The 57,671-nt window shown below is 48.5% G+C and carries 52 protein-coding genes (1 of these 52 running past the window's edge); 24 read left to right on the forward strand and 28 right to left on the reverse strand.

Annotation, left to right across the window (positions count from 1 at the left end; translation table 11 throughout):
* Positions 1-449: 449 nt before the first annotated feature.
* From Q4488_RS11940 to Q4488_RS11960, 5 genes are all read left to right on the forward strand, one after another.
* Positions 450-1,337, forward strand: a complete 888-nt coding sequence (locus tag Q4488_RS11940; protein ID WP_303580706.1) for a hypothetical protein — start codon at positions 450-452, stop codon at positions 1,335-1,337.
* A 211-nt stretch (positions 1,338-1,548) separates the two neighbouring features.
* Positions 1,549-2,109 carry an RNA 2',3'-cyclic phosphodiesterase gene (thpR, locus tag Q4488_RS11945; protein WP_303580707.1) on the forward strand — a complete coding sequence of 187 codons (561 nt, stop codon included), beginning with the start codon at positions 1,549-1,551 and terminating at the stop codon, positions 2,107-2,109.
* A gap of 37 nt (positions 2,110-2,146) precedes the next feature.
* A complete protein-coding gene (gene yegQ / locus Q4488_RS11950; RefSeq protein WP_303580708.1) occupies positions 2,147-3,508 on the forward strand; it encodes a tRNA 5-hydroxyuridine modification protein YegQ in 1,362 nt (453 codons plus the stop codon).
* A gap of 327 nt (positions 3,509-3,835) precedes the next feature.
* A complete protein-coding gene (locus Q4488_RS11955) occupies positions 3,836-4,699 on the forward strand; it encodes a prenyltransferase (RefSeq protein WP_303580709.1) in 864 nt (287 codons plus the stop codon).
* Positions 4,700-5,090: 391 nt separating this feature from the next.
* On the forward strand, positions 5,091-6,596 hold the full coding sequence (locus tag Q4488_RS11960) for a fumarate hydratase (RefSeq protein ID WP_303580710.1): 1,506 nt from the start codon (positions 5,091-5,093) through the stop codon (positions 6,594-6,596).
* 329 nt (positions 6,597-6,925) lie between these two features.
* Here Q4488_RS11960 and Q4488_RS11965 read toward each other — a convergent pair whose 3' ends face one another.
* Entirely contained in the window at positions 6,926-7,255 is a 330-nt protein-coding gene (locus Q4488_RS11965; RefSeq protein WP_303580711.1) for a hypothetical protein, read from the reverse strand.
* Positions 7,256-7,419: 164 nt separating this feature from the next.
* On the opposite strand from Q4488_RS11965, the gene Q4488_RS11970 reads away from it, so the two are divergent.
* On the forward strand, positions 7,420-7,863 hold the full coding sequence (locus Q4488_RS11970; RefSeq protein ID WP_303580712.1) for a flavodoxin domain-containing protein: 444 nt from the start codon (positions 7,420-7,422) through the stop codon (positions 7,861-7,863).
* A gap of 25 nt (positions 7,864-7,888) precedes the next feature.
* Here Q4488_RS11970 and Q4488_RS11975 read toward each other — a convergent pair whose 3' ends face one another.
* The 5 genes from Q4488_RS11975 to Q4488_RS11995 all read right to left on the reverse strand — a co-directional run bounded on the left by Q4488_RS11975 (position 7,889) and on the right by Q4488_RS11995 (position 12,663).
* Entirely contained in the window at positions 7,889-8,599 is a 711-nt protein-coding gene (locus tag Q4488_RS11975; RefSeq protein ID WP_368411574.1) for a sulfatase-like hydrolase/transferase, read from the reverse strand.
* A gap of 288 nt (positions 8,600-8,887) precedes the next feature.
* Complete coding sequence (nfsA, locus tag Q4488_RS11980) at positions 8,888-9,625, reverse strand: oxygen-insensitive NADPH nitroreductase (RefSeq protein ID WP_303580713.1); 738 nt, start codon at positions 9,623-9,625, stop codon at positions 8,888-8,890.
* Positions 9,626-9,628: 3 nt separating this feature from the next.
* Positions 9,629-10,231, reverse strand: coding sequence for an alpha-ketoglutarate-dependent dioxygenase AlkB (locus tag Q4488_RS11985; protein ID WP_303580714.1), 603 nt, complete (start codon positions 10,229-10,231; stop codon positions 9,629-9,631).
* The gene (locus Q4488_RS11990; protein ID WP_303580715.1) at positions 10,228-11,112 is read right to left on the reverse strand and encodes a ribose-phosphate pyrophosphokinase; all 885 of its coding nucleotides are present in this window, start codon (positions 11,110-11,112) and stop codon (positions 10,228-10,230) included. The genes Q4488_RS11985 and Q4488_RS11990 overlap by 4 nt, the downstream gene beginning before the upstream one ends.
* Before the next feature lie 24 nt (positions 11,113-11,136).
* Complete coding sequence (locus Q4488_RS11995; RefSeq protein WP_303580716.1) at positions 11,137-12,663, reverse strand: thymidine phosphorylase family protein; 1,527 nt, start codon at positions 12,661-12,663, stop codon at positions 11,137-11,139.
* A gap of 457 nt (positions 12,664-13,120) precedes the next feature.
* Here Q4488_RS11995 and Q4488_RS12000 point away from each other — a divergent pair, with 457 nt between their 5' ends.
* The 4 genes from Q4488_RS12000 to Q4488_RS12015 all read left to right on the forward strand — a co-directional run bounded on the left by Q4488_RS12000 (position 13,121) and on the right by Q4488_RS12015 (position 15,951).
* Positions 13,121-13,528 carry a CBS domain-containing protein gene (locus tag Q4488_RS12000; RefSeq protein WP_303580717.1) on the forward strand — a complete coding sequence of 136 codons (408 nt, stop codon included), beginning with the start codon at positions 13,121-13,123 and terminating at the stop codon, positions 13,526-13,528.
* Positions 13,529-13,696: 168 nt separating this feature from the next.
* On the forward strand, positions 13,697-14,626 hold the full coding sequence (locus tag Q4488_RS12005; RefSeq protein ID WP_303580718.1) for a DnaT-like ssDNA-binding domain-containing protein: 930 nt from the start codon (positions 13,697-13,699) through the stop codon (positions 14,624-14,626).
* Positions 14,544-15,341 carry a replication protein P gene (locus tag Q4488_RS12010; protein ID WP_303580719.1) on the forward strand — a complete coding sequence of 266 codons (798 nt, stop codon included), beginning with the start codon at positions 14,544-14,546 and terminating at the stop codon, positions 15,339-15,341. Before Q4488_RS12005 ends, Q4488_RS12010 begins: the two co-directional genes overlap by 83 nt.
* A 223-nt stretch (positions 15,342-15,564) precedes the next feature.
* Positions 15,565-15,951, forward strand: a complete 387-nt coding sequence (locus tag Q4488_RS12015; RefSeq protein WP_303580720.1) for a VOC family protein — start codon at positions 15,565-15,567, stop codon at positions 15,949-15,951.
* 100 nt (positions 15,952-16,051) lie between these two features.
* On the opposite strand, the gene Q4488_RS12020 is transcribed toward Q4488_RS12015, so the two are convergent.
* The 3 genes from Q4488_RS12020 to Q4488_RS12030 all read right to left on the reverse strand — a co-directional run bounded on the left by Q4488_RS12020 (position 16,052) and on the right by Q4488_RS12030 (position 19,092).
* Positions 16,052-17,122, reverse strand: a complete 1,071-nt coding sequence (locus tag Q4488_RS12020) for a DUF3549 family protein (protein ID WP_303580721.1) — start codon at positions 17,120-17,122, stop codon at positions 16,052-16,054.
* 285 nt (positions 17,123-17,407) lie between these two features.
* A complete protein-coding gene (locus Q4488_RS12025) occupies positions 17,408-17,737 on the reverse strand; it encodes a YqcC family protein (protein ID WP_303580722.1) in 330 nt (109 codons plus the stop codon).
* On the reverse strand, positions 17,737-19,092 hold the full coding sequence (locus Q4488_RS12030; RefSeq protein WP_303580723.1) for a class II 3-deoxy-7-phosphoheptulonate synthase: 1,356 nt from the start codon (positions 19,090-19,092) through the stop codon (positions 17,737-17,739). The genes Q4488_RS12025 and Q4488_RS12030 overlap by 1 nt, the downstream gene beginning before the upstream one ends.
* 458 nt (positions 19,093-19,550) lie before the next feature.
* On the opposite strand from Q4488_RS12030, the gene Q4488_RS12035 reads away from it, so the two are divergent.
* Positions 19,551-19,928: a carboxymuconolactone decarboxylase family protein gene (locus Q4488_RS12035; RefSeq protein WP_303580724.1), complete on the forward strand. Its 378-nt coding sequence runs from the start codon at positions 19,551-19,553 to the stop codon at positions 19,926-19,928.
* Here the strand turns inward: Q4488_RS12035 and Q4488_RS12040 are convergent.
* The 4 genes from Q4488_RS12040 to Q4488_RS12055 all read right to left on the reverse strand — a co-directional run bounded on the left by Q4488_RS12040 (position 19,925) and on the right by Q4488_RS12055 (position 23,636).
* Complete coding sequence (locus Q4488_RS12040) at positions 19,925-20,437, reverse strand: hypothetical protein (protein WP_303580725.1); 513 nt, start codon at positions 20,435-20,437, stop codon at positions 19,925-19,927. The genes Q4488_RS12035 and Q4488_RS12040 overlap by 4 nt on opposite strands.
* On the reverse strand, positions 20,437-21,351 hold the full coding sequence (locus tag Q4488_RS12045; protein WP_303580726.1) for a LysR family transcriptional regulator: 915 nt from the start codon (positions 21,349-21,351) through the stop codon (positions 20,437-20,439). The genes Q4488_RS12040 and Q4488_RS12045 overlap by 1 nt, the downstream gene beginning before the upstream one ends.
* 147 nt (positions 21,352-21,498) lie before the next feature.
* Positions 21,499-22,410, reverse strand: coding sequence for an ornithine carbamoyltransferase (argF, locus tag Q4488_RS12050; RefSeq protein WP_303580727.1), 912 nt, complete (start codon positions 22,408-22,410; stop codon positions 21,499-21,501).
* A gap of 41 nt (positions 22,411-22,451) precedes the next feature.
* Entirely contained in the window at positions 22,452-23,636 is a 1,185-nt protein-coding gene (locus Q4488_RS12055) for an aspartate aminotransferase family protein (protein WP_303580728.1), read from the reverse strand.
* Between the two features lie 305 nt (positions 23,637-23,941).
* Between Q4488_RS12055 and grxD the strand changes: the two genes are divergently transcribed.
* Together grxD and Q4488_RS12065 are read left to right on the forward strand one after the other, a co-directional pair.
* On the forward strand, positions 23,942-24,277 hold the full coding sequence (grxD, locus tag Q4488_RS12060) for a Grx4 family monothiol glutaredoxin (RefSeq protein ID WP_303580729.1): 336 nt from the start codon (positions 23,942-23,944) through the stop codon (positions 24,275-24,277).
* 179 nt (positions 24,278-24,456) lie between these two features.
* Positions 24,457-25,059, forward strand: a complete 603-nt coding sequence (locus Q4488_RS12065; protein ID WP_303580730.1) for a peroxiredoxin — start codon at positions 24,457-24,459, stop codon at positions 25,057-25,059.
* A gap of 96 nt (positions 25,060-25,155) precedes the next feature.
* On the opposite strand, the gene rnt is transcribed toward Q4488_RS12065, so the two are convergent.
* Entirely contained in the window at positions 25,156-25,776 is a 621-nt protein-coding gene (gene rnt, locus Q4488_RS12070) for a ribonuclease T (RefSeq protein WP_303580731.1), read from the reverse strand.
* Between the two features lie 251 nt (positions 25,777-26,027).
* On the opposite strand from rnt, the gene Q4488_RS12075 reads away from it, so the two are divergent.
* From Q4488_RS12075 to Q4488_RS12085, 3 genes are all read left to right on the forward strand, one after another.
* The gene (locus Q4488_RS12075; protein ID WP_303580732.1) at positions 26,028-26,864 is read left to right on the forward strand and encodes an OmpA family protein; all 837 of its coding nucleotides are present in this window, start codon (positions 26,028-26,030) and stop codon (positions 26,862-26,864) included.
* A 147-nt stretch (positions 26,865-27,011) separates the two neighbouring features.
* Positions 27,012-28,238 (forward strand): argininosuccinate synthase, encoded by a 1,227-nt coding sequence (locus Q4488_RS12080; protein ID WP_303580733.1) that lies wholly within the window; start codon positions 27,012-27,014, stop codon positions 28,236-28,238.
* A gap of 133 nt (positions 28,239-28,371) precedes the next feature.
* On the forward strand, positions 28,372-29,967 hold the full coding sequence (locus tag Q4488_RS12085) for a tetratricopeptide repeat protein (protein WP_303580734.1): 1,596 nt from the start codon (positions 28,372-28,374) through the stop codon (positions 29,965-29,967).
* 31 nt (positions 29,968-29,998) lie between these two features.
* Here Q4488_RS12085 and Q4488_RS12090 read toward each other — a convergent pair whose 3' ends face one another.
* A complete protein-coding gene (locus Q4488_RS12090) occupies positions 29,999-30,358 on the reverse strand; it encodes a hypothetical protein (RefSeq protein ID WP_303580735.1) in 360 nt (119 codons plus the stop codon).
* 261 nt (positions 30,359-30,619) lie between these two features.
* Here Q4488_RS12090 and Q4488_RS12095 point away from each other — a divergent pair, with 261 nt between their 5' ends.
* From Q4488_RS12095 to Q4488_RS12125, 7 genes are read left to right on the forward strand one after another with little or no spacing between them, the layout of a single operon-like run.
* On the forward strand, positions 30,620-31,657 hold the full coding sequence (locus Q4488_RS12095; protein WP_303580736.1) for a hydroxymethylglutaryl-CoA reductase: 1,038 nt from the start codon (positions 30,620-30,622) through the stop codon (positions 31,655-31,657).
* The gene (gene fni / locus Q4488_RS12100) at positions 31,657-32,688 is read left to right on the forward strand and encodes a type 2 isopentenyl-diphosphate Delta-isomerase (RefSeq protein WP_303580737.1); all 1,032 of its coding nucleotides are present in this window, start codon (positions 31,657-31,659) and stop codon (positions 32,686-32,688) included. The genes Q4488_RS12095 and fni overlap by 1 nt, the downstream gene beginning before the upstream one ends.
* 15 nt (positions 32,689-32,703) lie before the next feature.
* Positions 32,704-33,870, forward strand: a complete 1,167-nt coding sequence (locus Q4488_RS12105; protein ID WP_303580738.1) for a hydroxymethylglutaryl-CoA synthase — start codon at positions 32,704-32,706, stop codon at positions 33,868-33,870.
* A gap of 12 nt (positions 33,871-33,882) precedes the next feature.
* Positions 33,883-34,884 (forward strand): mevalonate kinase, encoded by a 1,002-nt coding sequence (locus Q4488_RS12110; RefSeq protein ID WP_303580739.1) that lies wholly within the window; start codon positions 33,883-33,885, stop codon positions 34,882-34,884.
* Positions 34,874-35,824, forward strand: coding sequence for a mevalonate kinase (locus tag Q4488_RS12115; RefSeq protein ID WP_303580740.1), 951 nt, complete (start codon positions 34,874-34,876; stop codon positions 35,822-35,824). Before Q4488_RS12110 ends, Q4488_RS12115 begins: the two co-directional genes overlap by 11 nt.
* Positions 35,817-36,818, forward strand: coding sequence for a diphosphomevalonate decarboxylase (gene mvaD / locus Q4488_RS12120; RefSeq protein ID WP_303580766.1), 1,002 nt, complete (start codon positions 35,817-35,819; stop codon positions 36,816-36,818). Before Q4488_RS12115 ends, mvaD begins: the two co-directional genes overlap by 8 nt.
* Positions 36,811-39,222: a DNA polymerase II gene (locus tag Q4488_RS12125; RefSeq protein WP_303580741.1), complete on the forward strand. Its 2,412-nt coding sequence runs from the start codon at positions 36,811-36,813 to the stop codon at positions 39,220-39,222. The genes mvaD and Q4488_RS12125 overlap by 8 nt, the downstream gene beginning before the upstream one ends.
* Positions 39,223-39,237: 15 nt before the next feature.
* Here the strand turns inward: Q4488_RS12125 and Q4488_RS12130 are convergent, their stop codons facing one another.
* The 9 genes from Q4488_RS12130 to katG all read right to left on the reverse strand — a co-directional run bounded on the left by Q4488_RS12130 (position 39,238) and on the right by katG (position 49,989).
* Positions 39,238-40,239: an extracellular solute-binding protein gene (locus tag Q4488_RS12130; protein ID WP_303580742.1), complete on the reverse strand. Its 1,002-nt coding sequence runs from the start codon at positions 40,237-40,239 to the stop codon at positions 39,238-39,240.
* A 28-nt stretch (positions 40,240-40,267) separates the two neighbouring features.
* Complete coding sequence (locus Q4488_RS12135) at positions 40,268-40,954, reverse strand: Fe2+-dependent dioxygenase (protein WP_303580743.1); 687 nt, start codon at positions 40,952-40,954, stop codon at positions 40,268-40,270.
* A 9-nt stretch (positions 40,955-40,963) separates the two neighbouring features.
* On the reverse strand, positions 40,964-42,082 hold the full coding sequence (locus Q4488_RS12140; RefSeq protein ID WP_303580744.1) for an alpha-hydroxy acid oxidase: 1,119 nt from the start codon (positions 42,080-42,082) through the stop codon (positions 40,964-40,966).
* A gap of 70 nt (positions 42,083-42,152) precedes the next feature.
* Positions 42,153-44,531, reverse strand: a complete 2,379-nt coding sequence (locus Q4488_RS12145) for a TonB-dependent siderophore receptor (RefSeq protein ID WP_303580745.1) — start codon at positions 44,529-44,531, stop codon at positions 42,153-42,155.
* A gap of 9 nt (positions 44,532-44,540) precedes the next feature.
* A complete protein-coding gene (locus tag Q4488_RS12150; RefSeq protein WP_303580746.1) occupies positions 44,541-45,383 on the reverse strand; it encodes an energy transducer TonB in 843 nt (280 codons plus the stop codon).
* The gene (locus Q4488_RS12155) at positions 45,383-45,787 is read right to left on the reverse strand and encodes a biopolymer transporter ExbD (RefSeq protein ID WP_303580747.1); all 405 of its coding nucleotides are present in this window, start codon (positions 45,785-45,787) and stop codon (positions 45,383-45,385) included. Before Q4488_RS12155 ends, Q4488_RS12150 begins: the two co-directional genes overlap by 1 nt.
* The gene (locus tag Q4488_RS12160; protein ID WP_303580748.1) at positions 45,784-46,185 is read right to left on the reverse strand and encodes a biopolymer transporter ExbD; all 402 of its coding nucleotides are present in this window, start codon (positions 46,183-46,185) and stop codon (positions 45,784-45,786) included. The genes Q4488_RS12155 and Q4488_RS12160 overlap by 4 nt, the downstream gene beginning before the upstream one ends.
* The gene (locus Q4488_RS12165; RefSeq protein WP_303580749.1) at positions 46,175-47,071 is read right to left on the reverse strand and encodes a MotA/TolQ/ExbB proton channel family protein; all 897 of its coding nucleotides are present in this window, start codon (positions 47,069-47,071) and stop codon (positions 46,175-46,177) included. Before Q4488_RS12165 ends, Q4488_RS12160 begins: the two co-directional genes overlap by 11 nt.
* 761 nt (positions 47,072-47,832) lie before the next feature.
* Positions 47,833-49,989 carry a catalase/peroxidase HPI gene (gene katG, locus Q4488_RS12170; protein WP_303580750.1) on the reverse strand — a complete coding sequence of 719 codons (2,157 nt, stop codon included), beginning with the start codon at positions 49,987-49,989 and terminating at the stop codon, positions 47,833-47,835.
* A 590-nt stretch (positions 49,990-50,579) separates the two neighbouring features.
* Here katG and Q4488_RS12175 point away from each other — a divergent pair.
* A complete protein-coding gene (locus Q4488_RS12175) occupies positions 50,580-50,903 on the forward strand; it encodes a hypothetical protein (RefSeq protein ID WP_303580751.1) in 324 nt (107 codons plus the stop codon).
* 169 nt (positions 50,904-51,072) lie between these two features.
* Here the strand turns inward: Q4488_RS12175 and Q4488_RS12180 are convergent, their stop codons facing one another.
* The 4 genes from Q4488_RS12180 to Q4488_RS12195 form a co-directional block, all read right to left on the reverse strand.
* Positions 51,073-51,969: a hypothetical protein gene (locus Q4488_RS12180; protein WP_303580752.1), complete on the reverse strand. Its 897-nt coding sequence runs from the start codon at positions 51,967-51,969 to the stop codon at positions 51,073-51,075.
* 452 nt (positions 51,970-52,421) lie between these two features.
* A complete protein-coding gene (locus Q4488_RS12185; protein WP_303580753.1) occupies positions 52,422-53,639 on the reverse strand; it encodes an MFS transporter in 1,218 nt (405 codons plus the stop codon).
* Between the two features lie 538 nt (positions 53,640-54,177).
* A complete protein-coding gene (locus tag Q4488_RS12190; protein ID WP_303580754.1) occupies positions 54,178-55,197 on the reverse strand; it encodes a sodium:calcium antiporter in 1,020 nt (339 codons plus the stop codon).
* A gap of 339 nt (positions 55,198-55,536) precedes the next feature.
* A protein-coding gene (locus tag Q4488_RS12195) for an EAL domain-containing protein (RefSeq protein ID WP_303580755.1) crosses the window boundary here: on the reverse strand, positions 55,537-57,671 show its 3' portion. It continues 1,072 nt past the right edge of the window; the window shows 2,135 of its 3,207 coding nt (coding positions 1,073-3,207); the start codon falls outside the window, past its right edge; the stop codon is at positions 55,537-55,539.

Genomic DNA, 57,671 nt, shown 5'->3' on the forward strand with positions numbered 1-57,671 from the left:
TGCCTGTAACGGTTGCCTTGATCTCCAGCTTCTCTGTCAGCCAGAGGCGTAATTGACTTATTCGCACCTTCCCTAATGATCGGTTGTCGTGCTGGTTCGCGGATTAAGCGTTGAGATAAGTTCATATGCGCCACTATCTTGCTTGCGACGTTGGCCGGGATTTCAGCTGTAACGATGGTTGTGACTTCAGTCGTAACAGCAGCCGTAACAACAACTGTAACTACAGTGAGAAATAAAGTGGGGTTTTACTTCTTTTTGTAGACAAGCATGTCCATAAAAATCGAAACAGAGGCGATGACTGGGTAGGACAAGATTATCCCTCCTCAGTTAAGCGCTTCTTTGAAGAACGTCTTGTGTGTTGCAAAGGAGGTTTCTTTTGGCAAAAAAATGGCCGGATAGTGTAATATCGATAAATATCAACTGAATATTGGTTTTATAGAGAGTCTTGCATGCGTGATCAGGATAGAGATCTAGAGCTTCCGAATTTTGGTCCGGCGGAACGAGAGCCGATGATGAGTCCTTCGAATGGTCAGCCTTCGATAGCATCGACGCAACAACCTGGGGTTAAAAGCTCGGGTAGTAATCTGCTCAGCTATCTGATTATTTTACTATTGGCGACGGCGGTGGGCGGTTTGGCTTACTGGGGTTATTTGCAGCATCAGCAGTTGCAAGCCTTGCAAGCGGATCGTATCAATATCGATAAGAAAATCGTGGAGTTGCAGCAGTTGTTTTTGGTGGCGGGCAATAGTGCGGCACAAACCGGTGAAACATTACAGAGTCAAGTAGAGAAGCAGGCGGCAACAACGCAGCAACAATTTACGCAGTTAAATGATGACGTCGCTAAGACTGCGTCTGAAATTGCTAAGCTATGGGTGATCGCTCATCAACGTAATACGCCTAAAATTGCTGAATTAGACACACAACTCAAGGGGGCGTTATCGCAACTTGAGACACAGACGAAGTCGTTGAGTGATCTTAATCGTCATCTGCTGAAGCTCGATAAACAGTTGAGCGTTGCGGCAGATAAAGACAGCGATAAGCAACAGCAGATTGTGGCGATTCGACAGAGCAGCGCAGCATTGAGTACCGAGTTTCAGATATTAGCGGAGTCGCTTGAGCGTCAGCAGGCAGAGCAGGGTAAAAGCTTAGCCGCGCTGGCTAAGCAGGTGAGTACTCTAAAAAGTGGACAGGGCAGTGCTGCCGCGCTTGAACGACGGGTTCGAGTGAATGAGCAAGCGGTGAAAGCGATTGATGGTTCTCGCTTACAGGTCAATAAAGAATTACTGCACATACGTCAGAAGCTGAATAATTTACAATTGAAGATTGAGCGGCTATAAGTTGAATGACGTTAAAAGTTATGAAAAGCCGATGATTAAGGCTGAGGGCGGCGTTGATGCTCGCGGCAATACAGGGATTACCCTTACGCAGCAGGTGTTGCAACACGCTTGAATAAAAAATGTTGCTTTTTTATACAGGTTAGTGATTGCGATCCCTCGGCGGGACGGGCAAAATAGTCAGTCATTTTTTGACGAGGAAGACAGCGCTTTAATGGAAATTCGTGCATTTTTTGCGCTGGCCCTGCCGGGTTCTGTGGCCCGATGGTTGGCAGATTACGCTGATACGTTGTGTCAGTATGACAAGCAGATTGAGGTTAACTGGGTCGATGCTGAATTCTATCATCTGACGTTGTGCTTTCTGGGTGATATCTCTCTCGAACAGATTGATCAATTAGAAGGTATCGCGCGCCATAAACTGTCAGATGTGAGCTCGTTTCAAGTACACATCAATACGGTTGGGTATTACCCTGTGAGTCAGCAGCTATCGGTGATTGCGGCCATGGGGCAGGAAGATGAAGAGCTGAATAGTCTTAATCGAGGGATGATGGAGATTGCGTTAGAGGCCGGTATCGAGTTTAAAGAAGAAGACTTTGAACCTCATATTACGTTGGGTCGTCTGCCCGCCAAAAATAAGTTTGTACCGCCACCCGAGTGGCCGTCACTGGATCTCTTCAGCTTGGCCGATTCAGTGATTCTGTTTCAAAGTAAACCGGGTGAGCGTGGTTCGATATACACACCGCTGTTTGAAATTCCCTTGCAGGATATGGCTTGAGCCAACTGTAAAATCTAAATTATCAATGTAGTGAATCATGTTTAAACCAGAACTCCTTTCGCCAGCAGGCACGCTGCGCAATATGAAATACGCTTTTGCTTACGGTGCCGATGCGGTATATGCCGGACAGCCTCGTTATAGCTTGCGTGTACGTAATAATGATTTCAATTTGGATAACCTGCGTGAGGGCATTCAAATTGCTCATGGGCAGGGGAAAAAGCTGTATGTGGCCAGTAATATCATGCCACATAATAGTAAGTTGAAAACTTACATTGATGATCTGAGACCGGTCATCGAGATGGGCCCTGATGCCCTGATTATGTCTGATCCGGGATTGATTTTGATGGTAAAAGAGCAATGGCCAGATGTACCTATTCATCTGTCTGTGCAGAGCAATACCATGAACTGGGCGAGTGTTAAATTTTGGCATCAGGCGGGGATCGAGCGGATCATTATGTCTCGTGAACTCTCCCTCGATGAAATTGCCGAGATTCGTGAGAAATGCCCCGAGATCGAGCTAGAAGTGTTTGTCCACGGTTCACTCTGTATCGCTTATTCGGGTCGCTGTTTGTTATCCGGTTATATTAATCATCGTGATCCTAATCAGGGCACCTGCACCAACTCTTGTCGTTGGAAATATGATGCCCATGAAGCGACTCAGAGTGATAACGGCGATCTAATTCCGGTACAGACATTTGATCCTAATGAGGCGGCAAAGCCGGCCTTGGGAGAAGGTGAGCCCACCAATAAAATGTACTTGCTGCAAGAAGAAACCCGTCCGGGTGAGTATATGCCGGCGTTTGAAGATGAACACGGTACCTATATTATGAATTCGAAAGACCTGCGGGCGATTCAGCATGTTCATCGGCTGACAGAGATGGGGGTTCATTCACTCAAAATCGAAGGGCGGACCAAATCACACTACTATGTGGCGCGGACGGCTCAGGCCTATCGTAAAGCGATTGATGATGCGGTCGCGGGGCGTCCGTTTGATATGGGATTAATGGATACCTTAGAAAATCTAGCGAACCGAGGTTATACCGAAGGTTTCTATCGTCGTCACGTACATGATGAATATCAAAATTATGAAACCGGCAACTCCGTCGGCGTGCATCAGCAGTTTGTTGGTGAAGTAATCGGTCAGGACAAGCAAAAAGGTACTTTGGATATCGAAGTGAAGAATCGCTTTATGGTGGGAGATACACTGGAATTGATGACGCCATCGGGTAATCGTAAATTCAAGCTCGAACATCTCGAAAACTTAAAGGGTGAAGTCAAAGATTGTGCGCCGGGTTCTGGCCATAAAGTACGCTTGCCTCTAGATATCGATGTGGATCTAGATTATGCCTTACTGATGCGCGATCTCCCCAATGCGCCTAAGTTTGAAAGCGGCAACTAAAGGCTAAACGAGCTAAGGAAGGTGTGAATAAGTCCGTTATGTTCTCTGCGGACATGAGAATGGTTAGATACGCGAAAGCCAGTGCAGCGAAATGTCTGGACCTTTTCAAGCCGGCTGACAAAGTAGATGACCATTCTAATATCCGCCCTTCGAGGCTTTCAGAGAAGCAGGATCTCAGCGTTAACATTTTTCGACAACCAGTATGCCTGTAACGGTTGCCTTGATCTCCAGCTTCTCTGTAAGCCAGAGGCGTAATTGTCTTATTCGCACCTTCCCTAACAAAAGGTATCCGAAGATGCCTTTTTTTATGACTTTTTTAGATATGATATGAGTACTTTTGAAACAGGAATGTGGTTGAAGTTGATGCAACAGGATAAGTACTCACTGGGCCGTGCGTTGCGGCCTTTTTCATTTTCGGTGGCCTTGATTACCTGTTTAGTGGGTATCGTCAGTGCGGCATCACAGACCGACTTCAGTTATGTAGCAGCGGTTCTTATTCTATTGGGAGCGTTGTTGTTACAGGCGGGGGTTAATCTGATTAATGATCATGCCGATCTACAACACCTTAAGAGCAGCATTGCCCGAGCGCGGGTGGTGCGTAATTTCCGTATTGGCTTAACCTGTGTATTGCTGGCCGCGGTGGTTGGCATCTATCTGATCAGTTATGCGGGGCTAGGGCTGTTAGCGCTATTATTAGTCGGCTTGGCGGGTGCGCTAGGTTATACCGTCGAACCGGTTAACTTTAAGCGTCGCGGGCTGGCAGTGGTGTTAGTGTTTTGGCTGATGGGCGTGCTGATGGTGTGTGGCAGTTATTATATTTTAGCGGGCGAGATCAATTGGCTGATCTTTTGGCGCTCGGTGCCGGTGAGTCTAATCAGTTCATTGTTGTTATTGGCCAATGAGATCCGCGATATCGATAGTGATCGCGACGAGGGGATTCGTACTCTAAGCGTTAGATTAGGGCTGCGTCGTGCGCGCATGTTGTATGTATTGTTGCTGTTGAGTGTGATTGCCATCGCTACAACGCTCTGGAGTTTGGGGTTAATCGCTAATTTTTGGTGGTTGGCGAGTGCGCCAATCATCTGGCTATTATATAAGCAGCAGCTGGATGCGGCTGGTAGGGCTGCGTTGCCGCCGGCCAGTGGTCGCTTTTTTATGCTGTTTGGGCTGTTATACTGCCTTAGTTTGTAAATGAGATGCTGTGAGTGGTTTGGCCCTGTGCATGAGTGCGTCTCGGTTCGATCGACGTGAGGTACGCAAGGGGCATGTTAGCAGGCTACCTAAAGTACACACACTGACCGTCACAATGGTTATTTTTGCTAGCGAGGTATGCCCTCGTGACGAGAACCCTCAGCGCTATCCTTCACCTATTTTATACTAAGGCCGGACACCGCCAGTCGGTTAAATTAGTGTATAATTTCGCAGCACTATATCGAACGGCGTATAGAATTTACCAAGCGGCGTACAGAACAAGGTATAACGAGCTTGTGATTAGCGTGACACACAAGCTTTACTCAACATTGTTAAGGGTTACGCAGATAGCCCTCAACCTCGACCAGAGCCTGAAATTGCGGAGTCAATAATGAGCGTAATTCGCCAAGACGATTTCATCAGTAGCATTGCAGATTCACTGCAGTTTATCTCCTACTACCACCCGATTGATTTTATTCAGGGCGTGCATGAAGCCTATCTGAAGGAACAGAACCCCGCGGCGAAAGACGCGATGGCGCAGATCCTGATCAATTCGCGCATGTGTGCGGAAGGTAAGCGACCTATCTGTCAGGATACCGGTATTGTCACCGTGTTCGTGAAAGTGGGTATGAACGTCACCTGGGATGCACAGATGAACGTGACCGATATGATTAACGAAGGTGTTCGTCGCGCTTATACTCATCCTGATAACGTGCTGCGTGCATCTATTCTGGCTGATCCTGCCGGTAAGCGTCAGAACACTAAAGATAATACTCCAGCCGTTATTCACTACGAGATCGTCGAAGGTGACGAAGTTGAAGTGCATGTGGCAGCCAAGGGTGGCGGTTCGGAAAACAAATCGAAGATGGTGATGCTGAACCCATCGGACAGTATCGTTGACTGGGTCGTGAAAACAGTACCCACCATGGGGGCGGGTTGGTGTCCACCGGGTATGCTGGGTATCGGTATTGGTGGTACCGCAGAAAAAGCGGCGGTGATGGCGAAAGAATCCCTGATGGATCCTATCGATATTCACGAACTGCGTGAACGTGGGCCGCAAAACCGAGTTGAAGAACTGCGTCTGGAAATCATGGATGCGGTGAATGGCCTCGGTATTGGTGCACAGGGGCTGGGTGGTCTAACAACCGTATTGGATGTGAAGATCATGGATTACCCAACCCACGCGGCATCATTACCGGTGTGTATGATTCCGAACTGTGCCGCGACTCGCCACACGCATTTCAAGCTGAATGGTAATGGTCCAGCGGTACTGACACCGCCAAGCTTGGATCAGTGGCCTGAAGTGACCTTTGAGGTCGGCTCTAATACGCGCCGTGTTGATCTGGATACTCTCACGCCAGAGGATGTCTTGAGCTGGGAACCCGGTGAAACAGTGCTGCTGAACGGTAAAATGCTGACCGGTCGTGATGCGGCGCATAAACGTATGGTTGAGATGCTTAACAAGGGTGAAACTCTGCCGGTTGATCTGAAAGGGCGCTTTATCTATTACGTGGGTCCTGTTGATCCCGTACGTGATGAAATTGTAGGGCCTGCAGGCCCTACCACAGCCACACGGATGGATAAATTTACCCGTCAGATCATCGAAAGCACCGGTCTGTTGGGAATGATTGGTAAATCCGAACGTGGCCCTATTGCGATCGATGCTATTCGTGATAATAAAGCGGTTTATCTGATGGCTGTTGGCGGCGCGGCTTACCTCGTTTCTAAAGCGATCACTGATGCGAAAGTATTGGCCTTCCCAGAGATGGGCATGGAAGCGATCTATGAGTTTGAAGTGAAAGATATGCCGGTCACAGTGGCGGTGGATAGTAATGGTGTATCTGTGCATAACACCGGTCCAGCCAAATGGAAGAAGATTATTGCTGAACAGGTCTGATCGTTAATCTGCTTGACTAAACGCGGCTTCGGTCGCGTTTTTTGTGTCCATCAGACGCGAGAGTCGATTGTTAGTCGGTGGACTAAAATCAGCTTACCTGATGTTGAGAGTCATCTCAGAGTTTGCCGCCTTCGCCGACTGATTAGTAGGCGGTTGATGTAATCACGTTGATGTCAGACACTCGGCAGCCAATCAGTATTCTTATCCGATTCACTGAACAATCTTGTCAGATAGAACGTAGCTGAAGATGTTGCAGTCAGCGGGCATCATACCCGCTGTTGCTTTGTCGGGCGTCACGACTGGACGCGAATACACAATGGTAGTCCTGATCAGGCACATTTAGTGGCTTGGTTGAGGCGGTTTTTAATTGCCATATAGCGGGGCATCGGACCAATATCCTCGTAAACGGGATCGCCTTCTTCAACGCGGATGATTTTATTACCCGCTCGGTATGGCATCTTCTCTTCGATATCGAGTAAAACGGTATGCAGTAATTGTGCAACAAGTTCTTCATCAGAGAGATGAAACAGCTCAGCTAAGGCCTGAACCTTTAGTTTGTCCTCTTTTTTGATTGCAACATTACAATCAATCAACTGACTCTTTTCAATCGATTGCTCTTCCAGTGTGTTCAGAAGATGGGCCACATGGTTATTTGGCATGGTCTTGTTCCCCTTTTTATACTGTCCTATATAACATAGTTGACAGAAATAGTTGGGTAAATGCTGAATTCAAAAAATCAACGTATTACCGGCGGTTGGTTTTCATTACTATATAGCGGCAATATGACTTTAAACTGAATGTTTGAATTAACTGAGAGGGAAAAATGGCTGAAATTCGGGTGGTAGTAGGGTCAACCTATGGTAATGCGAGCCTAATAGCAGACGATTGCGTAGATCAACTGAAGCGGCTGGGCCATCAGGCAGTCTTATTGAATGAGCCGACCTATGATCAGGTTATCAGTAACCCCGATGTCATTCTTATTTGTACGGCGACGATTGGGCAGGGTGAAGTGCCGGTTAATTTACAGCCGCTTTATGAGGCATTAAGCGCACGAAGGCCGGATCTCTCTGCCGTTCGCTTCGGCCTTATCGCGTTGGGCGATAGTTCATATGAAACGTTTGCCGAAGGTGGCAAACAGATGAACGAACTGATGCATGATCTGGGTGCCAAACCCGTGGGACAGGCATTATTTATAGATAGCTGTGAAACGCCAGATCCAGATGAAGCGGCGGCGGAATGGATTGATCAGTGGTCCGTCAAACTGTAGTGCTTAGCTAGGCCATCGGCGGGCGCTAGTCCGCCTTTTTTAAAGGCGCATCACTTTTGATGACTTTATCGTAATTCCTTCCATAGACGATTCTCTCCCTTGGTTGATACTGATTTGAAAACAGGTTTTTACGTGCATTAATAATGTCGCTGTCTATCGACATTAAGCTAAGGGCGTAGTGGAAAAACTGGTCCAACATGGCGGGTTGTGAGCGGTTGTCTTTTAGGGTTTCTATCTTTTTCGTATTGGTTTGTAGATATTGGTCTGAAAACCAAGTGATAAAGGGAATTTCTACCATCGCGGGAGTGATGTTGTTGGGTCGATGTCCTTTAAAGTCAATGCTGTTGAAGACCTCTTCGCCATGATCCGATATATAGGTCAGGCTATAGAGCCCTGCGGACTCCTTAGCTTGATCTGACAATTTTTTAATCGCCGTGTTGATAATCGTATCACTGAATAGGATGGTATTGTCATAGCTGTTGAGAAAGTTTTTTTGTGTAGATGTCGGCGCTGAGGAATACGAATAATAAGGGCCATCACTAAATTGCTTAAATTCTTCAGGATAGCGTTTGTCATATTTCAGGTGGCTACCCATAAGGTGGATAAAAATAGCTTTCTTTTTGGCCGATGATTGTAATGCTAAGCTCAATTTGGGCAGAACTAGGTTATCAAATCGATGGGTTTCGTTACCGTAAAGGTCATTGCTAATGAATCCCCGTAACCGTGAGTAATGAATAGGATTTACTCAATTAACGATACATGGATAACGCAGCGATTTAACGGTGTGGTTGTTATGTTCCCTAAGCACGACTCAAATCATGTAAAGCCTGAGCTGCGGTAGAGGTCAACGCGGAGAAACGTTATAGGGTCAACAGCAAGCTGTTAGTTCACTATGGCGAGCCTGTAAATAAAATAGCGCGGGTTGAACGTCAATTTATTAATTAGTGTATTTGAGCGTATACGGGCCTGCCGCGAACTCGCGATCAGGCCCTATTAAATGCGGAAATTATCAGCCTAATTTATATTATTTAAGTAAAAAGCCTTTCTCTTTCAGAAAGTTGAGCATATGGGGGCGGGCTTCTTTCACCAGCATGCCGGACATCTGTTCACTCCAAGTCATCTCTTTGTTACCGCCGGTGCGAGTTTGATAGTATTCGCGTACGGATTTGTCATATTCGGCGATGCTGTCCTGATTACCCTTGTCATTATAGTTATCTTGTTTGAGTACGATATCGATGGGTAAGCGAGGTTTTACTTCGGGATTTTGATCTGGGTAGCCTAAGCATAGGCCGAAGACCGGGTAGACCAGTTCGGGAAGCTCCAATAGTTCGGATACTCGTGCGATCTGATTACGAATACCGCCGATGTAAGCGGCTCCCATACCGAGAGATTCTGCCGCCACAACGACGTTTTGTGCGAACAGAGCAACATCAACGGTGGCGGTAATGAATTGTTCAGTAAAGCCGGCTTTCATCTCGGCATCGTTCATCTCACAGGCCAGATTAAGGCGCTGCATATCGGCACAAAAGACTAGAAAAACAGGGGCTTCGCCGACATAGACTTGACCACCGGAACACTCAACGAGCTGACTACGGGTAGCTTGATCATTGACTTGAATCACCGTGCAGGCTTGAATAAAACTGGAGGTGGCAGCGGCTTGTCCAGCTTGAATTAATGCCTTCAGCGTTTCTTGTGGAATAGGTTGATCAGTGAATTTACGGATTGATCGGTGACTGTTCAATTGTTCAATAACGGCGTTCATCGGTTATTCCATCTGCATATCAGGGTTGAGGGTATGCCGGAAGGTCAAATTAATGCGTCCTTCTAGCGGCCGATTGGTTTTTGGCACACTGTGATGCCAGTAATGTTGTAACTGACTCGCCATTATCAACAGAGAACCATTATTGAGCAAGTGTTCTTGTCGAGTAATGGTGTTGTCGTAGCGATGACGCAGTAAAAAACGCCGCACTTGACCTAAGCTCACCGAGGCAATCACCGGATTTGTGCCTAGTTCCGCTTCATCATCACTATGCCAGCCCATGCTATCTTGACCGTTGCGATAATAATTAATCAGTACAGAATTAAACGGCTGCTGACTAAACGCTTCGATACGTTGCCTGATCTCGTTGATGCACGGATGCCAGGGCTCTGTTTGCAAGGTTAATCCAGAATAGCGATAGCGTATCCCAGGCTCGCCTTGAAAGCATTGTAACCGTGGAATACTCACTTGTTTACCAAACATACGGATGTTGGGTTGCTGCCAGTGAAGCTCGTTGACAAGGGTTTGATAGAGTTGTTGCGCACTCTGTGAATCGATAAAGTCGGGCTCTAGTATGAGCTCGCCTTGAGGCAGCAACACTCGACTCATCGGTCTAGCAGTGCTTGAGTAGCGATAGCTATCGCCGAGGCGATTTCAATCTGATTGCTAGGATGAGGAATACTGCGGCTAGTAATCACCTCGGCAACGTCTTTAAGTTGTGGATAAGCCTCTGCGGCAAAGATGCCGTGTACAGCAATGCAGGTGGTGCGAGGCATTCCAGCATTGTGTAAATGGGTGATGGTCTCCTGCATGGTACGGCCGCTAGAGATAATATCATCGACTAATACCGGGGTATGCTGACGCCAGCGCTCAACATCTGGTAGGGTGACTTCCACATCATAATCACCACGGCGGATTTTATTTAACACTTGAAAGGGAGCATCCGCGAGCTTGGCAACCTGGGAAACCCACTGCTCACTTTCACTATCCGGACCGATCAGTAAGGGCTTAGAAATATGCTCTTTAATCCAGTCGGCAATCAGCGGGGCGGCATGTACCACCTGTGAAGGAATACTGTATATCTCATCGAGTGAATTATAGCGGTGTAGATGAGGATCGACGGTCACCAAAAAATCGACGCTTGCCGAGATCAGTTTGGCAAATGGCCGAGAACTCACACACTCACCGGCATGAAACTGTTTATCTTGACGCATATAGGCAAGATACGGTGTGATTAAACCGATTTGGCGCACCCCCATTTGGCGTAACGCATCGCAGAGGAGAATTAAGCGCAGGATTTTATTGTCCGGCTGATAGAGGTTACAAAAAATAACCACATCACGTCCTTGGCAATCCGTCAGCACCCGCAGATAGCTTTCATCATCAGGAAAGCGACGCAGCTCGATATCGCCGAGTTGGGCATTGAGTGCTTGACACAACTGAGTGGCTAGCGCCGGATCGGATTCTAGGTTTAGTAGAATAGTGTTCATCAATACTTCTCCTGAAGGGCTGCCTTAAGCGTTCTTTTCGGTGCTCAGATGGATAATGTCGGGATGGTTTTCCAAGTATTCGACGGCATAGTTGAGCTCGCCGGAACTTTCAGCATGAATGGTGAGTAAGGGATCGTGGATATTAACCTGCTGACCGACTTTTACATGAATCTCTAAGCCGGCGGACAAATCGATGGGGGCTCCGGCGAGCTTTGCGATCTGTGCTAAGCGTCGGTTATCGACTCGAGCAACAATGCCGTTTCTATCGGCCATCAACTTATATAAATAGTGAGCTTCGTCCGGTTGCTTCATACCGCCTTGCGCCACACAGATGGCGATAAACTTTTTCCACGCTTGGCCGCTTTCCAGCACCTGAGTCGCTTTATCGATACCACAGCCGGCCTCGACAGCGCCGGCCATTTCTAGCATGGTGGCGGCCATGGTTAAGGCTCGTTGTTTGAGGTCTTGAGGTGCATGAGCATTATTTTGCAGCACTGCGATCACATCTTTAGCCTCAAGCGCTGGCCCAATGCCGTTACCAACGGGTTGCGTACCATCGGTGTACAGGATTTGAATTTTAATGCCGAGTTGTTCGCCGACGGTGGTAAAAGAGGCGGCGAGTTTATCGGCTGCTTTTTGCGTCCGTACTTTGGCGGTAGGGCCGACAGGAATATCGATCAAGACATGGGTTGCGCCAGCGGCAATTTTTTTCGATAGTACCGAGGCAATCAACTGTCCTTCACTATCGATATCCAAAGCTCTTTCGACCTGAATCAAGATATCATCGGAAGGACTTAGGCGCACCGAACCACCCCAGGCGAGACAGGCTCCTTCCTGTTTGACCACTTGTTTCATCTGCTCCAAGGATAGGCTGACATCGGTCATGGTTTCCATCGTGTCAGCGGTGCCGGCAGGGGAGGTGATCGCGCGCGAGGAGGTTTTTGGCATGGTTAAGCCGCTGGCGGCTAAAATCGAGACCACAATGGGTGTCGTTCGGTTGCCCGGTAAGCCGCCGACACAGTGTTTATCGATCACCATTGGCTGGCCCCAATCGATACGGCTGCCAGAATCAATCATCGCTCGAGTCAGGGCTATAATTTCAGTATCACTGAGTTTGTCATCGCCACAGGCGGTGATGAATGAGGCAATATGTACATCGGCATAACGCCCATCAACAATATCGTTAATGATCTCTTGGAACTGCTGCTTATTAAGCGTATGACCGTAAACCTTGGCCCGCACATGGGATAGGGATTGCACGGGGCGAGGGTGAGATAGCCAGACATTATCATCATTATTTAACTGTAGCCTGAGCCAAGCGGATTCGGAAAAACCAATTTGTCCTCTGCGTAGCATTTCGCCGGTAATGATATTAAGCGTGGCAATAATCTTGCCGTGTTCAGTGTGCACGAGTACCCGTGATAGGGCTGAGAAACCTTCAGAGCGACACACAGGGCTATCCGCTCTGAGATAAATAATAGGTTCTTGACGGGTATCGATACCCAATCTGCGTGCCTGTAATGTGGTGGCTCGTTCTGGGGTGGAAATCATCTTTGCTTTGCTCCCCGTTCTGATGACAGAGACTTGCTTAGCTGCCAAGAAGAATGGTGTTTTTAGTGTGTTTATAACAGAGAAACGGATGATCTGTACATCGCCTCGTCATTTTTTGTTATCAACGCGAGGCGTCTCAATCGTAGGCTTGGCTGATGCTATTATTCATCAAGAGGTGTTGTGAGTGCGTTATTGTGATCAGTGATCCTCATCGATGCGGTAACGCGTGATGCAGCTACGCGATGTTAATCCTACAGTGAGCGTGAAGATAGGCATCGAGTCATTATTTTTATTTGCAGCATTATGTATCGTTACGGACTACTTTTACTGATGAGGTTGATATACGTCTAATGGACAGGACTAGAATGATGTGTGTTTCGCTGCCCTGAGCTAGACTAAAATGACAGCCGGAATGCCGGCTTGTATGATGATCTTATATCCGCTTGGAGGATTTTTAATGTTGCGATCTGTTAAAGCTAGCGATTATATGGCTGAACAACTCATTACTTTTACTCCTGAAACCGACCTGTTCGATGCGATAAATCAGTTGTTAAAGTACCGTATTAGCGGCGCGCCGGTACTCAATCAAGAGGGGCGATTGGTGGGTTTACTGTCTGAAGCCGATTGTTTAAAAGCGATTTTAACACTGACCTATCATGAAGAAGAGATGGGCGGTAGGGTTGGCGATTACATGTCCACTGACGTAGTGACGATTGCTCATGATGCCGACATTATTTCAGTGGCGGCGGAGTTTATTGGCAATAAAACACGTCGCTTGCCGGTATTAAACAATGGTAAACTCATCGGCCAGATCAGTCGCTGCGATGTATTACGTGCGGTTGGGCAATTTGCTCAGGATGGCTGATCCGGTTTGTATCGGGGCTGTTGAATTGTGTTTTTTATACGCGGTAACGGTTGCTGTATGATAGCAACGATCGTGTTTTATTCATATGAGCATTGACGCAAGCGTTGACGCATTCGCTTTAGTTGACGGCCCTGTTGTTATTCTTTGCGTAAGTTTATTGGAATCATTATGAGTTTCCGCTTTCCGGAAAAACCCGTACTGTTTTATCCATCGTTGGCCCGTACGGTAGGCTCTGATGAAGCGATTCTTCTGGCTATATATCACGACTATATTCAATTACACGGTTTGCCCGATAAGTCAGGAGTGCCTGCAGCGGTATTGAGTCGTTCAGAATGGCTATCACTCGTTAGTTTTTGGGATGAAGATAAACTGGCGATGGTGACGAGCAGTTTAGTGTCTCAAGGCTATATTCAGGCCTCTTTCGGGCATGGGCGCGCTATTAAGTTAGCACTGGTGATGGATAGTGATCAGCTTGATGGGGGTAGTGAGACACCCAGTTTTTCAGCCAGACATGCTGATGAGTCAGCCGAGCCTGCAGTGCCTGACACGGTGACTGTTCAAGCGTTGCCGGTGGTGGAACAACCGCCCGAACGTAATGAAATCAGTCGTCGTGTTCAGCAAGCACAGCCACGTCGTTTGGGGCCTGCGCCAACATTTGGTGGTAGTATTGGTTGGTCGAAAAGCCGTCAGGTGACACCGAGCCGTCAAACCACGCCTGAAAATGATTTTGCGAGTCGCTTGAATGAGATTGAAGAGAAAAATCAAAAGCTGCATGCGATGTTTTTAGGCTGGAAGCCATCACGAACATTACTGGATATGTTACCGCGTCACAGCATTCCTGAACCCTTTGCGGAACAGTTGCTAGATGAGTTCATACTCTACTGGCTAGATAAAGATCGTAAAGAGTCTAATTGGGATCAGAAGTTCCTCGCTTGGGTTAAGCGAGAATGGATTAATAAACAAACACGCGATGCCCGCAAACAGCGTGCAGACGAAGCAAATAAAGGCGTCAACCATGAAAACACCCGCCCAGATAATCGGGAAAAGCGCAAGCGGGTTACCGCAGCCATCATGGACATCAAGGACACCGACTGGTGATCCCGGTGCTGCTGAAACCACGGTAATCAATAACGAAACCAAGACTCTCATTAATATGCTGTTCGCTCGTTTTATGGCGATTTACGGACACAAGTTTAAAAGCTGTTTTGAAACCCAAGATGAGATCCGTATCGCTAAGCGTGAGTGGGCGTTGAGTATGCAGGGCTACAGCGAGGCGGAGCTGGTATCGGCCATCAATCGCTGTAAGGAAACCCTCGCTTGGATGCCTACTATTTCAGAATTTATCACTATTCTGAATGAGCAGAGTGGCGACTTTGGTTTGCCGCCTGCAAAAATAGCTTATGAAGAAGTCTGTCGTTATGCCGACCATCCCACTCAGCATGAGTGGACGCATATAGCACTCTATCATGCGGGCAAAGCCACCGGTTGGTTTCGATTGCGCAGTGAGACCGAAGATCGAGTGTTTCCCGATTTTCGGTATAACTATCAAGTGATCTGTCGTCGAGTACGTGCCGGTGAAGACCTCAGTGTCGACGTGCCAGTGGCGCTGGAAGATAAAAGCGATAACACCTTGGTGGCGTTCATACAGAGCTGGGGTGAAGAACAAAATATTACGCCAGAACAGGCGAGCACCTTACTGTTTTATCTCACCAAACCGGCGGGTACCGAGGTACGTGAACGGTTTCGTCAGGCGAGTCAGCAGCGGGCCGAGAGTTGGGGCTTAAGTGTTCAGTTACCGGATGATTATCAGTAATTGATGTGCCTGTTGACGCTGCTAAACCTATCGATCGATATACGCGTTTATCCCTCAGAGCGATGATCAAAGAGGTTGATCATCGGGTTTGGCTGCAGAGTATAGGGCGAATAGTGGCGTCTGAAGAGTGGCGCCCATGGATTAAAAAGTGTTAATTTTAATGAAAACAATAAACGCAATGCAGCTGATGCTAGCGTGCTTCTAATAACAAAGGATTTTAGTGATGTTTAGTCATGTCATGCTGGGTGCCAATGATATTGAAAAATCGAGAATTTTTTATGATGCGATTCTCGGCGAGCTGGGCTACGAGGCCGGCGTTTTAGATTCTAAAGGACGTTATTTTTACTTCAGTGATACGGGCATTTTTGCCCTGACTCAGCCTATCAATGGTGAGCCGGCATGTCATGGCAATGGCGCGACGACGGGCTTCGCTGCTAGCACCCCCGAATTAGTTGATGCTTGGCATGCGGCGGGTATCGCCGCCGGTGGTGAGACTTGTGAAGAGCCGCCAGGAATACGCATGAACGGCAGCAGACAGTTATATTTGGCTTATTTGCGAGATCCGTCAGGTAATAAGATTTGTGCCGCGCATTTTATGCCTGAGTCTTGAGCGCGCTCATATCACTGGGGTAGCAAGCATCCATGGCCGAGATATCGGTTATTCCATGGATGCTGATGGTTAGAGACGGCGTTTAAGGTAGCAGCCTTCCTTAGATAAAGCCATCACCAAACATAGCACCGATGGCGCGGCTCAATGCCTCACTGCGGTCCAAAGCACGGAACTGTTGTAGGCTGAGAGCGCGTAAGGTGGGGATAAACATCAAATCCGCCATCACTCGATTAAAGCACGCTTGTCCGGCATTATTGTCTGCGAGCGTTTCTAAAAAAAGCTTGAGCAGTTGCGGGTATTGTAGGCTTGCCCAACAGCGGCTGGCGAGTGCCGCAATCACTTCTGCTTCTCGTCCATAGTGGCTTGCCAATACTTGACTTAGTACGGCGACTTTTTGTTCATCTTCCGGTGTCTGAGAGATAGCGCGGACTAGCGCCCCAATCTGGTTGGCAGACACGGTCGCTTCGCTCACACTCAGTGCTAAGCGTTGACGAATTGCGTTGCTCAAGGCTTCGCCGGGTTGAATATGTTCGAGAAAGGTACAGGCTGCTTCTAAGGGAGCATCCGGTAGCTGAGGGAAAATTTCAGCTAGTTTTGCCTCATTATTATCCTCTTGATGACGAATAACATAGTCGGCGATGCCTTGGTAACCCAGCTTATCCCAGTCTTGGAGGTTAGCTTTTCCCTGAAAATACTGTTTTGCCGCCGTATAAAATGATGATGCGGGTTGCCGTGTGATCAGGGTGGCAGTGGCGTGAAAGGCGGCCATTTTTTCCTGATCAGGGGTAAAGCTAAAGGGATTGTCTTTTAGCGCATCACGATACTCGGTTGCATCGGTGGGCTGATTCAGCGGCCCTTTGCCCATGCTGTTGCTGAGGTTCTGTAACAGGCGATGGAGAAAGTCATCCCGTGCCGCCTGTACGAGGTAACCTTGTTCATCTAATGGTAACTTTAGAAACCAGACTACATTTTCATTCGCTTGTTTGGGGTTCCACATAAGCACAGCGATCCAAGCTTGGTGCAGAAAGGGTTTGGGATAGGGAACCTGACCCATCTCGACTTTGCGGAAGTTATCGGGCGATAACTTGCTGATGCAGCGGCCCATATCGAGAATGCGGAACTGCGCGTCAGTTTGACGAATAAAATCTGTCAGTGTTTCAAAATGTGCCATTCTGCTGCCTGTGCCTGATGAGGTGAAAACGCCGGCTATTTTAACAGTGTGGGCTTGGCAGATACAGTAACCCTAACGATCAATATCGATAATTAATTGAGCTATGACAGGCTGAGTTTTTGTAGGCAGTTGGGATAAGGCGCCGTTTAGTCGATGAGTTTCTGAGGCGATGTTACATGGGTATAAGTATCGCTTCTATTTGATGTTTCAACGGGGCGCTGATACGTGAGTTGAGAGATCCGTTGGCTGAATGCACAGGCAATCAGCCGATTGATTAAGGGCGCGCTATGGGTGAGGTGTGGCAAGTAGTTGATCGAGTTCGCTAAAATATTCGATCAGTTTACTGCTTTTGATCGCATGACGAATAACCGCTTCACGAGCCATCGGCGCCATATGGCTATTGAGGGGTAGAGGTTGTTGTTGCTCGATTAACTGTTGAAAGCGCGGCACCATTATCCATTGCACCCACTGCCAGAAGCTTAGAGTATCAATGCAGAATGGTGTAACGCTTTGCAGAGCGTGTGTCGCTGGCGGAGTTGCGGTCCAGAGTGACCAGGCTCGCATCTCCGCTTCTATGTTTAAGAGTAGCTGCTGTAGCTCTGCATAAGGGGGCATCAGCGTTGCCGCGACTGCTTCAATGTATCAGCAATGAGGAACGCCAATTCCAGTGCTTGGTCTGCATTTAAGCGTGGATCACAGTGGGTGTGATAGCGATCAGCCAAGCCTTCTTCGGTGATTTGATAAGCACCACCGACACATTCAGTGACATTCTGACCGGTCATTTCAAAGTGAACGCCGCCGGCATAAGTGCCTTCTGCACGGTGTACTTCGAAGAAACCTTTTACTTCTTTAAGAATGCTGTTGACGCTGCGAGTTTTATAACCGCTGCTGGCTTTCATTGTGTTGCCGTGCATTGGGTCTGAGCTCCAGACAACGTGCCGACCTTCCTCTTTTACCTTACGTGCTAATGGTGGTAACAGTTCGGTGATATTCTCAGCGCCCATACGGCTAATCAATGTTAAACGACCAGGGAGATTATCTGGGTTTAACGCATCAATGAGTTGAATCAGTTCATCAGGCTTCATGGTTGGGCCAACCTTAACGCCGATGGGGTTTTCCACGCCGCGTAAGAACTCGATGTGTGCGCCATCCAGTTGTCGTGTCCGATCGCCAATCCAAAGCATATGAGCAGAACAGTCATACCAGCGATCTGTCAGGCTATCTTGACGAGTGAGAGCCTGTTCATAATTGAGCAGTAGGGCTTCGTGAGAAGTATAAACCGAGGTCTCTTTCAGTTGCGGGACGCTATTGCTATTGACGCCACAGGCTTGCATAAAGGCCAGAGTATCGTCGATCTGATTCGCTAAGTGCTGATATTTTTCCCGTAGTGGGCTTTTTTGCACAAAGCCAAGGTTCCACTGATGTACTTTATGGAGATCAGCAAAGCCACCCTGTGCAAACGCCCGCATCAGATTGAGCGTTGATGTAGATTGATGATAAGCGCGGATTAGGCGTTGTGGATCGGGCTGACGGGCGGCTGCATTAAACGCGATATCGTTAATAATATCGCCGCGATAGCTGGGTAGCTCAATACCGCCGATGGATTCCGTACCTGCCGAGCGGGGCTTAGCATATTGCCCCGCTATACGGGCAACCTTAACCACAGGGCAACTGCCTGCAAAGGTCATGACAACCGCCATTTGTAACAGTACCTGAAAGGTATTGCGGATATTGGTGGCGCTGAATTCAGCAAAACTTTCAGCGCAGTCGCCGCCCTGCAGGAGAAAGGCTTTACCTTCTGCGACATCAGCCAGTTGCTGATGGAGTGAGCGTACTTCACCGGCAAATACCAAGGGGGGTAATTGAGCGAGTTCAGTTTCTACCTGTGTGACCGCATCACTATCCTGATATTCAGGTTGTTGCAGAATGGGTTTGCTTTTCCAGCTTTCTGGAGACCAGTTATCCATCAAAAAATACCACGTTGAAAGGAGACTATTGAGAGGTTTTTAATACCCCTTAGTTTAGCGCTGTTCGTCTTTGTAGGTAAGGGTTGAAAGCTGAGAATGTGGTCTTTTAATCTATTCATCTGCCTCATTTACGGGAAAATCACCGGTGAGTGATCGGCGACTGATGAATGTTTTCTCTTCAGCTTTTTGAATGACCGTTTTTTCCATCGGCTAATGATGGTTTACTTGAGAACGTATTTTGTTGAGCCGAGTGTTAGGGAAGGTGCGAATAAGTCTGTTATGTTCTCTGCGGACATTAGAATGGCCAGATACGCGAAAGCCAGTGCAGCGAAATGTCTGGACCTTTTCAAGCTGGCTGACAAAGTAGATGACCATTCTAATATCCGCCCTTCGAGGCTTTCAGAGAAGCGGGATCTCAGCGTCTAATTAGCGATAAAAATCAGTATATTGAGTGAGGGGTTATGTCAGAACAAGATAAGCAGAATGGATTGAACGTGCGTACCGAGGTGATGGGCGAAGCGTTTGTCGTTAGGGCGCAGGCGAGTACCACTGAGTTGACCGCACCGTTGCAAGATTGGATCAATGAGCACGCTTGGGGATCAACTTGGCAACGAGAGGGCTTGTCCCGTGCTACTCGCAGCCTTGTCACTATTGCTATGCTGGCGGCCTTAAAAGCGCCGGCTGAATTGAAAGGTCATGTGCGGGGCGCGCTCAATAATGGTTGTACCCCTGCAGAAATTCAGGAAGTGCTATTACACTCCGTTGTCTATTGTGGTGCACCGGCGGCACAGGAGGCTTTCCGTGCCGCGCAAGAAGTACTGGATGAGTGGCAAGGCTAAGATCGGAATGCTTGAATAATAGGTCTGAGCTGTTCAATTAACTGATTCGGAAATTGCCGGTAATCAGGGTAAGGGGTGAGAATAATATTATCTCGCTGGAGTAATCGGTGGTTTTCATCCAGCGGGGTAAACTGCTGAGGGGTCAAGCCAAGCCGTTGCCAGCTCGCTTTGCCGGCAATAATATGTAGCGGCTGCGGGTTTTCTTTTGATAGTAAGTGCTGACTAAAACAGATGGCTTCATGCTGTTGTAATAGCTGTTGATCACGATAGTGTCGCCAATCGAGATTAGGGGCTTGTAGCTTGGCTAGGATAATGAGGATCTTACGCCAGTGATTACCGTTTAACTCACAGAGTCTGCGGTAGTCTAATGGCTGTTGCGGATCGATACTCGGTGCGGTGGGTAAGTAGAGCAAAGTGGTCGCCGTATTGACCGAGCCTAGCGTTAACTCGGCTGATTCGTTATCCAGTCTTACGGTCTCGAGTTGCCGAGCTTTACATTGATGGTTCATTAAGCGGACTTAATACCACTGAGGTTGCGGAAGGTGATCTCTTTAGCGGTGTTAAGGAAATCGATCATAAAATCAGCATCTTTCTGTTCATCTCGAATGGCCGCATAGAGCGTGCACCAGACACCTTTTTCGCCGAAGGGGCGGGAGGTAATGTAGTCCTGTTCGATATACTGATGAATGGCCCAGTTTGGCAATGCGGAAACACCACGACCACTGGCAACCAGTTGCATAATCATCACGGTGAGTTCAGAGGTGCGAACCTCAGCGGGCTCAACGCCGGCAGGATCGAGAAAATGTTTAAACACATCCAGTCGGTGTTGTTCAACAGGGTAGGTGATCAGCGTTTGATGCTCTAAATCCTGTGGTTGAATGACCTTGCGGGCAACCAGTTGATGTTGTTTGCTGATGGCTAATACGGATTCATAGCTGAATAACGGGATGTAGGTTATACCGCTGCGTTCTTCAGGGTCGGCAGTGACAACCAAATCGATATCACCTCGTGTCAGAGCCGGTAGCGGCTGAAAGCTAAATCCAGTGGTTAGATCCATCTCTACTTCAGGCCAGTTTTGGCGGAAATGATCGATCGTCGGCATTAACCAATCGAAGCAGCTGTGACATTCGATACAGATATTGAGGCGTCCGGTTTCTCCTCCGGCAAGGCGAGCGATATCTCTCTCTGCATTACGTATCATCGGCAGCACTTCTTCCGCTAAGCTGAGAATGCGTTGTCCGGCACTGGTGAAGCAGATAGGTTTGGTTTTACGAATGAATAGCGAGCAATCGAGTCGATCTTCAAGGTCTTTAATCTGATGCGAAAGAGCGGACTGTGTCAGGTGGATGCGTTCAGCTGCTTCAACCAAGCTGCCAGCGTCCCTCAAAGCAGAAAGGGTTTTCAGGTGTCGAAGTTCGATCATGCTGGCAACCTCAGAAATTATTGTTTGAACCAGAGTATAGTATGAATTCAGCTCATGCGGGATGTTTGTAGCGTATCAGGGCTGCACCTGAGGTGCGCCCTGATTGAAAAGAGGCAGTAATGCGCGGTCATAAGACCGGCTTAATGCTTACTTAGCGGGTTTGACCAGCAAAAATTCAAGTAATGCCTTTTGCGCATGCAGACGGTTTTCTGCTTCGTCAAACACCACTGAGCGAGGATCGTCCATCATCTCTCCACTGACTTCTTCACCGCGGTGAGCCGGCAGGCAGTGCATGAAAATAGCATCGGGATCGGCCTGATCCATCAACTCGGTGGTCACTTGAAACCCTTTGAACTCACGTTCGCGTTGTTTTTGTTCTTCTTCTTGACCCATTGAGGCCCAGACATCCGTGACTATTAGGTGGCTACCCTTAACCGCTTCTTCGGGGGTGCGGAAGATACTGACGCGATCACTGTTAGCGCTCACCAGTTCTGGATTAGGATCAAACCCTTCAGGACAAGCGATCTGTAGCTTGAAGTCGAACTGACGGGCGGCATTGATATATGAATGGCACATATTATTACCATCGCCGATCCAACTGACAGTTTTGCCTTTAATATCACCACGGTGCTCAAGGAAGGTCTGCATATCGGCGAGCAGTTGACAAGGATGGTAGTCATCCGTCAATGCATTAATGACAGGCACGCGAGAATGAGCAGCAAACTTGGTGACAATGTCATGTTCGAAGGTGCGAATCATTACCACATCACACATGCTAGAGATGACGCGTGCACTATCTTCAATCGGTTCGCCCCGGCCCAACTGAGTATCGCGTGAAGAGAGAAACAGGGCGTGTCCGCCGAGATGGGCCATGCCGGCTTCAAACGAAACGCGGGTACGGGTCGATGATTTTTCGAAGATCATCGCCATCACTTGATTGGACAAAGGTTCGTAAATCTCACCTTCGTTACGTATCTTTTTCAGTTCAACGGCGCGACGAATAAGCGTATTCAGTTCTTCGGTCGTCAAATCTAGTAGTGTCAGAAAATGTCTAGTCATAATATATCAGGCTGACAACAGCAGCCTTTGCTCAGAGTCAGTTATTCGTCAGCCATATAGACTTTGATGATGCGGGATACGGTGTTTACCAGTAATTCCGCTTCGGTGTCGCTCATAATTAATGGCGGCAACATGCGTACTACTTTACCACCACCGGTAACATTGAGTAGGACACCTTTAACTTTACACAGTACCGCGAGTTCGGTGCCCGCTTCGGTCAGTTCGATGGCCAGTAAGAGTCCCTGATGACGTATCTCTTTGACATAGGGAGCATCACCTAGCTGCTCACGAAAGCCTGCCGCGATTTTATCACCCAGTTCAGCGGCACGTTGATCGAGCTTTTCGTTGCTGATGGTATCGACCACCGCTAACGCCGCAGCACAGCATAGCGGGTTGCCACCATACGTTGAGCCATGGTTACCAGGAACAAAGACTTCAGCGGCTTTTCCTCTTGCAAGACAAGCACCAATAGGTACGCCATTGCCCAAGCCTTTAGCGGTCGTCACCACGTCGGGTAAAATACCTTTTTGTTGGTAAGCGAAGTAGCTCCCGCTACGACCGTTACCGGTTTGTACTTCATCCAGCATCAGCAGCAGCTCGTTAGCATCGCAGATATCGCGCAGCTGATTTAGGTAATCATCGGCAGGGATCACAATACCGCCTTCGCCTTGAATTGGCTCAACCAGAATAGCCACGACACTGGTATTGTTAGCGATAATGTTTTTAACGGCCTCAACATCATTATAAGGCGCCCGCACAAAACCGCTGACCAGCGGTTCAAAACCCGCCTGAGCTGAACGATTGCCGGTGGCACTCAGGGTCGCCATCGTACGACCGTGGAATGAACCTTCGAAGACAATAATCGTCGGCACATCAATCGCTTTCGAGTGACCGTACTTACGTGCGATTTTAATCGCCGCTTCATTGGCTTCGGCACCGGAATTACCGAAGAATACATTATCCATGCCGGATATTTGCGTGAGGCGCTCTGCCAGTCGTTCTTGATTGGTAATGGTGTACAGGTTTGAGCTATGAATCAGTTGACTCGCTTGCTCACTGATGGCGGTCGTAACAGCCGGATGTGCATGACCCAAACCGCAGACAGCGATACCGCTGAGTGCATCGAGATATTTATTGCCATCTGTATCAAACAGCCAACAGCCTTGTCCGTGATCAAACGCAACGGAAAGGCGTGAGTAAGTATTCATAACGGGCTGTGTAGACATCTAAGTCCCTCTGCTGTGTACTTCAGATTAGCCCCTGTGTTGGGCTGCCGAACGGAAAACCAGCCATTCTATGTACTTGCTATAGAATAAGCAAGATGGGCGATTAAACTTGAGATTGAATGTCTGTGTCCCCATATAAGCTAGCATGTACTTTTACATATCAGTGTTTATGATGAAGACGAGTATTGTTGTTGATTATTTTTGCGCTATACCTGAGTAAATTAATCGGGTTTATGCTACGATTTATTCATCAAATATTGATTAATGCCAGAGATCTGGCAACAAGTTTAAGCATAGGTAAGTTTATGAGCGTTGTAGAGACTATTAAAGAGCAAATTGAATCCAACGATATCCTCTTGTATATGAAGGGGACTCCACGTTTTCCACAGTGCGGATTTTCTTCCCGTGCGTCTGAAGCAATCATGTCTTGTGATGCTCGTTTTGCATTTGTTAATATTCTGGAAAGTCCAGAAATACGTGCAGAATTGCCTAAATATGCAAACTGGCCTACCTTTCCGCAGTTGTGGATTAAAGGCGAGCTGATCGGTGGTTGTGACATTATTGCTGAGATGGCTGCTAGCGGCGAACTGAAAGAGTTGATTGATTCAGTTGCTGTCAACGCTGATTCAGCGGAAAGCTGAAATAGCAACATGCTGATTTAGTGTGTTTTTGATAGACAGAGTTTATCGTGGATATAGTTGTGTTTAATTAGTGTTCTTAAGCAACGAATACTAAGCTCTGTTAACTTGAATTTTTTACATGATGTTAATGTTGTATTTGCATCATGGTTTAACACTTTACTTAACAATGGAGATAGAAAATGGGCGTATTAGTAGGTAAGCAGGCTCCTGATTTTACGGCAGCAGCAGTACTGGGTAACGGTGATATTGTTGATTCATTTACCCTGTCTGAAGCGATTAAAGGTAAGAAGGCTGTTGTATTCTTCTACCCATTAGATTTTACCTTTGTTTGTCCATCTGAGCTGCTGGCTTTTGATCACCGTATCGAAGAGTTCAAGAAGCGTAACGTTGAAGTGATTGGTGTCTCTATCGATTCTCACTTCTCGCACAATGCATGGCGTAACACCCCTGTTGATCAGGGTGGTATCGGTCCCGTTAATTACACGCTGGTTGCTGATATGACTCACAGCATCTGTCAGGGTTATGATGTTGAATCTGAAGGCGGTATGGCTTTCCGTGGTTCTTTCCTGATTGATGAAGACGGTTTGGTTCGTCATCAAGTTGTTAACGATCTGCCACTGGGTCGTAACGTTGATGAGATGCTGCGTATGGTTGATGCTCTGGCATTCCATCAGAAAAACGGCGAAGTTTGCCCAGCCGGCTGGACTGAAGGTGAGAAAGGTATGGATGCATCACCTGCCGGTGTTGCTGCGTACCTGAGTGAAAACGCTGACAAACTATAATGGTTGGTTTTTAGCTTTAAAAAACGCGCCTTAAGGCGCGTTTTTTTATGTGTCAGTTTTACCTACCGGTACGGGTAGATAGAGCGAGGACGGCGGTTATTCGAAACGCGATTCCGCCATCTGCCAGCCGCCCAGGTCTTTCCAGCGATTGACGATGGTGCAGAACAGTTCGGCTGTTTTCATCGTATCGTATAGTGCCGAGTGCGCTTGTTTGCCATCAAAATCGATATCAGCGAGTTCGCATGATTTGGCTAACACGGTGTGGCCAAAAGCTAAGCCGGCCATGGTCGCTGTATCGAAGGTTGAGAACGGGTGAAATGGGTTGCGTTTAATATCGCAGCGTTCGGCGGCAGCGGTGACAAAGCCGTGATCGAATGAGGCGTTATGACCGACCAGAATGGCGCGTTTGCAGTGGTGCGACTTTAACGCTTTACGAATCGGTTTGAATATTTTTTCCATCGCTTCGGCTTCAGGAATAGCGCCGCGTAATGGGTTGTATGGGTCGATGCCGGTAAAATCGAGGGCGGCTTTTTCTAAGTTAGCGCCTTCGAATGGTGCGACATTATATTCATAACTTTCGTCGATCAGCAGATTGCCATCATCATCCATCGTCAATGTGACGGCTGCGATTTCCAGTAGGGCATCGGTCTGAGAATTAAATCCGGCTGTTTCCACGTCGATAACAACGGGTAGGTAGCCTCGAAAACGATTCGACATTGGGTGCTGGTACTGAGCGCTTCTGTTCAATGCATATCCTTAATGGCTGATTTCGACAGCCTAGGTTGGTAATTAGCTAGGCTTAGTGTAAAGACTTGCCTTAGTTTTCACAAATAACTCTGTAGTGCTTCGTTGCTTCCTCACTAGAGTGGTAGACTAAAGCTCTGTCGGCGCTTGCCGATATAGTGATGATATAAGGGGCTGATGAGTCTCTTAACCTTTATAGATGTTGGTTGTTTATGCGTGCTGCGGTGTTAACTCTTCTCTTAATGTTCTCCTTGCCGGGATTTGCGGCCGGCTATGCTGCATCTATCGAACAGTCTAAATGGGAACTAGTCGCTTCTAAATTTAGCTGTCGTTTATCTCAGCAGATTCCGCTGTTTGGTGATGGTGAGTTTAATCAAGAAGCGGGTGAGACGGTGCGCTTCACGCTCAAGCCTCTGCAGGGGCACGGTCTAAAGGGGCAGGTACAACTTATGGAGGGGGCTTCGCCTTGGCAACCGGGCATTGCCCCCCGTGAAATAGGAGAGGTTACCTTTACATCTAATGGCACAATCGCGGTACCGACGGGCTATTCTCAGCAGATGCTGGCCAGCTTGTTTCGTGGACGGATGCCAACTTTTTTAGCTCAAAACTGGGCTGATACCGGTGAATCGGTGCGTATTGCGCTGTCGGCGGCTAATTTCCCACCCGCGTATGCCGCCTATGCTGATTGTATTGCCGATCTGTTGCCGGTGAATTATCGACAGATAGCCCGTACCGCGGTGTTGTTTCCTTCGGCGCAATGGAAATTATCTGATTCGACCAAGGCGCGTTTAGATCTGATTGCTATCTATGTCAATAATGATGATTCAGTAAAGACTGTGTTTGTTGATGGACACTCGGATGCTCAAGGGCGTCGCTTAGCTAACCGAGATCTGTCGAAAAAGCGGGCCGAAGCGGTGACCTCATATCTGGAGAAAAAGGGGGTTAGTCCTGATCGCATTACGACTCGCTATCATGGAGAGCGCTATCCGGTGGCTCAGAAAAATGATCGTCAGACGCGAGACCGCAGTCGACGAGTCACTATTCGTTTAGATCGTAACTAATACCTACACGCTAAGGTTGCGAGTATCCTGCTGAGCCACTGTTTCTCTGACGTAATCGTGGTACAATTGCGCCCTTTCCTTTTTTTAGGTACCCGTTAGAGACGATGATGCTCTTGACGGGCTGATTTACGTTGGAGCCTCTCTATTATGTCCGATATCAAAAAGGTTGTGCTGGCCTATTCCGGCGGCCTTGATACTTCTGTAATTGTCCGTTGGTTACAAGAAACTTATAATTGTGAAGTCGTCACCTTTACGGCTGACTTAGGTCAGGGTGAAGAGGTTGAGCCTGCACGCGCCAAAGCTGAAGCGCTGGGCGTTAAAGAGATCTATATCGAAGATCTGCGTGAAGAGTTTGTCCGCGATTTTGTTTTCCCTATGTTCCGTGCTAACACGATTTACGAAGGTGAATACCTGCTAGGTACCTCGATTGCTCGGCCGTTGATTGCTAAACGTCTGATTGAAATCGCCAATGAAACGGGTGCCGATGCTATCTCTCACGGGGCGACAGGCAAAGGTAATGATCAGGTTCGTTTCGAATTGGGTGCCTACGCGTTGAAACCCGGTGTTGAAGTGATTGCACCTTGGCGTGAGTGGGATCTGACTTCCCGCGAAACGCTGATGAATTACTGTGAAGAACATAATATCCCAGTTGATTTCTCTAGCAATAAGAAGAAGTCGCCTTACTCGATGGATGCGAACCTGCTGCACATCTCTTATGAGGGTGACATTCTGGAAGATCCATGGGCTGAAGCCGAAGCGGATATGTGGCGTTGGTCTGTTTCACCTGAGGAAGCACCGGATGAGGCAACTTATCTTGAGCTGACTTATGAAAAAGGTGATATTGTGGCGATCGATGGTCAACCCATGAGCCCCGCGACGGTGCTTGAATATCTGAATAAAGTCGGTGGTGAAAACGGTATTGGCCGTTTGGATATCGTTGAAAACCGCTTTGTGGGTATGAAGTCTCGTGGTTGCTATGAAACTCCGGGAGGCACCATTATGTTACGTGCACACCGTGCGATTGAGTCCATCACCTTGGATCGTGAAGTCACTCACTTGAAAGATGAGTTGATGCCTCGTTATGCGAAGACGATTTACAATGGCTTCTGGTGGTCTGAAGAACGCAAGATGATGCAACAGATGATCGATTTCTCGCAGCGTAATGTGAATGGTGATGTTCGCCTTAAGCTTTATAAGGGTAACGTTATCGTGGTTGGTCGTCGTTCAGAAAACAGTCTGTTTGATGAGAGTATCGCTACCTTTGAAGATGATGCGGGCTCTTACGATCAGAAAGATGCGGCGGGCTTTATTAAGCTGAACGCATTGCGTATGCGTATTGCTGCCAGTAAAGGTCGAGATCTACTCAACGACTAATAACGATTCGGGCGTATGACGTCAATAAAAGCCTCGATATGGGTACATATCGAGGCTTTTTTGTAGCTGTCGTACTTTGATAATTATCTGATTTATATGATACTTTGATAAATTAGATTCTGATGTAAAGCCTATGGAAATCAGCTACTCGAAAAAAAAAGTACTGATTGTTGATAACCGCCTCGAAGATCTTGCCGAACTGAAGATGATTCTGGGCAGCATAGGTGTGTCTGATATTCAGGTCGCTTCATCGGTCAATATGGCGCTGGTGATGTTGCGCGAGAGTTCCTACGATCTTTGTTTTGTTGTTTTTGACTTGGGCAAAGAGCATAAAAACGGCTTGCAGTTGATTCAGGAGGCGACTGTCGAACGGACGCGTCAATTCTCGACTATTTTCACCCTTGTCGTTGAACCGGACCGCTCTAAATTGTTATTTGGTTCGCTTGATAGCTCCCCCGATACGTATATCTCCAAGCCTTACTCTGAACCTAAGGTGCGTTTTCGGTTAGAGAAAATTATGCGTGTAAAGGAGGCTGTCAGGTCTCTGGATTCTTTACTGGATCAGGAACAGCGTGAAGATGCGCTGCAAATGTGTTCTCAGTTGATTGAGCATTATCCGGCGTTACGGTTTTATATTAATCGCTTTCGAGGGATTATCCTGCTGCAGCAAGGCTTATTTAGTGAAGCGGGTCAGCTATTCGAGACAATTATTGAGCAGCGAGATCAACCCTGGGCGAGAGTGGGTTTAGGGGCTGCGCTGTGTCATCAGGGGGATTACCTCAATGCCCGTCAGGTGTTGCAACAGGTTATTGATGAATCACATTTTTGTGTCGAAGCCTATACCTGGTTAGCGCGCACCTATCGCGCTTTAGGTGAGCGCGGCGAAGCGATTAGTTTATTGCGTAAAGCGGTGATGCTGCAACCAACGGTGCCCGACTTGCTAGGTATCTTGGGAAGCTTGGCGGCGCAGAATCAGGAATGGAATGTGGCAGTGGAAGCCTATGGTAAGGCGATTCACTATGCTCGGCAAAGTTGTTTTCAGTCTGAGGATTATTATTTTAGTCTGGTGGCTGCTTACTTGGCACGAGATCACTTCGATCGCGATATCGAAGAGAGTGCTATTCGAACCTTAGATGATGTCATGCAGGCTTTTCCTAATGAGGCGATTGTGCAGTTTAAATCACGCTTGATGGTGGCGCAGGTGTATCGTCGGGTGGGGGCTCAAGCACGCGCGGATCTGGCGGCAAGGAATGCGTTTGATCTGTTTTGTGAGCTTGAACTAACTGAAAAAGCCGAGTGGGTTGAGGTGTTTTTGGAAGGCATGGAGGGTACCGCTGTCGAGTCAGATGCGCAGATACTGAAACAAAGCGTTAACCGAGATAGTGCAGCGTTGGAATGGGGGAAGTTGAATATTCAGGGAATGCTATCGTATCGCCAGAAAAATTATGCCAAAGCGTTGGGCCTGTTTGTGCGTGCCGATGGTATCTTGCCTGGTAACCCCAGTTTAACCCTGAACCTTGTTCAGGCTGCGCTTGAACAGGCGCGCAAGCCGGGTGATGAACGTTTTGAACTCTTATTGCGCTGCGATAATGCGCTGTATGGTATTAACTATGGCGCATTGAGTCGGCGTCAACAAAAACGCTATCTTGCCTTAGCCGAGCGTTGTGCGGACATGGCGAGAGTGATGGCCGAAGGTAAGCGTGAAGCGAAAGAAACTATCAGAGCGTAGTGACAATCTATATTCGCCTAATTAAACGCCCTCAGAATAAAATAGAGTCATCATCACTCAAAATTGAATTGTCTGATGACGCGTTATGTTCATCGGACTGATAGACTGAGCGAGCGAGTTTACGAGACAGAAGCTTCTGCTGGGCAGGTTCGGGTAAATCGGTAAACAGAATTGTTTGTTTTGAGATCAGTAGATCGATTAAATCTTCTATAATCCGGCTGACTTCGGTATCTGATTTATCGAGTATTTCCTGCGGACTTTCGCTAGCGTTGTTATTGGAAAGAAAGCGGATAACGTCAGGGTCTGCAATATCGGCTAGGCTGGAGTTTTCCGTCGGATGGGCGGACAACGAGGTGACTTGTCCTTGTTCATTTCTGATTGCATATAACATAAGCCAAGCTTCCGCAGGGGTAAATTTTAATTGTGCTAAGTATGGCGGTGATGCTTTATATGGGTCAAGTCTATGCGAGCGGATTGGCTACAAATAAGCGTTAATCATGTGTCTGAGTCAAAGTAATGAGACGGCCCCTTTGATTGCATAATGCAGAGTGGCTAGATAAAATCCACACCCTAAATAAGCTTCCTAAAGGGGCGTAGCGCTGATCATGCTTCAGTGATCGCGGTAGCCCTTTTTTTATTGTGCCGAGAGATTATGAAATCCCATAAAATTCAGCAAGCACCGATTCCAATGCGTACCGTTGGGCCGATTAATATCAGCGGACACATACTGAATGAAAAAGTGTCAGTGCCACTGACAACCTATGAAACCCCGTTGTGGCCTTCGGTTGGTCGTGGCGCACGGGTATCGATGCTGGTCGAAGAGGGGATTAAAACGACGGTGATTGATGAACGGATGAGCCGTTCAGTACTGTTGGAAGCGGATGATGCCTATGAGGCCTTTAAGGCTTTGGAATCGATCAAAGCACGTCAAGATGACTTGAATCAGGTGGTAGCAACTACCAGTCGGTTTGCTAAGCTGATCGATATGCATAGTCAGATCGTGGCGAATCTGATCTATCTGCGACTAGAATTCACCACGGGAGATGCCTCGGGTCATAATATGGTGACTAACGCGGCGGATAAATTAATCCCGTGGATTCTGCATGAATATCCTCAGCTACGTTATTCGTCGATCTCTGCTAATTACTGTTCGGATAAGAAAGCCACCGCCGTTAACGGTATTTTAGGGCGCGGTAAATATGTTATCAGTGAAATTCTTATTCCTCGGGCGTTATGCGAGCGACGTCTTAAAACGACGCCTGAAAAAGTCGTTGATCTGAATATTAAAAAAAATCTGATCGGTACCATGATCGCGGGTGGCTTGCGCAGTGCGAATGCACATTATGCTAATATGTTGTTAGCCTTTTATCTGGCGACGGGACAAGATGCAGCCAACATTATTGAAGGCTCTCAAGGTATCGTGCATGCGGAAGTGCGAGATGGTGATCTGTATTTCTCCTGTACGTTGCCTAATCTTATTGTCGGCAGCGTGGGCAATGGTAAAGGTATCGATTTTGTCGAGCAGAATTTGCAAGCCCTCGGCTGTAAAGACAGCCGAGAACCTGGAGCTAATGCGCGTCGACTGGCGGCCATCTGTGCCGCGACCGTTTTGTGTGGTGAGTTGTCCTTAATGGCGGCGCAGACCAATCCTGGCGAGTTGATGGAATCTCATCTTAAAATGGAACGTTGATGGTGGATCAGACAAATGATCGAAAGATTGAGCATATTCGGGCCATTGAACAGGACCCCTTAACCGATCGTGATGGGCGTTTTTTTGATCAAATTCAACTCTGTCATCGAGCTTTACCCGAGCGGGCCTTAGCTCAGATTGATACCTCAGTTGAGTTTCTCGGTAAAAAGCTCAGTTTCCCTCTGCTCATTTCATCGATGACAGGGGGCGACCATCACCTCATTAAGACGATTAATCGTAATCTGGCAGAAGCCGCCGAACGCACTGGCGTGGCACTCGCGGTGGGCTCGCAGCGGGTTATGTTTACTCAGCCCGCAGCGCGGGAAAGTTTCGATCTGCGTGCCTACGCACCGAACACGGTATTGCTGGGTAATATTGGTGCAGTGCAATTGAATTATGGTTTCTCACAGGAACGGTGTCAGCAAGCCGTGGATGTCTTAGCCGCCGATGGCTTATACCTTCATTTGAATCCACTGCAGGAAGCCGTTCAGCCAGAGGGTGATACTGACTTTTCTGGATTACAGGCTAAAATTAAGATGCTTGCGGCACAGTTGAAACAGCCAGTGCTTCTTAAAGAGGTGGGGGCGGGTTTGTCGCCGCCGGATATTGAGGCCGGTATTGCGGCGGGTATAAAGTGGTTTGATATCGCCGGTAGCGGTGGAACATCATGGAGTCGAATCGAGCATCATCGCAGTAAAAACAGCGATGACGATCTTGGAATATGTTTTCAAGATTGGGGTATTCCGACGCCGCAGGCACTAAAATTAACACAGCCGTATCAAAATAGTGCAGCTTTCATTGCCAGTGGGGGGCTCAGGGATGGGATTGATATGGTTAAATCTGTTATACTCGGCGCCTCGCTCTGCGGCATGGCCGCACCGTTTCTGAAACCGGCCATGGAATCTGCCGATTCAGTTATTAGGGTAATAGAGCAACGCCGGCGTGAATTCACTACAGCGATGTTTTTGCTGGGTATGCCGGATGTTAATAGTTTATTTATGAATCGGGCTCTCATTCTGGGCGAGCGTTGAGGATTTTAAGTACGTATGTCCGTCGGTATTGATGAAATCAGCTTTTACACCTCCAACTATTTTCTGGATCTGAAAAACCTGGCTATGGTCCAGGAGATCGATGTTGGTAAATATTATCAGGGTATCGGGCAGGAGAAGATGGGAATGCCTGCCCCAGACGAAGATATCGTGACGATGGCGGCAAATGCGGCCCTGCCTCTGATAGAGCGGGTTGGCACCGAGGCTATCAGCACGGTGATGTTTGCTACTGAAACGGGAATCGATCAATCCAAATCGGCGGGTGTCTATGTGCATCGTTTGCTTGGCTTGACGTCTAAGTGCCGTGTCGTCGAGCTAAAGCAAGCCTGTTATAGCGCAACGGCGGCGATTCAGATGGCCTGTGCGTTGGTGGCACGTCAACCCGAACAGAAAATCCTAGTGATCGCTTCCGATGTGGCTCGTTATGATCGAGGAACACCGGGTGAGGCGACACAGGGCTGTGGCGCGGTGGCTATGCTGATTGCGGCAAACCCTCGGTTGATCGAACTGGACCCTGAAGTAGGTAATCACACCGAAGATGTGATGGATTTTTGGCGTCCAAATTATCGTTCTACCGCGCTGGTGGATGGTAAGTATTCGACTAAAATCTATCTGCAATCGTTGAAACACGCTTGGGAACACTTTCGTGAAGTCAGCTCGCTGGCGTTCACTGATTTCCAACATTTTTGTTATCACCTGCCGTTTACCCGTATGGCGCAAAAAGCCCATAAGCATCTGGCGCGAGTGAATCAGAGTGTTTTAACCCCAGCGCTACTCGATCAGCAGGTTGAAGATACCCTACGTTATAATCGTATTATCGGTAATAGTTATACCGCATCGATGTATATCGGTTTAGCATCGTTACTGGAAAACTGTCAGGATAATCTGGCCGGAAAACGGGTGGGTTTTTTCAGTTATGGTTCCGGCTCTGTGGCCGAGTTTTTTTCCGGTAAAGTAGTTGCCGGTTATGAGAAATGCCTGCATGTGGATAAGCATCAAGCGATGCTGAATGCCCGCCGTGAAGTGTCTTATGATGAATATTTGGCACTGTATAACGATATCGATCCAACGGATGGTGGTGTTCATGTTAAAGCGCAAGGTACCACAGGGCGTTTTCGTCTGGCGGGCATCTCGCATCACAAGCGTGAATATATCGCCTGCTAAGGAACTCCTTTGATGAAGGCTTGTGCCCCCGGTAAGCTGATTCTCAGTGGAGAACACTCCGCGGTTTATGGGGCACCGGCAATCGCGCTTGCGGTTAATCGTTATATCCGTTGTGAAGCTGAGTATTCCAGTTTTGCTGGTCTAACACTCAACCTGCCCGATGCCGATTGGCAGGCGCAGATGAGTTGGTCGGATCTGCGCTATCTTAATGAACATCTCGATCAGCGTTTTCAACTCTTTGAACAGGGCCATATTGGCGCTGCTCATATCCTCGAAGCACCCCATCAATTAGCTTTATATGCCGTGAGTCAGTGTTTGCCCGAGACGGAACCTGATACCGGTTTGAGTCTCGATATTCGTTCTGACTTACCGCTAGGTTCGGGTATGGGCTCGTCTGCCGCGCTTAGTGCTGCGGTGACTTGCTTGACTCAAAAACTCTTTGCTACATCGCTTGATACTGCCAATCTGTTTCAGCGGGTGCGTTATTGCGAGCGGCTCTGTCATGGCCGTGGTGGTTTAATTGATGGCGCGACGGTCACTCATGGTGGCTTGATTGAAGTCGACGCTGGACAGATCACACCGTTACCGGTGACGCTGGGTGATGGTTGGTATTATATTCATTCCGGAGTGCCCGCCGTGGGCACCGGTGAATGTGTTGATAATGTGCGACGTCGCTTTGCTGATAGCTCTATCTGGCAAGACTTTAGCGGCCTTACTGCGCAGCTTAAGGCAGCGATCGTCAGTGGCACTGATCCTCGAGTATTGATTCGCGAAAATCATCGTCTATTAACTAAGATTGGTGTCGTTCCCGAGCCGGTGCAGCGATTTATACAGCAGTTGGAAAATCTGGGTGGGGCGGCTAAAGTAAGTGGAGCAGGTGCTGTTGCTGGCGAGTTTGGTGGTGCGTTGATCGCTTATCTACCGAACATCGAGTTGAGCGAATGGTGTCGGCAAGCGGGTTACCGCTATATGGCGATCGAAGAAGATAAACAAGGAGCCCGGCTTGAGGATTAAGGTGACAGCCCCCGGTAGTTTGATGTTAATGGGTGAACATGCGGTGCTGTTTGGCCAGCGAGCATTGGCCTGTGCCGTGGATAAGCGCATCAGCGTGACGTTGACGCCACGTACTGATCGGCGCGTGAATATCGATTCGGCACTGGCTCAGTATCATGCTGATCTTGATCATCTGACAGCGGAACCGGCGTTAAGCTTTGTCTTAGCGGCTATTGCGCGGCAGCGGTGTCGCTTAGTCAGTGGCTTCGATCTGCAGATTTGTGCAGAATTTTCCCATACCGTTGGCTTGGGGTCTTCGGCGGCCGTTACGGCGGCCGTGGTGACGGCGTTGCAGGTGTTCATCGGCGAGGTTGAGCACGACGAACAGGCTCTATCACGGTTATTTGCTGAAGCCTTGGCGGTGGTGCATCAGGTACAAGATGGCCGAGGCTCAGGTACCGATTTGGTGGCGGCTGTGTATGGTGGCGTGGTGGGTTATACCATCGCCACGGCCGAACGGCCGCCGCAGATCCGACGCCTACAGGGGCTACCAACGATTAGTTTGTATTATGTCGGCTACAAGATGAAAACCCCGGATGTCCTTAAACGTGTCGAGGGTTATGCGGCACAATCGCCCGAACTGTATACCGCTTTATATCAGTTAATGGGGCAGACGGCCGAGCAGGCTGAACGAGCGGTGGATAACTCGGATTGGTCACAGTTGGGGCGTTTGATGAATATTTATCAGGGATTAATGGATGCGTTAGGGGTTAATGACGCGCAGTTGTCCACAATGATCTATACCCTGCGCAGTGCGCCTGAAGTGCTGGGCGCGAAGATATCCGGCTCGGGTTTGGGTGATTGCGTACTCGCGCTGGGCTGTCCGGATGCCAATATATTGGCGTATGAACAAATACCTGTGTCTGTCTCTGCGGAGGGAATAACCGTTGAATATGTCTGATAGCCTGACAAAGCAAAGCGTTATTAGCCAATACTTACCTGAAACAGTGACCCCGCTAGGGGATACTATCGAGGCGGTATTTGCACCGAGCAATATTGCCCTGTGTAAGTATTGGGGCAAGCGGAATAGCGAATTAAACTTGCCGATTAATAGTAGCTTGTCGATCTCGTTGGCGCATTTGGGGACTCAAACGCGGCTGTCTGTCAGCAATGAGGATCAGGTCTGGCTTAATGGTCAGCGGGTGGCGGTCGAGGATAGCTTTGCTCGCAAGGTGATCGCCTTTATCGATCTGTTTCGCGGTGCGCAGGGGCTGCCGGTCAGAGTGGACACCGATAATAATATTCCGACGGCGGCAGGGTTGGCTTCTTCCGCCTCCGGCTTTGCTGCGTTAATGCTGGCTATTGATCGTTTTTATGGGCTTAAACTCGAGCCATCACAGCTGTCGGCTTTTGCGCGGATGGGCAGTGGTAGCGCTAGTCGTTCGCTTTATCATGGTTTTGTCGAGTGGCAGATGGGCGTTCGAGATGACGGTATGGATAGTATTGCCTTGCCGTTGGTTACTCGCTGGAATGACTTGCGCGTCGGCTTATTGAAGGTGAGTAGTGATGCCAAAGCGGTGGATTCTCGTTCGGGCATGAATCGCACTGTCGCCACCGCTCATCTATATCAAAGCTGGCCGTTACAGGCTGCGGCTGATCTTGCTCGGTTACATCAGGCGATCGCTGAAAATAACTTTACTCAGTTAGGTGAAACTGCTGAACAGAATGCTCTGTCGATGCACGCGACCATGATTGCATCTTGGCCACCGCTGCTGTACTGGCAGCCAGATTCGGTGGCCGCTATGCATAACATTTGGCAAGCGCGGGCAGAAGGGATTGAAGTCTACTTGACGATGGATGCTGGGCCAAATATCAAACTGCTGTTTATGGCGGATGCTGAAGCCGCGATTCAACAACGTTTCCCCGATATGGACGTTATCGCTCCTTTTGCTTGAGCCGCGCCACATTCCACCGCCATCGCTGAACGTGCCGGCCGATGCGAGCGGTTTCCTACTGACTCGGCAGCAATTTGATCGCGCCGATGGCATCTGTTTTCAATTTTGGCTGAAAGCGGCTGACGGGGCTTTTCCGGTGACGGTAACAGCGCAGGAGGCGGTATTTTTTGTCCTAGAGGAGGATATCCCAAGGATAGAATCCTTACTGCAAACGCAGTTTAACAAATCGTCGGAAAACCTTATTGCTTGGCGTTTACAGTCATTACCACTGAAAGACCTTCAGCAACGCCCCGTTTATGGTCTATACAGTCAATCACTGGCAACTTATCGTCAGCTTATCGATCTGTTACACACCTATGCTATCCCCATGATCGAAGAGGACATCCGTCCGGTTGATCGGTTCCTGATGGAACGCTTTATTCAGGACAGTGCCCGGGTGCGCTTTAGTGAACAATCGGCCCAGTTGCAGCCACTGGCCTACGAGCCCAAACTGACCATGTTGTCGGTGGATATCGAAACCACCATGCAGGCGAATCGTATCTTTTCTATCGGTCTCTATTCCGATTCGATGCACAAAGTGCTGATTGTGGGCGAGGGGCCAAATGAGCCTTGGCTGGAATATGTGAATGATGAACGAGCCCTGCTACAGGCGTTTATCCGTGAAGTGGAACGCTGTGATCCCGATATTTTTATCGGTTGGAATGTGGTCGGTTTTGATTTTCGTGTATTACAAGAACGTGCCAAGCGGTTGCAGGTGCCACTCAATCTAGGGCGTGACGGTAGCCGGATACAGGTGATTCAATCAGCCAATGGTAAATGGTTTTGCCGCATGGCGGGTAGGATTGTATTAGATGGCATCGATACGCTCAAAGGTGCAACTTATCAGTTTGAGAGCTTCTCGCTGGAATATGTCTCTAATCAAATGCTTAATCGCGGTAAGTTATTAGGCCATCAGATGGATGAGGGCCTTAACAAAGGCGAGGAAATTCAGCAGGTCTATCGAGAAAATCCACGTCAACTCGCCGAATACAACTTAGAAGACTGTAAGTTGGTATGGGATATTTTTGCACAGGCTCAGCTATTGCACTATTTGATAGAACGCAGTCGCTTGACCGGTTTGCCGCTAGATAAAGTCGGCGGCTCGGCGGCCTCGTTTGATAATCAATACCTGCCGCGTTTGCATCGTAAGGCCTATGTGGCACCGGTGTACGCCTCGGGTGAATCGCAGATGGGGGCGCCGGGGGGCTATGTGATGGACTCTCGCCCTGGTTTATATCATCAAGTGCTGGTACTGGATTTCAAAAGTCTATACCCGAGTATTATTCGTACCTTCATGGTTGACCCTTATGCGCTAGCCGAGGGCACCGGAAGTGAATGCCCAGAGGATGACTTAGTACCAGGCTTTAACCATGCTATTTTCACTCGGCAAGGCGCGATTTTACCGGATATTATCGAGCGTCTATGGCAGGCGAGGGATCGCGCTAAGGCGGAAAAAAACGCACCGCTGTCTCAAGCCATTAAGATCATTATGAATAGCTTCTACGGCGTGCTGGGCTCGGATGTGTGTCGCTTTTTTGATCAGCGATTATCGGGTTCCATCACCCTGCGGGGGCATGAGATTCTGACCCGTACCAAAGCAAAAATTGAAGCGCAGTTTGGCTATCAAGTCATTTACGGCGATACGGACTCGGTGTTTGTCTGGTTGGGGGATGAGTTCCCCATGGAAAACGCAGCAACCGAGGGGCGCAAGCTAGAGCAGTTTCTCAATCAGTGGTGGCAGGATGAAGTGCAACAGCGCTTTGGCTTACGTTGTCATCTAGAGTTGGAATATGAAACCCATTATCGGCGTTTCTTGATGCCGACCATGCGTCACTCAGAGAAAGGCACTAAGAAACGCTATGCTGGGATACGCCATTTTGCCGATGGTGCTGAAGAGTTGATATTTAAAGGGCTTGAATCGGTGCGCTCCGACTGGACACCGCTAGCGCGCCGCGTGCAGCGAGAGCTTTATCGGCTGATCTTTAGTGATGCGCCTTATGAAGAGTATCTGAAACAGATCGTGATGCAGATGCAAGCGGGCGAGCTAGATGACGAACTGCTGTATCGTAAACGCTTACGTCGACCGTTGGATGAATATAGTAAGAATCGTCCACCGCATGTGCAAGCAGCATTAAAAGCACGGCAGCAGTTTAGTCGTGAGGGCAAAACCCGAGCCTTCTCAGCAGGGATGTTTATCGAATATCTGATTACCGTCAATGGCCCCGAGCCACGACTGTTTGCCCGCTCTCCAATTGATTATCAGCACTATCTCGACCGGCAGTTAGCGCCGGTGGTCGATAGTATTCTCATGTTTCTGGATAATAGCTTCGAAGCCCTTCATGCCCCGCAAATCGATCTGTTTTAACCTCACGCTGCGGTGTTATCGATAGCCTGCCTGCTTGAGTAATACCACGGCTTGCGCTTGATAACGACCGCTGGCCGAGAGATTGTGTTGATCTTCGCTATACTTGCCGCGTCGACCGACCTCTCGGACTGGGTAGACTTTTTTGTTGACCGGATATTCGTGACTGAGTTTTGCATATTGCGCTTGAGCTTCTTTGAGAACGAGCCATTCCAGCAGATCGGTTGCGCCCGCCTTATTGTCGCTATGTGCCGTCACGGCAGCACCGGTGATATCAACATGTACGCCACTGCTGTCTTGATCGGCCCAGAAAAGCTTCAACGGCGTGTCGGGATTGTCATGTTTATAACGGGCGAAGTAGTAACTATTGACGATGCTGACATCACAGATATTTTGTTCCATGGCAGGAAATATATGTGAATCTTCGGCAAATGGACGCACCGCTTGGTTATAAACCCAGCCCTGCAAGGTGGCGAGTGTCTTTTGTTCGCCGTCGCGATTGATCAGCATCGCCACGAGCGATTGAGTATAGGCTTGTTGCGCGGTACGCAGGCATAAATTGCCTTCCCATTTTGGATCGGCGAGATCCTCATAGCCTTTGAGTTGTTGTTTATCCAACACTGCGCTGTTGTATATCAGTGTTTGTGTGCGCTTGGAAAAACCAAACCAGTGATTGTCGGGCGAGCGCAGATGGGCGGGGATAATGTCTGTTAATGTGTTGGAATCGACCGCCGTTGTTAGGCCTTTCTGTGTCGCTTGCCAAAGCGAAGCGGCACTACTGGTGAGCAATATATCCGCTTTGCTTTGTGTGCCTTCTGTTTCTAAACGAGCGATGAGGGCGCTAGCCGGCTCGATTAGATAGCTGACTGGCGTGCCTGTTTCAGCGGAATAACGATCCAGCAGCGGGGTTAAATAACTGGCATTTTTAGTCGAATAGATCATTAATTCTTGCGCCGCCTGCAACGGAGTGACAAGAGTGGTCGCTAGTATGATCGCTAGCGTCTGCGGTAGATATTTCATTGTTTTGCCTATACAGCGAAAGGGTTGATTAGGAAGGCGTGGCCCACTGACGTAACAGGTTGTGATAGAGACCGCTTAAATGAACGACTTCGAGATGGTTAGGCCCAAGCTCAGCGGTGAGTTTTTGGATTGAGTTATCCAGCTCAAACAGCAATTCTCGTTGCTGAATGTCTTTGACCATGCTCTGTATCCAGAAAAATGCAGCCACCCGCACCCCCCGAGTGATCGGTGACACCGAGTGCAGGCTGGTGGAGGGATACAGCACCATATCGCCGGCGGCTAATTTAACGGTTTGTGTTCCATGTTGAGTGTTAATGCACAGCTCGCCGCCATCGTATTCATCAGGGTCGGCTAAAAATAGGCTGGCGGAGAGATCGGTTCGCAAGGTTAAATGGCTACCCGGAATCTGCATCAATGCTGCATCGATATGCGCGCCATAGGTTTCACTTTCACGGTAACGATTAAATTTGGGCGGATAGATGCGATCCGGCAGTGCTGCGGATACAAAGGCTGGTGTACAAGCCAGTGCTTTAAGAATGTGGTTAGCCAAACTGATGGCCGGTTCTTGACTATCATCTAGCTGTTGGTTGTTTTTCACATGGCGGGCGAGAGAGCCGGCTGTTGATAGACCATCTTGCCACTCGGCGTTGTGCAGATGTTCTCTGAACTGGCGAACCTCAGCGATGCTTAACACCTTGGGCAGTGTGATGAGCATAACAATCTCCTAGTTAGTTTTATGCAATACGGTTGCTTTGATATCGGCCACGGTTGCGCAACCACTCATGGCCATACATAAGGTCAGTTCTTCACGCAGTAGTTTCATCATATGGGCAACACCTAGAGCACCGGCGACACTGAGACTGTACAGTTGTAGGCGACCGATCAGCACCGCATCGGCCCCGAGGGCGATCGCTTTAAAAATGTCACTGCCACTACGGATGCCGCTATCCAACAGTAGTGGGAAATCGTCACCGACGGCGGCTCGAATACTGGGCAACATCGCGAGGCTGGCGGGTGCGCCATCGAGTGTCCGGCCGCCATGATTAGAAACGATAATTGCGGCAGCACCCAACGTTTTAAGTTGTCGTGCATCGTCGGGGTGAAGTACGCCCTTGATAATGACCGGCAGTGAGCTTTCATCAATGAGTTTTTTTAACGCGGCTAAACTGGGCGCATGCTGTTGATAACGGCGAAAAATATCGTTTTGTTCCGATGCCTGTTGAGCCGTAGGTTGTGGCTGTTGTTGCACTAGGTTGGCCGCCATGATGCTGTCGGGGCGTTGAAAACCGGCACGGATCGCTCGAATACTGGGCGCTTGAACGGCGGCGTCCATGGTGACCACAATGGCCTGATAGCCTGCCGCGATAGCGCGCTTGATCAGGGCATCGGTGTCATCGGGGTTGGGTTGAAAATAGAGTTGGAACCAGCGATCGAGGTGACTGCGTGTAGCAATTTGTTCCAATGTAACCGATGACAGGGTGCTGGCTAGCATAGCACTGTCAGTGGCTTCTGCCGCATAAGCGGTTGCCATCTCTCCTTGCGGATGCACCAACGTCTGGTAAGCCACGGGTGCGAATAATATGGGGTGTTGAAATGTTTTACCTAATAATTGGGTGCGAGTGTTAGCTGCGTCGAGATTGCGTAATAGTCTGGGAATAATGGACCAGTGTTGAAACGCGGCTGCATTGCTGCGTAGCGTTATATCATGACCGCTACCGCCGGCGATATAAGTCAGTATATCGGCACGAATAAACGCCTGAGCCAGTGTTTCATAATCGGCGGCGCAGGTGATATCCGCTGGAATATAATCCAATGGTGGCAGGGGTTTTTGTGGCTTAGTCATAGCGTTGATAAGATTTCTAAACGTCAATCAGGGCAGCGAGGCTGCCCTGTCACGGGTTAGCGTGCGTATGTTAGAAACTGTACTCCATGGTCAGTTGAGCGTTACGTTTGTCGCCGAGGTAAACAAAGGAGCCAGAGCGATAAGCGGCTAGGTAGTAATCTTTGTTAAATACGTTACCGACATTAAGACGGAACTTCAGATCACGGTTGACTTTATACGTAGCAAAGGCATCGAAGACGGTGTATTCAGGTACCCCCAAGTCTTCATTGGCGGCAGTATCCGGCTGTCCGACATAGCGAGCGCTTTCATAGGTAGCGGTACCACCGAAGGCGAAGGCTGGCGTGGCTTGGTATCGCAGCTGTAAAGACGCCGATTTATCGGCAAAGTTAGCCAGCGTTTTGCCTTCGTTAGAGGCGGTGACTGAATCCAGTACCTCGGCATTCATAATCGCAAGGCCCGCTTGCACACTGAGTCGATCGGTTAGGTTGCCGGCCAGTCCTAGTTCAATACCTTCAACGCGGTTTTTACCGGTGTTTAGGCTGCCTTCGGTGCTGTATGAGTCACCGCTTGGGCTTTCCATAACATCATGCTTAGTGATCTGGAACAGTGCTGCGGTGGCGAGCAATCGGTCATCTTGTAAACGCCATTTGGTACCTAGTTCCCAGCTTTCTGTGCGTTCTGGATCACCTAGAACTGGGTCGCTGTCATCGACACAGATACCGCCATAACCACAGCTGGTGCCGACATCGGATTCACCGCCGTTGAGGTTAGTTGCCGTGGAGAAACTGAGATAGACGTTCGCCCGAGGGGTAATATCGTAACTAGCGCCGACATGCCCGTTCCAGTAACCGCCATTGTCTTTGAACTCGTACGGCACCCGTCCGTTACCGTCGCCAGCATCGAAGTTAGCCGTGTTGCTGTAGTCGTAGTAATCATGACGAATACCCCCGAAGACTGTCCATTTATCCGTCAGATCAACAGTATCCATCAGTGATAGGGAGATGGTTTCAACATTCCAATCAGAATCTTGATCGCCCTTACTGATATCCCGTTGCATCAGGTTATTAATGTCACCCACGCTGTTGCCGCTAGCATCGGTTAGACAGTAAGCACCGCCGACTCCGCTTCGACCGTTGGTGGTACAGTTGGTGGCACCGGTTGAGCTATTGTTATACACACCATTGAGCACGCTCTGGTTGCTATATTCTGCGCCGATGACCAGCTCATGATCGAGACCGCCAATCTCTTGCGTGGTTAGCAAGTTTAATTGGTTAGCGAAGTATTCGACTTCTTGCCAGCCCTGATGGGTGCTCAAACTAGTCGTCGAATAACCGTTGGTGTCATTATTGGCATCGGTTTCGGATGGGTAAGCCGTCGTGCCGCTGGCACCGGTGGTGACATAGCCGTTATCAGTGGTGCCATAACGAGTCAGGTTAACGAGACGGGTTTTAGGGTCGATCTCATAACCCATCCGTACCGTGAAGGTGTCGACGGTCGATTCGAGGAAGTCTTCATCCTGTACATAGGAAGGGGTATCTTTCACCACCTTACCGGTATCGCGGTCGATATAGGTACCCAAATCCGGGCTATCGGTACCTTCGAAGTGATAGTAATCGGCGGTGATTTCTAATCTATCGGTTGCCTGATGGGATAGCGACAGTGCCGCACCGATACGCTCTTTGTCAGCGGGATCACGATCAGGTACATCTTCTGCTGCATGCAGGATGTTGGCACGGAAAGCGGTGTCGTAGTTAATTACCTGGTTGGTGTCGATGGCAACACGGTGATAGTTGTCAGTTCCGACGCCGGCAGACAGTTTCGTGAAGTCATATTCGGTGCTGGCACGTTTGGTGGCGGAGTTGACGGCGCCACCGGTGGTGCCACGACCGGCAAAGGTTGAGCTCGGTCCTTTACTGATCTCGATCTGTTCTACGGCGAAACTTTCACGGGTGGTCATGCCGGGATCACTCAAACCATCGACGAAGATATCACTCCGTGCTTCATGTCCGCGGATAATATAGCGATCACCGAAGGCGTTACCATTTTCACCAGTACCAAGGGTAATACCCGGTTGGCCATCGAGAATATCGCGTAGATCAGTCCGGCCAGAATCAGTAATCTCAGACGCGGTCAATACGGTAATGGTTTGCGGTGTTTCAGCCAAAGAACGGGTTCGGCGAGGGTCGGATACCCGTTCCGCCAGATAAGGTGCACCGGGTACAGCATAGGGGTTGGTATCGGGCGTCACCGATTCTTCAATTTTGAGTTTATCCAACGCAATACTGTTTTCATCTGCGGTCGCTACGTTCGCCATGAGCGCGCCGGAAATAGCCAGTGCGAGAGTACTCGGTGCAAAACCTGAGGTTATATTTTTTTTTATCGACGGTGCGGGTGTTGCAGCGATAGCTTCATTCGCTATGGCTAGGTTCATCATGGTGACGTTGTTCATCTGTGTTCCTTAAAACAATTTGCGGGTTGGATTTAATGAAAATTCCACGGGAAGCGTTAGCTCTAAATGACTGCTGCTTAACTCATCAGGTATCGATGCAAAAGGGCTGGAACGTACCAGCATATCAATCGCTTCCTGATCAAGGCGGGAGTCACCAGAACTGTTGATGATGGCGGATGATTCTACTTTGCCGCTCTTCCTGATAATGAATTTCACGACAACTACTCCGGTGACGCCGTCTTTTCGGGCGCTACGGGGGTAGCGTTTGAAACGTGCAATTCTGGCCATTACTCGGGTCAGATAACTCTGTCGAGCGGCAGGGTTGCCACCCGTTTCTACACGTTCGCCCACACCGGTTGCTCTTGTTTGGGATTGCGAGGGGGTCGGTTCCTGGTCTGACTCAGGGGTTGTTTCAGACTGGGTCGATACCGTCTCAGATTTCGTTTTTTGTTGTTTATCAGGCGTCGGCTCTGTTTTTGGCACAGGCGTCGGCTCTGGTTTTGCTGGCTGCACGGGTTTTGGTTTTGGTTTTGGTTTAGGCAGCGGCACGGGTTGCACTTTGTTTTTTGGTGTTTGTTGTTGCTCCTTTTCGGGTTGCTTTTTAGGTTCCGGTTCCGGCTCCTGTTCAGGTTCTGCTTGAGGTTCTTCTCGCGGAATTTCTTTGCTATCTTTATTCGGTTGATTCGGGGTTTCCATAAAGCTACCCGCTAAGCCAACACTAATTTGTAATCCATCTTGGCCTTCAGCGATCGCCCCTTCGGTATCTATCGGTTTCATCCAGATCATCAAGGTCGCTAGGTGTACGGCAACAGCGGCGACAATACTGAGGGTGACTTTTTGAGGGGTGATCATCAGTGCTGCTCCGTCGCGATCGACAGTGTCTTGATACCGAACTGCTGTACCGCTTGCAGTACCGGATCGAGCGCAGAAGAGGGCAGGTCTCGATGTATACGGCAGATCACCACGGTATCAGGTGTTAGCACTAGACCGTTCATATAGTCTGCTAGACTTTGCTGACTGGCTTGACCATTGATGGTGTAACCGCCTGACGCCGCAATATGAATCTCCAGCTCTGCACTGTTGAGTTCAGTTTCACTACTGGAGGCTGGAATCTGGAGCTGTGCGTCTTGTGCTTCAATATGGCCGGCTAGCATGAAAAATATCAGCAGCAAGAAAACGATATTGATCGCCGGAATCATGCTGTCATCGAGGTTGTTCCGCGATGCATTATGTTGTTGGGTCGTAACAATATTCATGGGGCCACCGACGGGCTTAGATCTAACTTGGTAATACCGGCAGTGCGAAGCTTATCAATCAACTGTATCGTGTCCTGCACTTTAACGCTTGCCAAAGCGGCTAGCGTGACGGACTCATTGTTAGTCACGATGCGTTGCAGTTGTTGAGCAAAAGCTTCCGCCTGTAAGGCATAATGCTTGCCATTTAACTCGACTTGGTGATCGGCTAATAACAGCAGTTGATTGTGTTCGGTTGCGCTGCTCTGCGTGCTGCTAGGAGCTGCGGTTTGAAGTTCTAATTGCTTTGTTTTGCTGAACGTCGACGACAGCATGAAAAACAGCAACAGAATGAATACCACGTCAATCAGCGGGGTGAGGCTAATGGGCTGTGATTTACGTGGGTTAACTTCAAGCAGCACGCTGATGTTCCTTAACCGTCAGTGCAGACTTTTCCTGATATAAAGGGCAGGTGAATACCTGTGTCACATAGTCGTTGATCAGTATCGCGCTACGTTCGACCTTACGTTCTAGAATACTGTGAGCGGTGGCCACAGGAATTGCAACGGCGAGGCCAACGGCGGTGGTGAGTAGTGCTTGCCAGATACCACCGGATAGCACCGAGGGGTCAACATTATTGCCCGCCGCTTCCATCTGCTGAAACGCGACAATCATACCGAGTACTGTGCCCATCAAACCGAGTAGCGGGCTAATACTCGCAATGACTTCTAAGGGGCGTAGTAAGGCACGAAGTTGATTGATCAGTTGGTTCGCTTGACGGGATAACTCTTCTTGAAGCAGTGCAGGGGCCTGTTGTGACGTTACGCCTTGCATGGCATAAGCGATGATTTTAGAGACGGGACGATGATAGCGTAGTGAGGCGATAGCAGCGACGGGATCGTGGTTACGCCAGAGTGTCAAACTCTTATCGATATCGGTGGTGCTTTCCGGTTGAGTGACGGCAAACTGCCAGAGTTTGAGTAATATTATACTCAGAGAAAAAATCGATAGAGCGATCAATATCCACACAACGGGACCACCAATATCGAGCATCTTGATCACTTGATCTAGTTGATCACCGACTAGGTTTTGGCTCAGCTCTTGGCCTAGGTTATCGCTGGCCGTTGTGGCATTGGTGAGGCTATCCTCAGCACCGGAAACCGTCGCAAGCGGCACATTGGAGTCGCTGGTCATGTCAATGATTGGTTGCGTGAGCGCACCTGTCTGAGTCGATGATTCAGGGAGAGCCGAGTTATCGAATGTTACCGCCGTTTGCTCGAAGGGACTGTTGTCAGAAGGTGTGTTCAAAGCGAAACCTAAATATTAATCTTAATAAGAATGATTCGCATTATATTTATATGTGCTTTTGATTTTCAAGGTTTTTTTCAAAAAATTGAATTTTTTGCCAGATAAATTGTCATGGTTTGCATGTAAGAGCGGTCTATAGATCTAGGAAATAGTTAGGAAATAACTAGGAAAGAGTTAGGCTAATAGAACTACTTGAGAACTACTTGAGAACTGCTTGAGAACTGCTTGAGAACTGCTTGAGAGCTGCTTGAGAGTGACATAAGATGCTTTGAATAAAGTCACTTATGTTAAAGCCGCTTATATTAAAGCCACGTATGTTAAAACAACGGAAACGGCTGTTGGTGATTGAGTGTTATTTTGTTTTCTTTTAATGTCACTTAGGTGGATCTTAAAGATTTTTAGCGTTTTTTGCCGATGTTTATTGTTGTTTTTGACGATAGTAAGCGCGTTGGTTTGATGATGTTTAAGCCAAGCCATTTAACTACGGTTGTGCGGCTGTTAGGGCCCATGATGCAGCTCGTTGAATCTGCTGACTGTCGATTTTTAAAGGTCGGTTTTGTGTATCGATAAAGTGAGATGTATTTATTTAGTCTGCTTTAATCGCTGTGCAAAAGACTGACAATGAATAGACTAACGCTATCGATAAGTGATTTGAGCGAGGTGTGCTTTGTGGGCGCTTAATCAAACGATCTTACCGCAGGGTGGATACCTGCACCGTGCTAATCACGGTGCAGGGGTTATCGAAGTCTATAAATTTAAGCTTAGAGTAGATCAAAGCGATCCGCGTTCATCACTTTACTCCAGGCCGCCACGAAGTCATGGACAAACTTTTCCTTGTTATCATCTTGAGCATACACTTCAGCATAAGCGCGCAAGATTGAGTTAGAACCGAATAGCAGATCCACTCGTGTGGCGGTCCACTTAGTGGTATTTGTTTGACGATCACGAATCTCATAAAGGTTATTGCCAGCGGGTATCCAGGCATACTGCATATCCGTTAAATTAACGAAGAAGTCGTTGCTTAGCGCGCCTTGATGATCGGTTAAGACGCCGTGCTGAGTGCCACCATGATTGGTACCAATAACCCGCATACCGCCAATTAATACCGTCATCTCATGGGCGGTAAGGCCCATTAATTGACTACGATCAAGTAACAGTTCTTCGGCTGAAACGACATAATCTTGTTTTAGCCAGTTACGGAAACCGTCATGGAGCGGCTCTAACACGTCGAATGAATCGCTATCGGTCATCGCCTCACTGGCATCGCCTCGTCCCGGTGAAAATGGCACGCTGATATCGAACCCGGCAGCTTTAGCGGCTTGTTCGACAGCCAAATTCCCCGCCAGTACAATGACGTCGGCAAGACTGGCCTTGGTCGTTGTGGCGATTGTTCCCAATACCGATAATACTTTCGCTAAACGCTCGGGTTCGTTGCCCGGCCAATCTTTTTGTGGGCTTAGGCGGATACGCGCGCCGTTAGCGCCACCGCGTTTGTCTGAGCCACGAAACGTTCTAGCGCTATCCCATGCGGTGCACACCATCTCACTGATGCTTAAACCACTAGCGAGGAGCTGATCTTTGACGGCTTGGCTATCATAATTCGTGTTGCCCGTTGGCACTGGGTCTTGCCATAGAAGCGTTTCTGATGGCACATCTGGGCCAATGTAACGGGCTTTAGGCCCCATATCGCGGTGAGTGAGTTTGAACCAAGCGCGGGCGAAGACATCAGAAAAATAGGCGGGGTCATGGTAGAAGCGTTCAGATATCTTGCGATAAGCTGGATCCATTTTCATGGCCATATCCGCATCGGTCATGATGGGATTCGCCTGACGTGTCGGATCTTCAGCATCCGCGGGCTTATCTTCACTCTTAATATTTATGGGTTCCCACTGCCAAGCGCCTGCGGGGCTTTTCTTGAGTTCCCATTCATAGTTTAGTAGTAGCTCAAAATAACCGTTATCCCATTGAGTTGGATGCGTGGTCCACGCCCCTTCGATACCGCTGGAGACCGTATCTCGTCCGATGCCTCGCTGGGTTTTATTGAGCCAGCCAAACCCTTGATCTTCAATCTCTGCACCTTCAGGGTCGGCGCCAAGCTGCTCGGCGTCACCATTACCATGACATTTTCCTACTGTGTGTCCGCCGGCGGTCAAGGCAACGGTCTCTTCATCATTCATCGCCATTCGTTCAAAGGTAACGCGAATATCTTGGGCCGTTTTGAGTGGGTCGGGGTTACCGTCAACCCCTTCCGGGTTAACATAGATAAGCCCCATCATCACAGCGGCGAGTGGATTTTCTAGGTCGCGCTCACCGGAATAACGGCTCCCTTTACTGCCGCTAGGCGCTAACCATTGTTTCTCAGAGCCCCAATAAATATCTTTTTCGGGATGCCAGATATCTTCGCGTCCAAAGGCGAAACCGTAGGTCTTTAAGCCCATCGATTCATAGGCCATAGTGCCAGCATAGGCAATCAGATCAGCCCAGCTTAGTTGATTGCCGTATTTCTTTTTGATTGGCCAGAGGAGACGGCGGGCTTTGTCTAGATTGACGTTATCAGGCCAGGAGTTCAGCGGTGCAAAGCGTTGATTACCGGTGCCAGCACCACCACGACCATCAGCGATACGATAGGTGCCTGCCGCATGCCATGACATACGGATCATCAAGGCGCCATAATGACCCCAATCGCTGGGCCACCAAGCCTGACTGTCGGTCATTAGTGCGAGCATATCTTTTTTGAGTGCCGCCACGTCAAGCTTTTTGACCTCAGCGCGATAGTTAAAATTCGTTCCCATCGGATTGGTCTTAGTGTCCTGTTGATGCAGAATGTCGAGGTTAAGCGCCTTCGGCCACCATTCCATGTTTGACATATGGCTTTCTGTAGCACCACCGTGCATCACAGGACATTTATTGTTAGACATTATCGCTCTCCTAGGTGTGGGTTTTCTGTGGCACTGACAGCGTGAGTGATTAGTGCAATTTAGTCAGTACTCGCGTCGAGTATCAGCGGTTTAAGGTAGCTTGTGAAACGGTTATTTTTTATCTATGAGATAGGTTTTTACTATTCCATTGATCTGTAGCGTAGTGCATGACTGAGTAATTTGCTGCGCGTATGTGAACGTTGGGACTGTCGGTGCTGCTTTGCTGAGGTTGTCCTCAGAATTTCATACTGCTATTTAGGGAAGAGAAGTGTTCATTGGTAGCCGAAAGTCTATCGTGCTAATGACTGCAATATGACGGAAGTGCGCTCAGAACAGTGGCTTGTTCGCTTTTATAAGTAGATTAAGCTTGATAAATCTCCTGTTTTTTTAGCGTTTGCACAACAGATTTTTGTAAATAAATTTTATTTAAATACAGATAGTTAGTTAAGATTGTGTAATTATATTGAAAATATTTGTTGCAGTGCAGCAAGGCGAGGTTGTAGTATCTCTACATCAACCACAATTTTCAATGGGTACACATCATGTTTAAGACTATTCCTACGGCTGACTTCTCTGCTTTTAGCGCACCTATGCAGAAACTGATTGAACTGAACACGGCTACGTTCACTAAAGCTTTCGAGCTGCAAAAAGCGGCTATTGAAAAGCAGATTGCTCAATCACAAGCTGACTTTAAAGCTTTCGCTTCAATCAAAGATGTTGACGCTTTCACTGCTTTTGTTACGGCCAAGTCTGAAGAAGCTAAAGCTAAAATTGAAGCACTGCAAACAGAAGCTAAAGACGCGGCAGAAAGCTCTAAGGCCTACTTTGCTGAAGTTCAGGCGATCCTGACTGAAGCTAAAGATTCTGTTGCTGCTGCACCTGCCCCTAAAGCGCCTGCTAAAGACGCTGCATAATTTTACGCGCCCTATAAAAAGCCTCCATCAGCGATGATGGAGGCTTTTTTGCGTTTGTTGTATAGGTCATTACTATCTAAAAATAGCCCCTTAGCGAGTAAGCTCTGATGATGACATGCTCAGGGCCACTCAATGCACTAAAAATAAGGCCTTTAAAAAGTTGTTTCAATCAGTCGGCTAGGTTATCCGGCCGATTAGCTTCACGCTCAAAGTGAATCGGTAGAGCACGGCCGTAGAACTGTTTTGAATGTTCTGGGCGGTTGACCGTATCCGGATCCGTCATGTAGGTCGGCAGTGCGGTAATCCATGCCCCTGATCCTTTGACTTCTTGTACTCGGTGCAGTGCGTAACGGCCTTTAAACAGCTGAAGATAGCCGGGTTTCCATTCCAGTTCGTAAACGCCTTCTTTATCACCGTTGAGTACTCGGTTGATGCCTTCGATATTTTCGTTTTCCACGGAGCGGATGTTCGGAGCATATTCAAATGTGCCGCCTTCTTCCGGCTGCTCTACAGAGACGCTGACGGTGAATTCGTTACCATCGAAATGCCATGGGAAATAGTCACCATGTTCCAATACCCCGTATGGGCAGCGTGCCAATGGGTCTGCCCAGGTATAGATCGGCCAGATGCCAAGGCATGCGCCGATAAAGCGCGTCATGATGTCGTTGTCATACATGGCCAGCATATCGGATTCTGGTGGAATGATATCGGTATTGATAAAGCCAGCGGTACGGCGTTGTAAATAACGGTTAGGATGTGTGTCCGGCAGTCGCTCATCTTCTTTTGTCATATAAGGATTGTGTTTCTGCTCAGAACGAAACAGGCAAGGCATCAGGCGGCGCGCTTCAAGACGCATACGTTCTTGTGCTTCAGGCCTGACAAAATTGGCTATCACGCTACAGCCAACATCATCTAATTGCTGCTTGCAGCGAGCGATGAGTTCTTTGGTAACGGGATGTTCTAAGTCGTGAATAGGATAGCTTTCCAAGTCAACGATTTGTCCAAGGCGTTCTTGTTGTTGCGTGTATTGCTGTTGATCTGTGTTCATGCGTGTCATCGCTGTCATAAAACCCTCATTAGGTTTGTTTTTGTTGTCGCTGTATGTTGTGTTTTGAACGGGGAGACGGCAAACAAATAAAACAACAGTGAGTGATCGGAAATTCAAATAGTCCTGCAGTGCTGGGGGGTACGCTATCGCGGTGAGAGATCATTGTTTTTTTGAATATGAAGTAGTGAATTTTTGATTATGTGTTTTACAAGGTTAGCTGAATTAGGTTTGTTAACCGGTGGTGCCAGCAACGAATGAAGACCGATGCACCATGAGGGAGTCGAAGTCGTTTTTATAGTGAATGTTTTTTATGGTAAATGTGTCGCCGGGTGAAGGCTGCTAAGGCTGGGGCGCGACTAGACTAATAGGGTCTTTAAATCGGGTCTTTGAATAAGTGAAGTCGTGGCGATTGGGTGGTCGCCTCGGCCTAGACTGTGCTCGGTCAAAAGGGTGTTGGTCGCGCGAGGCGTTTAGCCGGGGGCCCCTTGAGTAAAGTCATTGAATGGGTTTGATCCGTCTTTCGGGCGTTCTGTCAGGTAAATATAAGCAGCCACGCCCAGCAACAATAAGGCGTCAGCGGCGATGATCCAGTAGACGCCTTCTAAACTACCGGTGAGTTCTCGAATAAATCCTGCCAACAGGTTGCCTAATGCACCGCCGAGACCAAAGGTAACCATGCCGATACCGTTGATCTGCATAGTCGCGGTGGATGAATAATGCTGTTTAACCCAACCCGCAATAATGCCCCACATGGGGAAGTACATCAGGCCATAACCAAACCCGGCAAATATTGCAAATGAGGCGGGATCGTAGATCAGGGCGAGCTGTCCTAAGGCAAAACCGCCAAAGATGATCAATAAGGCGGTGCCATGGCCTTTTTTATCGGCCAATTTACCGGATAGAAAGCCTGCTGCCATGCCCGTAATACCTGACATCGTCCAGGTATAGCCACCGAGCGCCGCAGGTAAGGATAGCTCAGCTAAATAGGTGTTTAGCCAGGTTGCGAACGGCATGGTGGCGAAGCCGACCATGAGGCAGATGAGGCAGGCGAAAAAGGCTGTACGTTCTGTCGCGATAATGTAAAACAGTTGTCGTGCAGGTAACGCGTGCTTGGTTTCGCTGGCGCTAGAAACATCACGCTGTTTAAGATGTTGTAAGAGAAAAAAGGTCAGTATTAGGGCCATGTAACCGAGTATACCGGCGAGCACCCAACCGCTGCGCCAGCCAAGCAGCGGCACAACTAACAAAATGAGTAAGCCATTGAGGCCATAGCCCCAAGCAGTCCCGCTTGAGGCGCTGGACAAGCTGGTGGAGCAAAATGATGGATGGGCATAGCGAGTAATCAGCTCGACAATGGCGCCCCAGCTAATCGCCGCACTCGCGGCGAGGCCGATGAGAGTCAGTAACACCAGCATAGGGTCGTTGAGAGTCGCCATGATCAGCAGCAATGCGCTGCTGATCGCACCGGTGATCAGGACTAAGCGGCCGGAATCGATACGATGGCCAATGAGTCCCAGCAGCATCGCGCCGCCCAGATAAGAGAGTTGAGTCAGTGCACCAATGGTGGCTAAATACCAATGGCTGATGGCAATTGATTCTTGCATCAGCGGCACCAGTGCGGCAAATAAAAACACGCCAAAACCATGACTGACAATCTGGTTTATGCCAAAGGTGGTGGTCATTCGCATCGCTCACGCTCCATACTCGTTGAGCCCGACCTCAACAGCCGATTCATATTGATTCAATAGCCGATGTCATAGGTTGAGCGATTGCTTTTATCGAGTGTCGTTCAGGGGCTATCTCATCTAATCGAACTGTGACAGAAATGCGATTTAATCATTGCCTCATTACGAACGGTTAATGTCGTTGTTGGTGTTATTTAATCTATGTTGCGGCAAATGATGATGTTTTAACGTGGATGAGGGTTAAGGTTACAGTTGATGAGGCGACGTCATGGCGCTGAATGGGGGCGGTGTCGCGATCACTGTTTACAGCGCTATTAATCTGCATTGATGATCGATGATGAGTGCAACTATCGTTGATAGCTGCTGGCGCTGGTCAGTAGGTCTGTTACCAAGGAATCGCTTGTTAGCACACCCGCCTTCCAAAGCGTTCATAAAAGAGCAAGCGTCTTGGCTAGCGAGTAAACCGCTGTGTTTGTGGCAGTCACGTCATCGTTTGAGTGATAGACGCCAATGAGTCAGCGGGGTAATGACCCTGTAGGTTTTAATCACTCAGTATAATCAAACCTAGGGTAATCGCGTAGATAGCGAAAATGAGTGCACTTTCAAAGCCGATTTTACCAATTCCATAGGTTTCGCGTCTCACCATGCCTAACAGTAAAATGGCGGTCATTAAAATACTCACTAAAGCCCATGTGACTTGAACCGGTGCGATATCATGATAGATCGATCCTTGGGTATAGCCTAGATCGGCGGCGGCAACTACCAGCATATTAAAGCAGTTGGTGCCCAAAATATTACTCACGGCGAGGGTTAAGGCGCCAATACGGATGGCTACAATGGTTGTGACTAACTCTGGTGTTGAGGTTGCCAGTGCAGTGAAAAAGCCACCCATTAAGGTTTCAGAAATATCCGTTTGATCGGCAATTAGCTTTGCGGATTCCATTAAAATCCAGCCTGCAGCGCCCGTTAAAGCGGCCATACCAATAAACGTTATCCACACCCACGTTAAGTTATCGTGATGCTGTGTATCGGGTTGGTCTGCGACTGTGTGACGTGTTTGTCGCGGAAACCACATAGGCTTGGTTTTAGTATGCACAACCAAATGGAAGCCAAACAGATAAGCGATAATAATCACCACCGTGATGGGGTGAATATTAAAAAGGGTCATCGCGGGGCTAAACACGGCCAGTAAGGGGAGGGTTAATAAAACAATGAGTAACCCCGCGAGCATGAGGTTAACCGTCGAGGCGGCCGCATGTTCCAAGTTAGCCTGACGATAAACACTATCCGCCACCGCAAGAAACACCAGATTGACGGCCATACTGCCCATCACATTACTCATCGCCAAATTAGGGCGGGCGTCCACGGCAGCTGTTAACGTTGCCGCAAAATCAGGTAGTGAAGTCACACCGGCTAAGAACAAAACGCCAAATAAGGCCTCCCCCAAGCCTGTTTGATCGGCTAATGAATCCGACAGTTTCGCTAACTTGCTACCCGCCATGATAATCACTAATGCGGCAGCACCAAAGGCAATAAAACTGAACGTTAAAGAAGTAAACATACAAACCCTGCAAGCAAAGAGTGAGTTTAATGCTGTCGTTTGATCACTTAGATAACTATAGCTGTAATTTAAACGGTGAAGGTCAAAACACATAACACGTGTGACGTGATCGTATTGGTTGGCAGTGCAGCGTTTGCCACAGCACTGTGCCACTGTTCGACCCTAAGGAAGGTGCGAATAAGTCAATGACGCCTCTGGCTTACAGAGAACATAACGGACTTATTCGCACCTTCCCTAACGTATCGCTAGGGTCGACAATCGGTGTGCTTAGATGAGTGTGATGGTTGTTGCTTAAAGCCGCCGTGAGCGGTTTTATGGTGATGTGTCTATCGTCTATCGTTAGATCTCATAGTCAACGGCAGAAAGCTGAGTAAAGGTGTGATTGATTTGCTGAATCGTGGTGGCTAGTTGATCGGCCTGAGTGGGTTTGCTGAATAAGTATCCCTGAATATTGTGACAATCTAATTGGTTTAAAAACGCTAGCTGTTCAGAGGTTTCGACGCCTTCGGCAATGAGTTCTAGACCGAGGCTTTTAGACATCGCAATGATCGCTTTTACTAGGGTGGCGTCTTCTTGATTGTCGGGCAGATCGCGAATAAAAGCCCGATCTATTTTTAACTTATCAATCGGGAACAATTTTAGATAGCTTAACGATGAGTAGCCGGTACCGAAGTCATCGATAGCCAGTTTAGAACCGAGCGCTTTAAATTGTTGCAGCCAGGTAATGGCTTCGGTTGAATTTTCCAGAAAGATGCTTTCCGTTATTTCAAAGATTATTTTGCTTGGGTCGACGCCTAGGCTATTCATAATATCCGCGGCAACGTTGGCATCGAAGCCGAGTAAGCGCTGATTACTGGAGATATTAACGGAGATAGAGAGATCGTTAAGCCCTTGCTGTTGCCATTTAATGAGTTGTTCACAGCTCTGTCTGAGCACCCATAAACCAATCGGCTGAATTAAGCCGGTTTCTTCGGCTAGGGGAATAAATTCTGTTGGGCTGATAAGGCCCTTGTCTGGATGATGCCAGCGAATGAGAGCTTCGACAGCAATGACTTTACGTTGCTGACAGTTGGTGATGGGCTGATAATATAGCTCAAATTCATGGTTATTAATGGCCTGACGCAATGATTGTTCTAATTCGGTACGGTTTTTAACCTCTTCGCGCATCTGAGCATTGAAGAACTGATATTGATTGCGGCCATTATCTTTAGCTAGATACATCGCCATATCGGCATGACGTAACATGACTTCGCTATTCTGACTATCGTTGGGATAACAGGAGATACCCACACTGGCACCAATGTAAAGTGTTCGGTCGGCGAGCTGAAACGGTGGCTGAAGGATATCAATCACCTGTTTCGCAATGATGGCAGCCTCTTCTGGATCGGTAAGATCCTGTAATACAATCACAAACTCATCACCGCCAAAGCGACTTAAGAGATCGGATTCACGAATCACGGAGGTGAGACGCAGACTAACCTGCTGTAACATCTGATCGCCGACCGAATGGCCGAGGGTATCGTTAACCGCTTTGAATCGATCTAGGTCGATAAACAGCAGGGCACAGATATGGCCTGATTGATCACAGCGGTGCTGTATCGATGTCAGTTCTCGTTTAAGCATGGTTCGGTTAGGCAGTGAGGTGAGGGCATCAAAATTAGCTTGCTGACGAATTTGTTCTTCATCATTTTTACGCTGTGTCATGTCCGAGAAGACGGCGACATACTGTTCCAGCAGGCCATCGCGGTTCTGTACTGCGGCGATGGAGAGCCACTGTGGGTAGATGATACCGTTTTGACGTTTGTTCCAGATTTCACCGGACCAACTGCCATTCTTTTTCAGTGTCTGCCACATGCATCGATAAAAGTCGCTGTTTTGTTTGCCCGATTGAAGTACCTGAGGCTTTTTGCCGACAACGTCTTGTGCTGCATAACCGGTAATCTCGGTAAAGGCTGGGTTGACCGAGATAATCGTCGAATCGGGGGCGGTAATCATGATGCCTTCATTGGTGGTTTCAAAGACGGTTGCCGTCATCCGTAATTGCTCTTCGGTGGCGCGGCGTTCGGTAATATCTTCTTTCACCGCGACAAAGTGAGTAATTTCACCGAGGGAATCCCTGACGGCAGAGATCGTGGCGGCTTCCCAGTATAATGAGCCATTTTTACGTTGATTGAGAAAGGTGCCATGCCAAGCATGACCGGCGAGCATTTGTTGCCACATCTGCTGATAGTTGACCGGCGATAGATCTCCAGAACTGAAGATGCTGGGGCGTTTACCGATAACTTCTTGAAGTGAGTAGCCACTAACGCTTTCGGCTTTCGGGTTAATATATTCGATGATGCCATCGGTATCGGTAATCACCACCGCCGCAGGGCTTTGCATGAGTGCCCTAGAGTATTTTCGCAGCTCCTGTTCGGTTCGCCGAGTGTCGCTGATATCCACACGCACCCAGACTTCGCCGCCTTCATTGGTTG

Source organism: Amphritea sp. 1_MG-2023, assembly GCF_030547545.1.
Taxonomy (GTDB): Bacteria; Pseudomonadota; Gammaproteobacteria; order Pseudomonadales; family Balneatricaceae; genus Amphritea.

Excerpts from the sequence above, each read along its gene's own strand:
- Q4488_RS11940 (WP_303580706.1), top strand. The coding sequence starts at position 450 with ATGCGTGATCAGGATAGAGATCTAGAGCTTCCGAATTTTGGTCCGGCG.
- thpR (WP_303580707.1), top strand. The coding sequence starts at position 1,549 with ATGGAAATTCGTGCATTTTTTGCGCTGGCCCTGCCGGGTTCTGTGGCC.
- yegQ (WP_303580708.1), top strand. The coding sequence starts at position 2,147 with ATGTTTAAACCAGAACTCCTTTCGCCAGCAGGCACGCTGCGCAATATG.
- Q4488_RS11955 (WP_303580709.1), top strand. The coding sequence starts at position 3,836 with ATGAGTACTTTTGAAACAGGAATGTGGTTGAAGTTGATGCAACAGGAT.
- Q4488_RS11960 (WP_303580710.1), top strand. The coding sequence starts at position 5,091 with ATGAGCGTAATTCGCCAAGACGATTTCATCAGTAGCATTGCAGATTCA.
- Q4488_RS11965 (WP_303580711.1), bottom strand. The coding sequence starts at position 7,255 with ATGCCAAATAACCATGTGGCCCATCTTCTGAACACACTGGAAGAGCAA.
- Q4488_RS11970 (WP_303580712.1), top strand. The coding sequence starts at position 7,420 with ATGGCTGAAATTCGGGTGGTAGTAGGGTCAACCTATGGTAATGCGAGC.
- nfsA (WP_303580713.1), bottom strand. The coding sequence starts at position 9,625 with ATGAACGCCGTTATTGAACAATTGAACAGTCACCGATCAATCCGTAAA.
- Q4488_RS11985 (WP_303580714.1), bottom strand. The coding sequence starts at position 10,231 with ATGAGTCGAGTGTTGCTGCCTCAAGGCGAGCTCATACTAGAGCCCGAC.
- Q4488_RS11990 (WP_303580715.1), bottom strand. The coding sequence starts at position 11,112 with ATGAACACTATTCTACTAAACCTAGAATCCGATCCGGCGCTAGCCACT.
- Q4488_RS11995 (WP_303580716.1), bottom strand. The coding sequence starts at position 12,663 with ATGATTTCCACCCCAGAACGAGCCACCACATTACAGGCACGCAGATTG.
- Q4488_RS12000 (WP_303580717.1), top strand. The coding sequence starts at position 13,121 with ATGTTGCGATCTGTTAAAGCTAGCGATTATATGGCTGAACAACTCATT.
- Q4488_RS12005 (WP_303580718.1), top strand. The coding sequence starts at position 13,697 with ATGAGTTTCCGCTTTCCGGAAAAACCCGTACTGTTTTATCCATCGTTG.
- Q4488_RS12010 (WP_303580719.1), top strand. The coding sequence starts at position 14,544 with ATGAAAACACCCGCCCAGATAATCGGGAAAAGCGCAAGCGGGTTACCG.
- Q4488_RS12015 (WP_303580720.1), top strand. The coding sequence starts at position 15,565 with ATGTTTAGTCATGTCATGCTGGGTGCCAATGATATTGAAAAATCGAGA.
- Q4488_RS12020 (WP_303580721.1), bottom strand. The coding sequence starts at position 17,122 with ATGGCACATTTTGAAACACTGACAGATTTTATTCGTCAAACTGACGCG.
- Q4488_RS12025 (WP_303580722.1), bottom strand. The coding sequence starts at position 17,737 with ATGCCCCCTTATGCAGAGCTACAGCAGCTACTCTTAAACATAGAAGCG.
- Q4488_RS12035 (WP_303580724.1), top strand. The coding sequence starts at position 19,551 with ATGTCAGAACAAGATAAGCAGAATGGATTGAACGTGCGTACCGAGGTG.
- Q4488_RS12040 (WP_303580725.1), bottom strand. The coding sequence starts at position 20,437 with ATGAACCATCAATGTAAAGCTCGGCAACTCGAGACCGTAAGACTGGAT.
- Q4488_RS12045 (WP_303580726.1), bottom strand. The coding sequence starts at position 21,351 with ATGATCGAACTTCGACACCTGAAAACCCTTTCTGCTTTGAGGGACGCT.
- argF (WP_303580727.1), bottom strand. The coding sequence starts at position 22,410 with ATGACTAGACATTTTCTGACACTACTAGATTTGACGACCGAAGAACTG.
- Q4488_RS12055 (WP_303580728.1), bottom strand. The coding sequence starts at position 23,636 with ATGTCTACACAGCCCGTTATGAATACTTACTCACGCCTTTCCGTTGCG.
- grxD (WP_303580729.1), top strand. The coding sequence starts at position 23,942 with ATGAGCGTTGTAGAGACTATTAAAGAGCAAATTGAATCCAACGATATC.
- Q4488_RS12065 (WP_303580730.1), top strand. The coding sequence starts at position 24,457 with ATGGGCGTATTAGTAGGTAAGCAGGCTCCTGATTTTACGGCAGCAGCA.
- rnt (WP_303580731.1), bottom strand. The coding sequence starts at position 25,776 with ATGTCGAATCGTTTTCGAGGCTACCTACCCGTTGTTATCGACGTGGAA.
- Q4488_RS12080 (WP_303580733.1), top strand. The coding sequence starts at position 27,012 with ATGTCCGATATCAAAAAGGTTGTGCTGGCCTATTCCGGCGGCCTTGAT.
- Q4488_RS12085 (WP_303580734.1), top strand. The coding sequence starts at position 28,372 with ATGGAAATCAGCTACTCGAAAAAAAAAGTACTGATTGTTGATAACCGC.
- Q4488_RS12090 (WP_303580735.1), bottom strand. The coding sequence starts at position 30,358 with ATGTTATATGCAATCAGAAATGAACAAGGACAAGTCACCTCGTTGTCC.
- Q4488_RS12095 (WP_303580736.1), top strand. The coding sequence starts at position 30,620 with ATGAAATCCCATAAAATTCAGCAAGCACCGATTCCAATGCGTACCGTT.
- fni (WP_303580737.1), top strand. The coding sequence starts at position 31,657 with ATGGTGGATCAGACAAATGATCGAAAGATTGAGCATATTCGGGCCATT.
- Q4488_RS12105 (WP_303580738.1), top strand. The coding sequence starts at position 32,704 with ATGTCCGTCGGTATTGATGAAATCAGCTTTTACACCTCCAACTATTTT.
- Q4488_RS12110 (WP_303580739.1), top strand. The coding sequence starts at position 33,883 with ATGAAGGCTTGTGCCCCCGGTAAGCTGATTCTCAGTGGAGAACACTCC.
- mvaD (WP_303580766.1), top strand. The coding sequence starts at position 35,817 with ATGTCTGATAGCCTGACAAAGCAAAGCGTTATTAGCCAATACTTACCT.
- Q4488_RS12130 (WP_303580742.1), bottom strand. The coding sequence starts at position 40,239 with ATGAAATATCTACCGCAGACGCTAGCGATCATACTAGCGACCACTCTT.
- Q4488_RS12135 (WP_303580743.1), bottom strand. The coding sequence starts at position 40,954 with ATGCTCATCACACTGCCCAAGGTGTTAAGCATCGCTGAGGTTCGCCAG.
- Q4488_RS12140 (WP_303580744.1), bottom strand. The coding sequence starts at position 42,082 with ATGACTAAGCCACAAAAACCCCTGCCACCATTGGATTATATTCCAGCG.
- Q4488_RS12145 (WP_303580745.1), bottom strand. The coding sequence starts at position 44,531 with ATGAACAACGTCACCATGATGAACCTAGCCATAGCGAATGAAGCTATC.
- Q4488_RS12150 (WP_303580746.1), bottom strand. The coding sequence starts at position 45,383 with ATGATCACCCCTCAAAAAGTCACCCTCAGTATTGTCGCCGCTGTTGCC.
- Q4488_RS12155 (WP_303580747.1), bottom strand. The coding sequence starts at position 45,787 with ATGAATATTGTTACGACCCAACAACATAATGCATCGCGGAACAACCTC.
- katG (WP_303580750.1), bottom strand. The coding sequence starts at position 49,989 with ATGTCTAACAATAAATGTCCTGTGATGCACGGTGGTGCTACAGAAAGC.
- Q4488_RS12175 (WP_303580751.1), top strand. The coding sequence starts at position 50,580 with ATGCAGAAACTGATTGAACTGAACACGGCTACGTTCACTAAAGCTTTC.
- Q4488_RS12180 (WP_303580752.1), bottom strand. The coding sequence starts at position 51,969 with ATGACAGCGATGACACGCATGAACACAGATCAACAGCAATACACGCAA.
- Q4488_RS12185 (WP_303580753.1), bottom strand. The coding sequence starts at position 53,639 with ATGCGAATGACCACCACCTTTGGCATAAACCAGATTGTCAGTCATGGT.
- Q4488_RS12190 (WP_303580754.1), bottom strand. The coding sequence starts at position 55,197 with ATGTTTACTTCTTTAACGTTCAGTTTTATTGCCTTTGGTGCTGCCGCA.